The organism is Streptomyces sp. NPDC005262, assembly GCF_042872425.1.
Lineage (GTDB): Bacteria > Actinomycetota > Actinomycetes > Streptomycetales > Streptomycetaceae > Streptomyces.
Window position 1 is genome coordinate 286,378 of the sequence record NZ_JBIAKK010000006.1, and the last position, 57,671, is coordinate 344,048.

The 57,671-nt window shown below is 70.2% G+C and carries 45 protein-coding genes and 3 pseudogenes (1 of these 48 running past the window's edge); 26 read left to right on the forward strand and 22 right to left on the reverse strand.

What is annotated here, in order from left to right:
* Nucleotides 1-392, reverse strand: the start of a protein-coding gene (locus tag ACFYP5_RS18380; RefSeq protein WP_389036759.1) for an alpha/beta fold hydrolase. Its footprint begins 1,204 nt before the window's first position; the window shows 392 of its 1,596 coding nt (coding positions 1-392); its start codon is at nt 390-392; its stop codon lies beyond the left edge, outside the window.
* A 169-nt stretch (nt 393-561) separates the two neighbouring features.
* On the reverse strand, nt 562-1,782 hold the full coding sequence (locus ACFYP5_RS18385; protein ID WP_389036762.1) for an Ig-like domain-containing protein: 1,221 nt from the start codon (nt 1,780-1,782) through the stop codon (nt 562-564).
* 227 nt (nt 1,783-2,009) lie between these two features.
* On the opposite strand from ACFYP5_RS18385, the gene ACFYP5_RS18390 reads away from it, so the two are divergent.
* The 5 genes from ACFYP5_RS18390 to ACFYP5_RS18410 all read left to right on the forward strand — a co-directional run bounded on the left by ACFYP5_RS18390 (nt 2,010) and on the right by ACFYP5_RS18410 (nt 7,601).
* Nucleotides 2,010-3,182: a lipid II:glycine glycyltransferase FemX gene (locus ACFYP5_RS18390; protein ID WP_389036764.1), complete on the forward strand. Its 1,173-nt coding sequence runs from the start codon at nt 2,010-2,012 to the stop codon at nt 3,180-3,182.
* Nucleotides 3,179-4,858, forward strand: coding sequence for a murein biosynthesis integral membrane protein MurJ (gene murJ / locus ACFYP5_RS18395; protein ID WP_389036766.1), 1,680 nt, complete (start codon nt 3,179-3,181; stop codon nt 4,856-4,858). The genes ACFYP5_RS18390 and murJ overlap by 4 nt, the downstream gene beginning before the upstream one ends.
* Before the next feature lie 99 nt (nt 4,859-4,957).
* Nucleotides 4,958-5,641 carry a response regulator gene (locus tag ACFYP5_RS18400; protein WP_389036768.1) on the forward strand — a complete coding sequence of 228 codons (684 nt, stop codon included), beginning with the start codon at nt 4,958-4,960 and terminating at the stop codon, nt 5,639-5,641.
* Nucleotides 5,638-7,074 (forward strand): ATP-binding protein, encoded by a 1,437-nt coding sequence (locus ACFYP5_RS18405; RefSeq protein WP_389036771.1) that lies wholly within the window; start codon nt 5,638-5,640, stop codon nt 7,072-7,074. Before ACFYP5_RS18400 ends, ACFYP5_RS18405 begins: the two co-directional genes overlap by 4 nt.
* Entirely contained in the window at nt 7,071-7,601 is a 531-nt protein-coding gene (locus ACFYP5_RS18410) for a hypothetical protein (RefSeq protein ID WP_389036774.1), read from the forward strand. The genes ACFYP5_RS18405 and ACFYP5_RS18410 overlap by 4 nt, the downstream gene beginning before the upstream one ends.
* A 74-nt stretch (nt 7,602-7,675) precedes the next feature.
* Here the strand turns inward: ACFYP5_RS18410 and ACFYP5_RS18415 are convergent, their stop codons facing one another.
* On the reverse strand, nt 7,676-8,419 hold the full coding sequence (locus ACFYP5_RS18415) for a hypothetical protein (RefSeq protein WP_389036776.1): 744 nt from the start codon (nt 8,417-8,419) through the stop codon (nt 7,676-7,678).
* 103 nt (nt 8,420-8,522) lie between these two features.
* Here ACFYP5_RS18415 and ggt point away from each other — a divergent pair, with 103 nt between their 5' ends.
* Complete coding sequence (gene ggt, locus ACFYP5_RS18420; RefSeq protein ID WP_389036778.1) at nt 8,523-10,331, forward strand: gamma-glutamyltransferase; 1,809 nt, start codon at nt 8,523-8,525, stop codon at nt 10,329-10,331.
* A gap of 56 nt (nt 10,332-10,387) precedes the next feature.
* Here ggt and map read toward each other — a convergent pair whose 3' ends face one another.
* The gene (gene map / locus ACFYP5_RS18425) at nt 10,388-11,155 is read right to left on the reverse strand and encodes a type I methionyl aminopeptidase (RefSeq protein ID WP_389036781.1); all 768 of its coding nucleotides are present in this window, start codon (nt 11,153-11,155) and stop codon (nt 10,388-10,390) included.
* Between the two features lie 75 nt (nt 11,156-11,230).
* On the opposite strand from map, the gene ACFYP5_RS18430 reads away from it, so the two are divergent.
* The 8 genes from ACFYP5_RS18430 (at nt 11,231) to ACFYP5_RS18465 (ending at nt 20,471) form a co-directional block, all read left to right on the forward strand.
* Complete coding sequence (locus ACFYP5_RS18430) at nt 11,231-11,503, forward strand: helix-turn-helix domain-containing protein (RefSeq protein WP_030916728.1); 273 nt, start codon at nt 11,231-11,233, stop codon at nt 11,501-11,503.
* A gap of 104 nt (nt 11,504-11,607) precedes the next feature.
* A complete protein-coding gene (locus tag ACFYP5_RS18435; RefSeq protein WP_389036784.1) occupies nt 11,608-11,997 on the forward strand; it encodes a PPOX class F420-dependent oxidoreductase in 390 nt (129 codons plus the stop codon).
* A gap of 145 nt (nt 11,998-12,142) precedes the next feature.
* Nucleotides 12,143-13,552, forward strand: coding sequence for a hypothetical protein (locus tag ACFYP5_RS18440; RefSeq protein ID WP_389036786.1), 1,410 nt, complete (start codon nt 12,143-12,145; stop codon nt 13,550-13,552).
* A gap of 278 nt (nt 13,553-13,830) precedes the next feature.
* On the forward strand, nt 13,831-14,673 hold the full coding sequence (locus ACFYP5_RS18445) for a nitrilase-related carbon-nitrogen hydrolase (protein ID WP_389036789.1): 843 nt from the start codon (nt 13,831-13,833) through the stop codon (nt 14,671-14,673).
* Nucleotides 14,670-15,953, forward strand: coding sequence for an aspartate aminotransferase family protein (locus ACFYP5_RS18450; RefSeq protein WP_389036792.1), 1,284 nt, complete (start codon nt 14,670-14,672; stop codon nt 15,951-15,953). The genes ACFYP5_RS18445 and ACFYP5_RS18450 overlap by 4 nt, the downstream gene beginning before the upstream one ends.
* A gap of 447 nt (nt 15,954-16,400) precedes the next feature.
* Nucleotides 16,401-17,801 (forward strand): dihydropyrimidinase, encoded by a 1,401-nt coding sequence (gene hydA, locus ACFYP5_RS18455; RefSeq protein ID WP_389036794.1) that lies wholly within the window; start codon nt 16,401-16,403, stop codon nt 17,799-17,801.
* Between the two features lie 11 nt (nt 17,802-17,812).
* Complete coding sequence (locus ACFYP5_RS18460; RefSeq protein WP_389036797.1) at nt 17,813-18,811, forward strand: TIGR03842 family LLM class F420-dependent oxidoreductase; 999 nt, start codon at nt 17,813-17,815, stop codon at nt 18,809-18,811.
* A 103-nt stretch (nt 18,812-18,914) separates the two neighbouring features.
* Nucleotides 18,915-20,471, forward strand: a complete 1,557-nt coding sequence (locus tag ACFYP5_RS18465; RefSeq protein ID WP_389036800.1) for an NCS1 family nucleobase:cation symporter-1 — start codon at nt 18,915-18,917, stop codon at nt 20,469-20,471.
* A gap of 706 nt (nt 20,472-21,177) precedes the next feature.
* Here the strand turns inward: ACFYP5_RS18465 and ACFYP5_RS18470 are convergent.
* Nucleotides 21,178-21,795 (reverse strand): FtsX-like permease family protein, encoded by a 618-nt coding sequence (locus tag ACFYP5_RS18470; RefSeq protein ID WP_389036802.1) that lies wholly within the window; start codon nt 21,793-21,795, stop codon nt 21,178-21,180.
* Here ACFYP5_RS18470 and ACFYP5_RS18475 point away from each other — a divergent pair.
* Complete coding sequence (locus ACFYP5_RS18475; protein WP_389036805.1) at nt 21,788-21,937, forward strand: LuxR C-terminal-related transcriptional regulator; 150 nt, start codon at nt 21,788-21,790, stop codon at nt 21,935-21,937. The two genes, ACFYP5_RS18470 and ACFYP5_RS18475, sit on opposite strands and share 8 nt — an antisense overlap.
* Nucleotides 21,938-22,188: 251 nt before the next feature.
* On the opposite strand, the gene ACFYP5_RS18480 is transcribed toward ACFYP5_RS18475, so the two are convergent.
* Entirely contained in the window at nt 22,189-22,614 is a 426-nt protein-coding gene (locus ACFYP5_RS18480) for a phospholipase (RefSeq protein WP_389037079.1), read from the reverse strand.
* 199 nt (nt 22,615-22,813) lie between these two features.
* Here ACFYP5_RS18480 and ACFYP5_RS18485 point away from each other — a divergent pair.
* Nucleotides 22,814-22,972 (forward strand): annotated as a pseudogene (locus ACFYP5_RS18485) (nitrate reductase); the annotation flags it as partial.
* On the opposite strand, the gene ACFYP5_RS18490 reads toward ACFYP5_RS18485, so the two are convergent.
* Complete coding sequence (locus ACFYP5_RS18490; RefSeq protein WP_389036808.1) at nt 22,944-23,717, reverse strand: hypothetical protein; 774 nt, start codon at nt 23,715-23,717, stop codon at nt 22,944-22,946. The pseudogene ACFYP5_RS18485 and the gene ACFYP5_RS18490 sit on opposite strands and share 29 nt — an antisense overlap.
* A 228-nt stretch (nt 23,718-23,945) precedes the next feature.
* On the opposite strand from ACFYP5_RS18490, the gene ACFYP5_RS18495 reads away from it, so the two are divergent.
* A complete protein-coding gene (locus ACFYP5_RS18495; RefSeq protein WP_389037080.1) occupies nt 23,946-24,293 on the forward strand; it encodes a hypothetical protein in 348 nt (115 codons plus the stop codon).
* A gap of 102 nt (nt 24,294-24,395) precedes the next feature.
* On the opposite strand, the gene ACFYP5_RS18500 is transcribed toward ACFYP5_RS18495, so the two are convergent.
* Both ACFYP5_RS18500 and ACFYP5_RS18505 read right to left on the reverse strand, forming a co-directional pair.
* Nucleotides 24,396-25,424: a nucleotidyl transferase AbiEii/AbiGii toxin family protein gene (locus ACFYP5_RS18500; protein WP_389036810.1), complete on the reverse strand. Its 1,029-nt coding sequence runs from the start codon at nt 25,422-25,424 to the stop codon at nt 24,396-24,398.
* The gene (locus ACFYP5_RS18505) at nt 25,421-26,122 is read right to left on the reverse strand and encodes a hypothetical protein (RefSeq protein WP_389036812.1); all 702 of its coding nucleotides are present in this window, start codon (nt 26,120-26,122) and stop codon (nt 25,421-25,423) included. The genes ACFYP5_RS18500 and ACFYP5_RS18505 overlap by 4 nt, the downstream gene beginning before the upstream one ends.
* A 203-nt stretch (nt 26,123-26,325) precedes the next feature.
* Here ACFYP5_RS18505 and ACFYP5_RS18510 point away from each other — a divergent pair, with 203 nt between their 5' ends.
* Nucleotides 26,326-27,780 carry an amidase gene (locus ACFYP5_RS18510; protein ID WP_389036814.1) on the forward strand — a complete coding sequence of 485 codons (1,455 nt, stop codon included), beginning with the start codon at nt 26,326-26,328 and terminating at the stop codon, nt 27,778-27,780.
* A gap of 11 nt (nt 27,781-27,791) precedes the next feature.
* Here ACFYP5_RS18510 and ACFYP5_RS18515 read toward each other — a convergent pair whose 3' ends face one another.
* Together ACFYP5_RS18515 and ACFYP5_RS18520 are read right to left on the reverse strand one after the other, a co-directional pair.
* Nucleotides 27,792-28,601 carry a class I SAM-dependent methyltransferase gene (locus tag ACFYP5_RS18515; protein ID WP_389036817.1) on the reverse strand — a complete coding sequence of 270 codons (810 nt, stop codon included), beginning with the start codon at nt 28,599-28,601 and terminating at the stop codon, nt 27,792-27,794.
* A complete protein-coding gene (locus ACFYP5_RS18520; protein ID WP_389036820.1) occupies nt 28,598-29,581 on the reverse strand; it encodes a carboxymuconolactone decarboxylase family protein in 984 nt (327 codons plus the stop codon). The genes ACFYP5_RS18515 and ACFYP5_RS18520 overlap by 4 nt, the downstream gene beginning before the upstream one ends.
* A 168-nt stretch (nt 29,582-29,749) precedes the next feature.
* Here ACFYP5_RS18520 and ACFYP5_RS18525 point away from each other — a divergent pair, with 168 nt between their 5' ends.
* Both ACFYP5_RS18525 and ACFYP5_RS18530 read left to right on the forward strand, forming a co-directional pair.
* A complete protein-coding gene (locus ACFYP5_RS18525) occupies nt 29,750-30,889 on the forward strand; it encodes a sensor histidine kinase (protein ID WP_389036823.1) in 1,140 nt (379 codons plus the stop codon).
* Nucleotides 30,886-31,566 carry a response regulator gene (locus ACFYP5_RS18530; RefSeq protein WP_389036826.1) on the forward strand — a complete coding sequence of 227 codons (681 nt, stop codon included), beginning with the start codon at nt 30,886-30,888 and terminating at the stop codon, nt 31,564-31,566. The genes ACFYP5_RS18525 and ACFYP5_RS18530 overlap by 4 nt, the downstream gene beginning before the upstream one ends.
* Nucleotides 31,567-31,897: 331 nt before the next feature.
* Here the strand turns inward: ACFYP5_RS18530 and ACFYP5_RS18535 are convergent, their stop codons facing one another.
* From ACFYP5_RS18535 to ACFYP5_RS18560, 6 genes and pseudogenes are all read right to left on the reverse strand, one after another.
* Nucleotides 31,898-35,974: a carboxypeptidase regulatory-like domain-containing protein gene (locus tag ACFYP5_RS18535; protein ID WP_389036830.1), complete on the reverse strand. Its 4,077-nt coding sequence runs from the start codon at nt 35,972-35,974 to the stop codon at nt 31,898-31,900.
* A gap of 266 nt (nt 35,975-36,240) precedes the next feature.
* Nucleotides 36,241-40,254, reverse strand: a complete 4,014-nt coding sequence (locus tag ACFYP5_RS18540; protein WP_389036832.1) for a carboxypeptidase regulatory-like domain-containing protein — start codon at nt 40,252-40,254, stop codon at nt 36,241-36,243.
* A 498-nt stretch (nt 40,255-40,752) separates the two neighbouring features.
* Nucleotides 40,753-41,590 (reverse strand): annotated as a pseudogene (locus tag ACFYP5_RS18545) (IS5 family transposase); the annotation flags it as partial.
* 114 nt (nt 41,591-41,704) lie between these two features.
* The gene (locus ACFYP5_RS18550) at nt 41,705-42,769 is read right to left on the reverse strand and encodes a biotin/lipoate A/B protein ligase family protein (protein ID WP_389037082.1); all 1,065 of its coding nucleotides are present in this window, start codon (nt 42,767-42,769) and stop codon (nt 41,705-41,707) included.
* 555 nt (nt 42,770-43,324) lie between these two features.
* A complete protein-coding gene (locus ACFYP5_RS18555; protein WP_389036834.1) occupies nt 43,325-43,963 on the reverse strand; it encodes an SMI1/KNR4 family protein in 639 nt (212 codons plus the stop codon).
* Nucleotides 43,964-44,053: 90 nt separating this feature from the next.
* A pseudogene (locus ACFYP5_RS18560) lies at nt 44,054-44,284 on the reverse strand (GNAT family N-acetyltransferase); the annotation flags it as partial.
* Nucleotides 44,285-44,515: 231 nt separating this feature from the next.
* On the opposite strand from ACFYP5_RS18560, the gene ACFYP5_RS18565 reads away from it, so the two are divergent.
* Nucleotides 44,516-44,800, forward strand: a complete 285-nt coding sequence (locus ACFYP5_RS18565) for a hypothetical protein (protein ID WP_389036837.1) — start codon at nt 44,516-44,518, stop codon at nt 44,798-44,800.
* A 661-nt stretch (nt 44,801-45,461) separates the two neighbouring features.
* Nucleotides 45,462-48,866: a phosphodiester glycosidase family protein gene (locus ACFYP5_RS18570; protein WP_389036840.1), complete on the forward strand. Its 3,405-nt coding sequence runs from the start codon at nt 45,462-45,464 to the stop codon at nt 48,864-48,866.
* 280 nt (nt 48,867-49,146) lie between these two features.
* On the opposite strand, the gene ACFYP5_RS18575 is transcribed toward ACFYP5_RS18570, so the two are convergent.
* Entirely contained in the window at nt 49,147-49,677 is a 531-nt protein-coding gene (locus ACFYP5_RS18575) for an NTPase (protein WP_389036843.1), read from the reverse strand.
* Between ACFYP5_RS18575 and ACFYP5_RS18580 the strand changes: the two genes are divergently transcribed.
* Nucleotides 49,676-49,801 carry a hypothetical protein gene (locus ACFYP5_RS18580; RefSeq protein WP_389036845.1) on the forward strand — a complete coding sequence of 42 codons (126 nt, stop codon included), beginning with the start codon at nt 49,676-49,678 and terminating at the stop codon, nt 49,799-49,801. The genes ACFYP5_RS18575 and ACFYP5_RS18580 overlap by 2 nt on opposite strands.
* Before the next feature lie 139 nt (nt 49,802-49,940).
* On the opposite strand, the gene ACFYP5_RS18585 is transcribed toward ACFYP5_RS18580, so the two are convergent.
* Nucleotides 49,941-50,585 carry a protein-L-isoaspartate O-methyltransferase gene (locus ACFYP5_RS18585; protein WP_389036848.1) on the reverse strand — a complete coding sequence of 215 codons (645 nt, stop codon included), beginning with the start codon at nt 50,583-50,585 and terminating at the stop codon, nt 49,941-49,943.
* Nucleotides 50,586-50,738: 153 nt separating this feature from the next.
* Nucleotides 50,739-51,836, reverse strand: coding sequence for a hypothetical protein (locus ACFYP5_RS18590; protein ID WP_389036851.1), 1,098 nt, complete (start codon nt 51,834-51,836; stop codon nt 50,739-50,741).
* Between the two features lie 319 nt (nt 51,837-52,155).
* Here ACFYP5_RS18590 and ACFYP5_RS18595 point away from each other — a divergent pair, with 319 nt between their 5' ends.
* On the forward strand, nt 52,156-53,385 hold the full coding sequence (locus ACFYP5_RS18595; protein ID WP_389036854.1) for an MFS transporter: 1,230 nt from the start codon (nt 52,156-52,158) through the stop codon (nt 53,383-53,385).
* A gap of 721 nt (nt 53,386-54,106) precedes the next feature.
* A complete protein-coding gene (locus tag ACFYP5_RS18600) occupies nt 54,107-55,111 on the forward strand; it encodes a helix-turn-helix domain-containing protein (RefSeq protein WP_389036857.1) in 1,005 nt (334 codons plus the stop codon).
* A gap of 79 nt (nt 55,112-55,190) precedes the next feature.
* On the opposite strand, the gene ACFYP5_RS18605 is transcribed toward ACFYP5_RS18600, so the two are convergent.
* Nucleotides 55,191-55,559, reverse strand: coding sequence for a hypothetical protein (locus tag ACFYP5_RS18605; RefSeq protein ID WP_389036860.1), 369 nt, complete (start codon nt 55,557-55,559; stop codon nt 55,191-55,193).
* 451 nt (nt 55,560-56,010) lie between these two features.
* Between ACFYP5_RS18605 and ACFYP5_RS18610 the strand changes: the two genes are divergently transcribed.
* The gene (locus ACFYP5_RS18610) at nt 56,011-56,397 is read left to right on the forward strand and encodes an ATP-binding protein (RefSeq protein WP_389036863.1); all 387 of its coding nucleotides are present in this window, start codon (nt 56,011-56,013) and stop codon (nt 56,395-56,397) included.
* Nucleotides 56,398-56,528: 131 nt separating this feature from the next.
* Here ACFYP5_RS18610 and ACFYP5_RS18615 read toward each other — a convergent pair whose 3' ends face one another.
* Nucleotides 56,529-57,659, reverse strand: coding sequence for a PP2C family protein-serine/threonine phosphatase (locus tag ACFYP5_RS18615; RefSeq protein ID WP_389037085.1), 1,131 nt, complete (start codon nt 57,657-57,659; stop codon nt 56,529-56,531).
* Nucleotides 57,660-57,671: the final 12 nt, after the last annotated feature.

Genomic DNA, 57,671 nt, shown 5'->3' on the forward strand with positions numbered 1-57,671 from the left:
GCGATGTCCGGCGGCCCGGCGACTTCGATCCTCCCGCCGGAGAGCCAGAAGCCACGTGAGGTGTAACTGACCACCACATAGCCGGAGTCGGCCAATTGCTGTGCCTGCGCGAGATACTCGATCTGCGGTGTCGCCCAGCTGGAGGGCAGCACGATCAGCGGGTGCCTGTCGCCCGGCTCCGCGCCGGCGGGGGTGAAGACATTGCCCTTGAGTGTGATCCCGCCGGAGCCGGGGATGTCGTAGAACTTCAGGCTCGGGGCCGACGCCGTCGCGGGTGCGGCGACGGGCCGGGCGACGGCCGCCGGAGCCGCGACGAGGGTGGCTCCGGCGATCAGGACGGCGGCGGTTCCGATGGATGCGGTGGTGCGCAGAGCTGGGTACGGACGTCCCACGGGTCACTCCTCACGCGAGTCGGTGCAAAGTGACCCGACGGTAACCCTGACCATTTACCGTTGGTAACTCCCCGGTAAGTTTCGTGAGCGTAACGATTGTTGGACGCGGTGTCAGCGGTGATGCGAGGTCAGGACGGCGGGGGACCCAGAGGTGTCGCGGACTCGCGGATCAGTCGAGGGCGCTCTTCGCCTGCCAGTCGGACCAGGACACATTCCACGCCCCATAGCCGTTGCCCTCCGCGACCGTGCCCTTGGCGTCCGCGCCGGTGATCTCGAACGGGTCGCCGACCTGGGCCTTCCGGTACAGCTCCGCGGCGTTCGCGTCGCTCATCCCCACACAGCCGGAACTGTGGTTGGCGACCCCGAAGTACGCGGCGTTCCACGGCGCGGCATGGGCGTACATCCCCGACCAGGTCAGCCGCATCGACGAGTCGACCATCTTGTCGTACGCGTCGCCCAGGCCGACCGTCTCGGAGCGCATGTTGATCGTGCCTTCCTTCGACATCAGGACGGCCGTGCCCCGCCAGGACGCCTTGTCCCCGCCCGGGGTGCCCGCGGACATGGGCACGTCCATGATCGTCTGTCCGTCCCGGCGCAGCGCCAGCCGGTGCCGGTCGAGATCGACCTTGACCACCTGGTTGCGGCCAATCGTGAACGTCGTCGCGTAGTCGCGTACGAACCAGCCGCCGGCCGGCCCGGAGTCGATGCCGTTGAGATCCGCGTCGAGCGTGACACGCGTCCCGGACTTCCAGTACTCCTTGGGCCGCCAGTCGACCCTGTCCTTGCCGGAGTAGTCCTGGAGCCAGCCCCAGGAGCCCTCGGTGTTGTTCGAGGTGGTGACCTTCAGCCCCCTCTCGACCGCGGCCTTGTCCTTCACCGGGTTGTCGAAGACGATCGACAGCGGCTGGGCGATGCCGACCGTGGTGTTCTTGCCGGGGGCGAGCGTCAGCTTGTTGACCTTGTCGGCCGCGGCGGTCGAGAACCCCGCGCGGTCGGTGCCGCCCCGGGTGTCCGTGGCCTCGACGCTGTACTCGGTTCCGGGAGCGGCGACCCGGTCCGACGTCCAGGTCCGGCCGTCGCCGGATATCCGGCCGCTGAGCGCGTCACCCTGGGCGGCGGTCACCTTCACCGTCTTCAGCTTCCCGTCGGCCAGCGTCACCGTCACCGGCTTGCCCGCGGCGGCCTTCGTGCCCTGGAGGTTCACCGTGATCGTGGTGTCCGGGGCCTCGGCGCTTCCGGCTCCCCGGCCGGGCTTCGAGTCCGATGCGGCGGCGCCTCCGGAGCAGGCGGTCAGGGCGGTACCGAGAACCGCCGTGCCGGCGATCAGGGCCAGCCGGGCCGGGCGGGCGAGTGACGTGGTGCGGTGTACGTGCCGGTGTGCAGAGATCAACGGAAAAACCTCCAGGGACGCGCTTCTCTTCGACGGAGAGGCATGCAGCAGACCTTAGGTTCGGTAATTCCCCGGAAAGCCGTGGATTCCCTTGTATGACAAGGACCGCAGCGCAACGGTCATCGTCCGGTCACATGCGCCGCGCGGATCCGTCACGGTCCGCTGTGAGCATCCTGTGCAGGCCGCCGAGCCGATCGGCCGGGCGGGAACAGGGGAGGGCCACGGACATGTCAGCGCTGCTCGCGACCGGTGACCGCAGAGGCGAACGGGGCCTACGGATACGCAGTCTCACCGCTGCGGAGCACCTGGCCTGTGTGACCGCGCGTGCCGCGGCGAGTTTTCTGCAGTATCCGTCCTGGGCCGGGGTGAAGGACCAATGGAAATCGGAAATGGTCGGATGGCACGGCGACAGCGGTGAATTGCACGGCAGTGCTCTGGTGCTCTACCGGCAATTCCCCGGTACCCGCAAATACTTCGCCTATCTGCCGGAAGGCCCGGTGGCCGACTGGGCCGATCCCGAGATCGACCGCTGGCTGCAACCCTTGATGGCCCATCTGCGCAAGGCGGGCGCCTTCGCCGTACGGATCGGCCCCTCGCCGGCGTACCGCCGCTGGGACACCGCCCGGCTCAAGGCCGCCACCGGGCCCAGCCGAAAGGTTCGCGATGTGCTGGCCACCGAGGTGGACCCGCTCGGCACGGCTGTCGCCGAACGGCTCCGGGCGCGTGGCTGGCAGCGTTGCGGCGGGGACGGCGACGCGGGCGATGACGCGGACGCCCAGCCGCGCTACGTCTTCCAGGTGCCGCTCGCCGGACGCACCCCCGACGACCTGTGGGCGGGGCTCAACCAGGAGTGGCGCCGCAACATCCGCAAGGCGGACAAGTGCGGCGTCCGGATCGTCGTCGGCGGGGCGGCCGAACTGCCGGCCTTCCACCGGCTGCTGCGGATCACCGAGGAGCGCGACGGATTCCGGCTCGGCCGCTCCCTCGCGTACTACCAGCAGCAGTACGCGGTACTCAACGCCGAGGAGCCCGGCCGGATGCAGCTCTACCTCGCCGTTCACGAGGGTGAGATCCTCGCCGCGCACACCATGATCTCCACCGGACGGCGGGTCTGGTACCAGACCGGAGCGTCCGCCGACCACCGTCGCGAGGTCCGCCCCAGCAACGCCCTCCAGTGGCGGATGATGCGCGATGCGCTGGACCTGGGCGCCGAGGTCTACGACATGCGCGGGGTACCCTCCACCCTCGACCCCGACGACCGCCCCTTCGGACTGCTGCGCTGGAAGCTCGGCACCGGCGGACAGGTCGTCGAGACCCTCGGAGAGTGGGAGACATCGGTGGGCGGAACCGCCAACAACGCGCTGTACCGCGCGTTCCATGCCTACCTGGCACGACGGTGACCGCCACCGAGGCGGCCGGCGGGGCCGCACACGATGTGCACGACAAGGCGTCCGAGAGCCCGGGCTCGGTGTTGCGCAGTGGCGCCGTCATGGCGGCCGGCTCCGTCGTCTCGCGGGTCACCGGCTTCATACGCTCGGCGGTCGTCGTCGCCGCGCTCGGCACCGGACTCCAGGCCGACGGGTACGCGGTCGCCAACACCGTCCCCAACATCCTCTACATGCTCCTCATCGGCGGCGCCCTCAACGCGGTGTTCGTCCCCGAGCTGATCCGGGCCGCCAGGGAACACGCCGACGGCGGCGCCGCGTACACCGACCGGCTGCTCACCGCCTGTGCGGTCGGCCTCGTCGCCCTCACCGGGCTCGCTGTCGCCGGCGCGCCGCTGATCGTCGCTGTCTACACCCCCTACTCGGGTGAGCGGGCGCAGCTCACGATCGCGCTGGCCCGCTACTGCCTGCCGCAGATCCTCTTCTACGGGCTGTTCACGCTCCTCGGTCAAGTGCTGAATTCCCGTAACCGGTTCGGCGCGATGATGTGGACCCCGGTCCTCAACAACCTTGTGATCATTGCCGTGTTCGGGCTGTATCTGGGCGTCGCGGCAGGCTCCGACACCACGCTGACCTCCGCGCATGCCCAGTTGCTGGGGTGGGGGACGACGGCCGGGATCGCCGTGCAGACGCTGGCCCTGGTGCCCGCGCTGCGGGCCGCGAAGTTCCGCTGGAGGCCCCGGTTCGACTGGCGGGGGAGCGGACTCACCCGGCCGCTGCGATCGGCCGGCTGGCTCGTGATGCTGGTACTGACGAACCAGGTCGCCTACTGGGTGGTGACCCGGCTCTCCACCCTCACCGGGCAGCACGCCGTGGAGCAGGGCGTGGCAGGCGGCGTGGGCTATACCGCGTACAGCTACGCCTACCAGCTGTGGGTGGTGCCGCAGGGCATCGTGACCGTCTCGCTGGTCACGGCACTGATGCCGCGGATGAGCCGGGCGGCGGCCGAGGGCGATCTCGCCGGGGTGCGTCGCGATGTCTCGTACGCGCTGCGGACGACGGCCGCGGTGGTGGTGCCCGCAGCGGGTGCGCTGTTCGCGCTCGCGCCGTGGGTGATGGGAGCCGTGTTCGGCTACGGACGTACCGGTGCCGCGGACATCACGGTGATGGCGGGGATGATGATGGCGTTCGCGCCGGGACTGATCGCGTTCTCCGGGCAGTACGTGCTGTCCCGGGGGTTCTACGCGATGGGCGACACCCGTACGCCGTTCCTGCTGAACCTGGTGATCGCGGGGTTCAACGCGGGGCTGTCCGGTGTCGCGTATCTGCTGCTGCCCGCGCGGTGGGCGGTGACGGGGATGGCCGCGGCGTATTCGGTGGCGCTGTTCGCGGGGTTCGCGGTGACCGGGTATGTACTGCATCGCAGGGTGTCGGGCGGATCCGGCGAGCGGCGGCCTGCGCTGTGGCGGTCGTCAGGGCTGTGGGCGCACGTGCGGCTGGTGGTGGGGTGCGTGCCCGCTGGGGCGCTCGGTTACGGGGTGGCCCGCGCATGCGACGGGTCCGGGGACGTGGTGGCGGCGGCGGCGGGGGTGATGGTGCTTCTGGGGGTGGTCGGGGCGCTGGCCCGGCCGCTGCGGCTCGCCGAGGTCAGTGCCGTGCTGGCTGCGGGACGGGGCCGGCTGCGGCGTTAGCGGGAGCCTGGGCCGGCCGGTGGCCGTTCTGTCCTTGATGATGCCGGACGGCTCGGCTGCGCCGGTCGGCTCGAAAGCGATTGTTGGGATACTGGTGCCATGCCGCGTGTTCTCTTGATCGAAGACGACCCCTCCGTACGCGAAGGGGTCGAGCTCGGGCTGCGAAGGCGCGGGCATGAGCTCCGGGCCGTGGAGACAGGGGAGGCGGGACTCGGTGCGCTGGCGGATTTCCGGCCCGATCTCGTCCTCCTCGACCTGATGCTGCCCGGCATGAACGGCGTCCAGGTCTGCCGTCGGATACGGGAGTCCAGCCAGCTGCCGATCATCATGCTGACCGCCCGCGGAGACGACTTCGACGTGGTCGTCGGGCTGGAGGCCGGCGCGGACGACTACATCGTCAAGCCGGCCCGAACCGAAGTGATCGAGGCCAGGATCCGGGCGGTGCTGCGACGGCTCGCCGAACCCGCCGGGCGCAGCGGTATCGAGTTCTACGGCGAACTGGCCGTGGACCGCGCCGGGCTGTCCGTCGCCAAGGCGGGGGAGCGGATCCTGCTCGCCCCGTCCGAACTGAAGCTGCTGCTGCATCTTTCGGCCTCTCCCGAGCAGGTCTTCAGCAGGCAGCAGCTGCTCGAGTACGTCTGGGAGCACAGCTATCACGGCGACGCGCGCCTGGTCGACGCATGTGTACGGCGATTGCGGCAGAAGATCGAGGATGTGGCGGGCAGTCCCCGGTACATCCAGACCGTCCGCGGTTTCGGCTACCGGTTCGGACCGCTCGTATGAAGCTTCTCGGCGCCCGGTTCGGTCTGCGGACCCGTCTCATATCGGCGTTTCTTCTGGTCGCGGCGATCAGCGCGATCACCACTGCGACACTGACCTACCGCGAGGCCCGGTCGGCGATCCTTCAGCAGACACAGGACACCGCGGTCGCCCAGTTCCGCGACCGGGTCACCGCGCAGCCGGTGAGTCTCCCGCTGGACGCGGCCCAGCTGCAGCAGGTGTGCCAGACCCTCGCCCGGGAAGGCAAGCCGCACACCTGGTTCGTCTTCGCCGAATATGCGGACCTGCGGGTCTCGTCGTCGGACCGGTCCACCTCGAACGTGATCACACCCGAACTTCGTGCCGCTGCCCGCACCGACGAGCACGCCTCGTTCCAGCGGGTCGTCAAGAACGGTGAGCCCTGGCTGACGATCGGGATGCCGGCCATGTTCGACCGGGGCTACGGCCCGCAGCGCACCGGGCTCGTCGTGTTCGCGGTGATGCCGCTCCACCCCGAGGAGGCCAATGTCAACGCCATGGTCACCGCGGCCCGCGACGGCGCCCTGCCCGCCCTTCTCATCGCGCTGGTGCCGGCCCTGCTGGCCGCCCGCAGTGTGCTGCGCCCGGTCCGTGACCTGCGCCGGGCCGCCGCCGGGATCGGACGTGGCGAGCTCGACACCCGTATCGAGGTGAAGGGTTCCGACGAACTCGCCGAACTGGCATGGACGTTCAACGAGTCGTCCACCAAGCTCCAGCAGTCCGTGGAGGAGCTCCAACGGGCGGAGGCACGGGCCCGGCGCTTCGCCTCCGACGTCTCGCACGAGCTGCGAACCCCGCTCGCGGGGATGCTTGCCGTCACCGAAGTCCTCGACGAGGATGCCGCCCATCTGAACGCCGACACCGCGGCGGCCGTCCGGCTGATCAGTGCGGAGACGGGGAAGCTGGCCACACTCGTCGAGGACCTGATGGAGATCTCCCGCTTCGACGCGAAGGCGGCGGGCCTGCATCTCGACGAGGTCGACGTCGGCGAGACGATCCGCAAGACGCTGCAGGCCAGACGCTGGGAGGGGCAGGTCGCCACCGAACTCCCGGGCGGGGTGAGGGGGGTGCTCGACCCGCCCCGCTTCGATGTGATCGTCGCCAACCTGGTCGGCAACGCCCTGCGGCACGGCGCGGAGCCCGTCCGGGTACGGCTGCGGACCGAGCGGCGGGACGGGAAGGACTGGCTGGTGACGGAGGTCGAGGACAGCGGCCCAGGGATCGACCCGGCCGTTCTGCCGCACATCTTCGACCGGTTCTACAAGGCCGACGAGGCGCGGACCCGGTCGGCGGGCAGCGGGCTCGGACTGGCTATCACGCAGGAGAACGTAAGGTTGCACGGCGGCACCGTCGACGGCGCCAACAGGCCGGGCGGCGGTGCTGTGTTCACGGTCGAGCTTCCGCTGGAGGGGGCATGAGGCGAGGGCGGGTCCTCGGCACTCTGCTGCCCTTCGTGCTGCTGGCAACCGGGTGCGGCATCCGGTCCACGGACGTGGTCGAGGTCGGCGACGCGGCAACCGTGGAGGTGGCCGCCCCGGCCGCCCGGCAGAGCACGGTGCTGTACTTCATCTCGCCGTCGTCCCCGGGCGGACTGCTCCCCGTCATACGGCGGGTCGACACGCCGTCGGCCAACGCGTCCTCGGGAACAGGGGATGACGGGCCGAGCCGCGGCAAGCAGCTCTCCATGCTGTTCAACGGTCCTTCACCGGCGGAGAGGAGGGCCGGCCTGCGAACCGAACTCCCCATGATCAGTGACCGGGTGACCGTGACGACGGGCAAGGAGGGGGTACGGGTCCGGCTCGCTTCCGCCGTCAACCAGCTTTCCGAACTCGCCCGGCAGCAGCTGATCTGCACCGTCGCGTACGAGCGTGGCGCCCAGCAGGGCATGACGGTGACGGTGCTCGGAACCGATGGAACCATCGGGCCGGCCCGCTGCTCCGTCTGATCGCCGGGCCACCCCCGCGCAAGGGTGCGGAAGCGGGGGCGGCCGGACGGGCGCGGCCCGGGCCCGCGGGCGGATCAGCTCGACGCGCGGTGCGAAGTGCGCTGTGCGGGTACGGGTGTCTGTGCGGCCCGCGTCACATCGGCGACCACCTCCACCACATCGGGGCCGTACGCCTGCGAGTTGACCACCTTGAGCAGCAGGCAGAACGTGTTGTTGCCGTGCTTGCGGGACAGTTTCTCGTAGTTGCGGGCCAGATAGCGGGAGGCCGCCTGGTTGGTGATCGCCTGTTGTCCGCAGAACAGGAAGACCGGGCGGGCGTCCTGACCGGCCGTGAGCCTGGCGAGCAGAACGTGCTCGGTGATGCCCTTCTCCGCCCTGTAGCGCTCCGTTCCGATCTGGAAGGCTCCACGGTCCGGGCCCGGGTCCGGCTCGGTGTTCACCTTCACGCCGGGCAGCAGGGAATGCAGATGGGCGGCCATCCGGCGGTTGGAGACCGGGCCGCCCACGCAGAACTCGGTGCGCTCGCCGAAGCCCTGCTGGGCGGTGTCGTGGGACACGATCTGGGCGTGTGCCGAACAGTCCTTGATCAGCGCCGAGAGTTCGAGCAGGGCGAAGACGTCGTGGCGGTGCACGGCGCCGTCCCCGCCCGCGTCGCGGTTGACGACGAGCAGGCACTCGGAGTTTCCGGGCAGCCCGAAGAACGCCTGCTTGCGACGGAGCTTGCGGCGCCAGAGATAGGTGCGAGCCGCCCAGCCGAGGGCGGCGCTGATGCCGGCGGCTATCACGCCCAGCACGATGTTGCGTACGTCGTCAGTCATGGGCGGGCATGTTAGCGGTCATCCGGACCATGTTCACGGGGGCCCTGACGGGACAGGTGAGGCGGCGTTACCCTGCGCGGACGATCCTTCACTGGAGGTGCGCATGCGACGTTCAGTCGCACGGAATGTGTCGTTCTTAAGTGTGCTCGCCGCTGTTGTCACGGTCGGCGCGGCCGCACCGTCCTCTTCGTCGCCATCGGCCGTCCCACCGCCCAAGTCCCCCGTCGCGGTCGGATACGGCGGCGCGGTCGCCAGCGTCGACGCGGACGCGACGGCCGCCGGGATCGAGGTGCTCCAGGAGGGCGGCAACGCCGTCGACGCCGCCGTGGCGACCGCGGCCGCGCTCGGCGTGACCGAGCCGTACTCGGCGGGCATCGGCGGTGGCGGCTACTTCGTCTACTACAACGCCAAGAAGCACACCGTGGAGACCATCGACGGCCGGGAGACCGCCCCGCGCAGCGCGGACTCCTCGCTCTTCCTGGAGGACGGGAAGCCCCTCGCCTTCGCGGACGCCGTCACCAGCGGTCTGAGCGTGGGCACGCCCGGCACCCCGGCCACCTGGGGCACCGCCCTCGACGCGTGGGGCAGCAGGTCGCTGGGCCGGCTGCTGAGGCCGGCCGAACGCCTCGCCCGGGACGGCTTCGTCGTCGACTCCACGTTCCGTTCGCAGACGGAGGGGAACCAGGCCAGGTTCGCCGACTTCCCGGCCACCGCGAAGCTCTTCCTGCCGGGCGGGCAGCCGCCGGTGGTCGGCTCCGTCTTCAAGAACCCGGATCTTGCCCGTACGTACGAGAAGGTCGGCCGCGAGGGCATCGACGAGCTGTACCGGGGCGACCTGGCGGACGACGTCGTACGTACCGTGCGCAACCCGCCCGTCGCCCCGGAGGCGACCCGGGTGGTGCGTCCCGGCGACCTCACAGCGAGGGACCTGCGGTCCTACCGGGCAGTGCGGCAGGCGCCGACGAAGGTCGGCTACCGCGGCCTCGACGTGTACGGCATGGCGCCGTCCTCGTCCGGCGGTACGAGTGTGGGTGAGGCCCTCAACATCCTTGAGTCCACGGACCTTTCGCGGGCGACCGAGGCGCAGTATCTGCACCGCTACATCGAGGCGAGCCGGATCGCTTTCGCCGACCGCGGGCGGTGGGTCGGCGACCCGGCGTTCGAGGACGTACCGACACGCGGCCTGCTCAGTCAACGGTATGCCGACTCGCGGGAGTGCCTCATCAAGGACGACGCGGTGCTGACCAGTCCGCTCGCCCCCGGCGACCCGCGCCACCCGGCCGCCTGCGCGAACCGTGGAACAGCTGCCCCGACGACGTACGAAGGGGAGAACACCACGCATCTGACGGCCGCGGACAAGTGGGGCAACGTCGTCGCGTACACCCTGACCATCGAGCAGACCGGCGGCAGTGCCCTCACCGTGCCGGGGCGCGGCTATCTGCTCAACAACGAGCTGACGGACTTCTCGTTCGCCCCCGCCGACCCGGCGGTGCACGACCCGAATCTGCCGGGTCCGGGCAAGCGGCCCCGGTCGTCGATCTCGCCGACGATCGTGCTGAAGCACGGGCAGCCGATGCTGGCCCTGGGATCACCGGGCGGTGCCACGATCATCACCACCGTGCTCCAGTCGCTCATCGGTACGGTCGACCGGGGCCTTCCGCTGGTCGACGCGATCGCGGCGCCACGCGCCAGCCAGCGCAACTCGCCGACGACGGAGCTCGAACCGGGGCTGTGGGACAGTCCGCTGCGGAGCCGGCTGGAGTCCCTGGGCCATGCCTTCAAGCTCAACCCCGAGATCGGGGCGGCCACAGGTGTGCAGCGGCTGCCGGACGGGCGGTGGCTCGCCGCGGCGGAGAAGGTCCGGCGCGGCGGTGGTTCGGCGATGGTGGTGAAGCCGGCCGGGAAGCCATGACGGTACGTCAATAGCCGGGTCTCCGGGGCCGGTTCATGGTGCGTCGTCCGGTGGTGTCAGAGTGCGGTGAGGATGCGGGGTCCCGCGTCCGTGATCGCCACCGTGTGCTCGGCGTGCGCAGCCCGGCTGCCGTCGGACGTGCGCAGCGTCCAGCCGTCCCCGTCGGGATGGAACGCGTCCCGGCCGCTGCCGATCAGCATCGGCTCGATCGCCAGCACCATCCCGTGCCGCAGCGGCATGCCGCGACCCGGCCGTCCCTCGTTGGGGACGGCCGGGTCCTCGTGCATGGACCGGCCGACACCATGGCCGCCGAAGCCTTCCGGGATGCCGTATCCGGCCTTCCGGCAGACCGTGCCGATCGCATGCGCGATGTCCCCGATCCGGTTGCCGACTACTGCCGCCGCGATCCCCGCCTCCAGCGCCTGGAAGGCCGTGTCGACCAGTCGGGTGTCGGCGGGCCGGGCACGGCCGACGGTGAAGCTGATCGCCGAGTCGCCGACCCAGCCGCCGACTGTCGCGCCCGCGTCGATGCTCACCAGATCGCCGTCGCGCAGCCGCTGTTCGGACGGGATGCCGTGCACGATCGCGTCGTTCACGGACGCGCAGATCACGGCGGGGAACGGGGTGGGAGCGAAATGGGGCCTGTAGTTCAGGAACGGCGAACCGGCGCCCGCTGCGCGCAGCACTTCGCGCGCCACCTCGTCGAGCTCGCGCAGCGACACACCGACCGCCGCCGCCTCCCGTACGGCCGCCAGCAACTGGGCCACGACGCGGCCCGCCTCGCGCATGGCCTCCATGGATGTATCCGTCTTGAGCTCAACCATGCCAATTACTATACCGGTGGAAGCGGTATGAGAATAACGGCGGTATGAGAATAACGGCAGTATTAGACTGTCGGCATGGTACGAACGCCTCTGACCCCGGAAGAACGCCTGCGCGGCGAGCGGCTCGGCCGACTGCTCCGCGAGGCGCGAGGCGCCCGCAGCATGGTCGAGATCGCAGCGAGCGCCGGCATCTCCGCCGAGACGCTGCGCAAGATCGAGACGGGGCGCGCCCCGACCCCTGCGTTCTTCACCGTCGCGGCACTGGCCGGGGCGCTCGGCCTCTCCATGGACGAGCTGTTGATCCGCTGCGCCCCGGAACCGGACGTGGCCGTCCCCCTGGCCGGCTGACCGCGGTACGGCAGCGAGGCCGTCCGCCCGCCGCCCGCGCCGTCGAACGAGTCGGTACCCACGGGGAGGTGCGTACCCGGTGCCGGGCGCGTAGGGTCACCGCCGTGACTTCCCGGACTCTGCAGGACTTCGCCCGCAGCGAGTACGTCAGCCTGACCACGTACCGGAAGGACGGCAGCACCGTTGCCACGCCCGTGTGGGCGGCGGCCGACGGCGAGGAGCTGTTCATCTGGACCCGCGCCGACTCGTGGAAGGTGAAACGGCTGCGCAACGACAGCCGGGTCGTCGTCACCGTCTGCGACGTGCGCGGCCGGATCGCGGAGGGCGCGCCGAGTGCCGAGGGAACGGCGCGGCTGCTCGACGAGTCGGGGACCCGTGCGGTGCGCCGGTTGCTCGCCCGCAAGTACACCTGGAAGTTCCGGCTGGTCGACTGGCCGGCGACCGTTGTCAGGCTCGGCAAGCGCCCGCACACCGGGATCGCCGTCACCTTCTGACCCGGCCTGCCGCGGGGGGCGTGCGGGGCGCGGCGTTGCGCCTGCCGCACCCTCGCCGAAAAGTGCGCGTAGCCGTCCCGTAACACGCCTGCGGTCGAATGCCTGCGGACTGGAGTGCTCCAGTCGACGGTGGGTGAGGGCGACGATGACGGTGCATCAACTTGCTGGTGAAGTAGCCGAGTTCGCGCAGTACCTGCGCAACCTCACGGCCCTGCTCGACCCGGGGCGCGGGTGGTACGGGGTGTTCTGCCGACGCGATCCCGCCGGCATGCGGGCCTGCCTCGACGGTGCGGAGATTCCGCCGTGGGACGTGGTGGAGTCGCTGCTGCAGGACCTGGCCGACGAGCGTGGCGCCACGTTCGCGGCGCGTGAGTCGGTACGCGCCGCCGCGCTGTACTCCGCATCGGCCGCCGCCCACGACCGGCGGCCGGGCGGGCGGCAGGCACTCGTCGAGCGGTTGGAGCTGATGCTCCGCGAGCAGGCGTACGCCGCCCAGCGGGTGCGCGCGGCCGGGGTGGACAACGGTGCACAACCGCCGGACCCGGACACGCTGGCATGGGCCGAGGACGACCACGCGCGCGCCTCGGCCCGCTGCACGGAACTGCGCAAGCGGCTGTCGTCCGTGACCGCGCCCCAAGGGTGGTTCCGGGCGGAGGAGGAGTCCCGTGCCGACCTCGCAAGGCCACGGATGCCCGGCCCCCGCACCGCACCCGGCCCCGCAGCCGGAAGCGAGCCGGCCCCTGCCGACCGGAAGCCCGCTGCCGCCGCACCCTCGTCCTCCGCCCCCGGGCGGCCCCAACCGCCTTCCCCCAAGCGCAAGAAGCCGCGCGGCGCCCGCTTCGCCGGACTCGAGGTGGACGACGACACCGGCGCCCCCTTCGCCGTCCCTGTGCTCCCCGTCCCGCCGACGAACGCCGCCGTCCCGCGCGGCGCCCGCTTCGGCGGCGCCCCCACCGCGGCGGAGACCGACGCCCGGGGGCGTGGGGCGGCCCGGTCCGCCGCGGACCCCGTCGCGCAACGCGCTGCCACCGAGGCCGTGGACCTGCTCGTCCGGCTCCGTACGCAGGGCCGCAGCGGCGAGGCTCACGGGGTGCTGTGCGAGGCAGCCGGCTGGCCTGCCGACCGGCTGCCCCTGCTCGCCGTGGAACTGCACCGGTCGGGTCTGGCGGCCGACTGGGCGACGCTGCTGTGGGAGGTGTCCTCGCTGCCGCCGGTCGAGCTGGCCGCCGCGGCCGGTGCACTGGCCGCGGCGGGCCGCACCGACGACTGCGGACAGCTGCTGCGCCAAGGGGTGGCGCGGCCCGCGGCGGAGATCGCCGACGCGGTGCTGGCAATGGACCGGGCTGGTCTCGAACCGGAGGCACAGGCGCTGATGGGCGCCTTCGTCCGCGTCCGCACCCCGGAGGATGCGGCACTGATCGCGGCGGGAGATCCGCGCCGACTCGTTCCGCAACTCCTGTCCGCGGCCCGTGCGGTGTCACCTGAGCGGGAGTGGGACGTGGTGCACGCCCTGCGCGTCGCGGGCATCGCGGACACCCCTGGGAGCATCCGGTGAGGGCGCAGTCCGAACGAGGTCGTGTCACGAGGTCGTGTCACGGGGTCCGGACGCGGGGTGACGGCGCGGTGCTACCTGTGAGGCCTGAGAACGCACCCGGGGTGCGAGGTGAGCGGGAGTGTGGACCGCACGGGTATGAAACATGATCGACTCAGCCGGTTCACGGCGATGGTCTTGCCCCACCGTGTGGCGGGGCTTACGTTCTCCTCCTATGCACCGAGTCTACGTGCGTAGAAAACGCGTAGAGGCTCTCTGACGCCGCGTCGAAGGAGCAGCTCATGTCCCACGTCGTACGCGCCGCACTCGTCCAGGCGACCTGGACCGGCGACACCGAATCCATGATCGCCAAGCATGAGGAGCATGCTCGCGAGGCCGCCCGGCAGGGTGCGAAGATCATCGGCTTCCAGGAGGTGTTCAACGCCCCCTACTTCTGCCAGGTGCAGGAGCCCGAGCACTACCGCTGGGCCGAGGCCGTCCCGGACGGGCCGACCGTCCGGCGGATGCAGGAGCTCGCCCGTGAGACGGGCATGGTGATCGTGGTGCCGGTGTTCGAGATCGAGCAGTCCGGCTTCTATTTCAACACCGCCGCCGTGATCGACGCCGACGGCTCGTATCTCGGCAAGTACCGCAAGCACCACATTCCGCAGGTCAAGGGATTCTGGGAGAAGTACTACTTCAAGCCCGGCAACGTCGGCTGGCCGGTCTTCGACACCGCCGTCGGCAAGGTCGGCGTCTATATCTGCTACGACCGGCACTTCCCTGAAGGGTGGCGCCAACTCGGTCTCAACGGAGCCCAGTTGGTTTACAACCCGTCAGCGACCTCGCGGGGCCTGTCCAGCTACCTCTGGCAGCTGGAACAGCCTGCCTCCGCCGTCGCCAACGAATACTTCATCGCCGCGATCAACCGCGTCGGTCAGGAGGAGTACGGCGACAACGACTTCTACGGCACCAGCTACTTCGTCGACCCGCGCGGCCAGTTCGTCGGGGAGGTCGCCAGCGACAAGGAGGAGGAACTCCTCGTCCGTGACCTCGACTTCGGTCTCATCGAGGAGGTGCGCCGGCAGTGGGCGTTCTACCGGGACCGCCGCCCCGACGCGTACGAAGGACTGGTGGAGCCGTGAGCAGTCTCCACCACCGCCATCTCGCCGTCAGCCCCGACTGGCTCGCGCTCTACTACCGGCACCCCCTGGAGCTCACCCACGGCGAGGGCCGCCATGTCTGGGACGCCGACGGCAACCGCTACCTCGACTTCTTCGGCGGCATCCTCACCACGATGACCGCACACGCCCTGCCCGAAGTGACCAAGGCGGTCAGCGAGCAGGCCGGGCGGCTGATCCACTCCTCGACGCTCTACCTCAACCGGCCGATGGTCGAACTCGCCGAGCGCATCGCCACGCTCTCCGGCATCCCGGACGCTCGGGTCTTCTTCACCACCTCCGGCACCGAGGCCAACGACACCGCGCTGCTGCTCGCCACCACGTACCGCAGCTCGAACCAGATCCTCGCGATGCGCAACAGCTACCACGGCAGGTCGTTCTCGGCCGTTTCCATCACCGGCAACAAGGCCTGGTCGCCCACGAGTCTGTCCCCGCTGCAGACGCTGTACGTCCACGGTGGCGTCCGCACCCGGGGGCCGTACGCGGAACTCAGCGACGCACAGTTCATCAAGGCGTGCGTGGCCGATCTGGAGGATCTGCTCGGGCACACCCGCGGCGCCGCCGCGCTGATCGCCGAACCCATCCAGGGCGTCGGTGGATTCACCTCCCCGCCCGACGGCCTGTTCGCGGCGTTCCGTGAAGTGCTCAGCCGGCACGGCATCCTGTGGATCTCCGACGAGGTGCAGACCGGCTGGGGCCGTACCGGCGAACACTTCTGGGGCTGGCAGGCGCATGACCGGAACGGCCCGCCGGACATGCTCACCTTCGCCAAGGGCATCGGCAACGGCATGTCGATCGGCGGTGTCGTGGCCCGTGCCGAGGTCATGAACTGCCTGGACGCCAACTCCATTTCGACGTTCGGCGGCTCTCCGGTCACCATGGCGGCCGGCCTGGCCAACCTCTCGTACCTCCTGGAACACGACCTTCAGCGCAACGCGCGACGGGTCGGCGGACTGCTCATCGAGCGGCTGCGGGCGATCGGCGCCGGAGTGGAGTGCGTACGCGAAGTGCGCGGCCGGGGTCTGATGATCGGCATCGAGCTGGTGAAGCCCGGCACCGACGAGGCGAACCCGGAGGCGGCGACCGCCGTACTCGAAGCGGCCCGCGAGGGCGGGCTGCTCATCGGCAAGGGCGGCGGGCACAACACCAGCGTGCTGCGGATCGCCCCGCCCCTGTCGCTGTCCATCGCCGAGGCGGAGGAGGGCGCGAGGATCCTCGCCGACGCACTGCACGCGGTGGGGTGAGGTGCCGCCCCGAGCCAACGGGTGGGTGCCCGGCCCCGATCCGCCGGACGGCCCCGAAGGGGGACGCCCGAATCCGGCGTCCTCCGGGGCCGCACGCCGCGGCCGAGGCGATGGATCCGTTTCGGAGCACGGGGCGAGGCCGGGACGCCGTCCTCCTCCGGTCGTGCTGCCCCGGCGCGCCTCGCACCGCGGGGTGCGGCGGATTCGTTCGCCCGGACCCGGACCGTCGCGCCGGACGGCTCCCCTGCTGCCATGTCGACGCCCCGATGCATACGACGAGACGCGGCGTCGGCTTTGGGCCGACGGTGTACGCCATGCCCGGAAACAGAAACGTCTTCATCGGTTGGCCGCAGTGGTATTGCCACAGTGGGTAACCCACTTCTACGTTCTTCACCACGCACTTTGTCTACGTGCGTAGACCCATTCCGCCACAGTGAGGAGGGGTACATGAGCCGCACCGTCATCCACGGCGGCCTCGTCGTCACCGCGTCCGACGAACTCCATGCAGACGTACTCATCGAGGGCGGCCGCATCGCCGCAATCGCCGCGCACGGCACCGACGCGGCCGAGAGCTGGACCGCCGACCGGACCATCGACGCCACCGGCAAGTACGTCATCCCCGGCGGTGTCGACGCGCATACGCACATGGAGATGCCGTTCGGCGGCACCTACGCGGCCGACACCTTCGAGACGGGGACGAGGGCGGCCGCCTGGGGCGGCACCACCACGATCATTGACTTCGCCATCCAGTCCGTGGGGCGCGCGGTCCGTGAGGGGCTCGACGCCTGGTACGCGAAGGCCGACGGCAAGTGCGCCGTCGACTACGCCTTCCACATGATCCTCTCCGATGTGAACGAGTCCTCTCTGAAGGAGATGGACCTGCTGGTCTCGGAGGGCGTCACCTCCTTCAAGCTGTTCATGGCCTACCCCGGTGTCTTCTACAGCGACGACGGCCAGATCCTGCGGGCCATGCAACGGGCGGCCGGCAACGGCGGGCTGATCATGATGCATGCCGAGAACGGCATCGCGATCGACGTCCTCGTCGAGCAGGCGCTGGCCGCGGGCCGCACCGACCCGCGCCACCACGGCGACGTCCGCAAGGTGGCGCTGGAGGCGGAGGCCACGCACCGCGCCATCCAGCTCGCCCGCGTCGCGGGATCCCCGCTGTACGTCGTGCATGTCTCCGCCGACGAGGCCGTCGCCGAACTGGCGGCCGCCCGCCACAAGGGACTTCCGGTCTTCGGCGAGACGTGTCCGCAGTACCTCTTCCTCTCCACCGACAACCTCGCCGAGCCGGACTTCGAAGGCGCCAAGTACGTCTGCTCCACCCCGCTGCGGCCCAAGGAGCACCAGGAGGCGCTCTGGCGGGGTCTGCGGAACAACGAACTCCAGGTCGTCTCCACCGACCACTGCCCGTTCTGCTTCTCCGGCCAGAAGGAGATGGGCCGCGGCGACTTCTCGAAGATCCCGAACGGGATGCCCGGTGTGGAGAACCGGATGGACCTGTTGCACCAGGCGGTCGTGGAGGGCCGCATCTCCCGCCGCCGCTGGATCGAGATCGCCTGCGCCTCCCCGGCCCGGATGTTCGGTCTCTACCCGAAGAAGGGCACCATCGCCCCGGGCGCCGACGCCGACGTCGTCATCTACGACCCGCACGCCGAGCAGACCATCTCCGCCGAGACCCATCACATGAACGTCGACTACTCGGCGTACGAGGGGAAGCGGCTCACCGGGCAGGTCGACACCGTCCTCTCGCGCGGCGAAGTCGTCATCGACCAGCGGAAGTTCACCGGTCGCGCCGGCCACGGCATGTACACCCCTCGCGCCACCAGCCAGTATCTGCACTAGGAGCACCTGTCATGGACTTCGGACTCGTCCTCCAGACCGACCCGCCCGCCTCCGCCGTCGTCGGCCTGATGCGCCGCGCCGAGCGCAACGGGTTCCGCTACGGGTGGACCTTCGACTCGGCGGTGCTCTGGCAGGAACCGTTCGTCATCTACAGCCGCATCCTCGAGCACACCGAACGCCTCGTCGTCGGGCCCATGGTCACCAACCCGGGCACCCGCACCTGGGAGGTGACCGCCTCCACCTTCGCCACCCTCAACGACATGTACGGCAACCGCACGGTCTGCGGCATCGGCCGGGGCGACTCGGCGATGCGGGTCGCGGGACGCAAGCCCAACACCCTGGCCCGCCTCGGCGAGGCCATCGACGCCATCCGCGACCTCGCCGAGGGCCGGGAGGCGACCGTCGACGGGCAGAGCGTCCAGATCCCGTGGATCAAGGACAGCAAACTGCCCGTCTGGATGGCCGCGTACGGTCCAAAGGCGCTCGCCCTCGCCGGGCAGAAGGCCGACGGATTCATCCTCCAGCTCGCCGACCCGTACCTCACCGAGTGGATGATCAAGGCGGTACGGGACGCGGCGGCGGAGGCGGGCCGCGACCCGGAAGCCGTGACCATCTGCGTCGCCGCCCCCGCCTATGTCGGCAACGACCTCGACCATGCCCGGGAGCAGTGCCGCTGGTTCGGCGGGATGGTCGGCAATCATGTCGCGGACCTGGTGTCCCGGTACGGCGAACACTCCGGACTGGTCCCGGATGCCCTCACCGAGTACATCGCCGGGCGGTCCGGTTACGACTACAGCCACCACGGCCGCGCCGGCAACCCGGACACCGTCTTCGTGCCGGACGAGATCGTCGACCGGTTCTGCCTGCTGGGGCCCGCCGAGGCGCACATCGAGAAGCTTCAGGCACTGCGCGACCTGGGCGTGGACCAGTTCGCGGTCTACAACATGCACGACGCGCGCGAAGCGACGATCGACGCGTACGGCTCCGAGATCATCCCCGCACTGTCCTGACCCGGCTCTCCGTATCCCCCGCGCCGCCACACCCTGGCGCCCCCACAGCCCCGCTCCCCACAGCCCCGCACGGCACCGCTCCCGAGCGAAGGGTCCAGCCGCCATGGCATCGACAGCCCCACCCACCCCGCCGACTCCGCCACCCCCATCGCAGGACCTGATAGCCGGCCTGTCAGGACGCGTGGAACTCGCACCCGGCGCCGTCCCCGCCGACAACCGCTTCATCAACGACGACCTGCTGCCCGTTCCCCTGGCACGGCGCAACTGGACGACGTACAACTTCGCCGCGCTCTGGGTCGGGATGGCCCACAACATCCCGTCCTGGCTGCTCGCCTCCGGCCTCGTCGCCCTCGGCATGGACTGGAAGCAGGCCGTCTTCACCATCGCGCTGGCCAACCTGATCGTGCTCGGACCGATGCTGCTCACCGGCCACGCCGGACCCAAGTACGGCATCCCGTTCCCCGTGCTGGCCCGCGCCTCCTTCGGCCTGCGTGGCGCCAATCTGCCCGCGCTGATCCGGGCCGCGGTGGCCTGCGCCTGGTTCGGCATCCAGACCTGGATCGGCGGCGTCGGCATCTTCACCCTGCTCGGGAAGATCTTCGGCGGCTGGGCGAGTGCCTCCGAGATGGGCGGTCAGCCCTGGACGCTCTGGCTCTGCTTCGGCCTCTTCTGGGTGATCGAACTCGCCATCATCTACCGGGGGATGGACACCCTGCGCCGGTTCGAGAACTGGGCGGCGCCGTTCGTCATCGTCGGCGCCGTGGTGCTGCTGATCTGGGTCGCCGTCAAGGCCGGTGGCTTCGGCCCGCTGCTCGACCAGCCGTCGAAGCTCGGCTGGGGTGCGGACTTCTGGCCGGTCTTCTTCCCGTCCCTGATGGGCATGATCGCCTTCTGGGCCACCCTCTCGCTCAACATTCCCGACTTCACCCGCTTCGGCGCCGGCCAACGCGCCCAGGTCTGGGGCCAGTCGCTGGGCCTGCCGACCACGATGACCCTCTTCGCGCTCCTCTCGGTCCTCGTCACCTCCGGCTCGCAGGCCGTGTACGGCGAGGCGATCTGGGACCCGGTCCAGCTCGTCGCCAGGACCGACAACGTCTTCGGTCTGCTCTACGCGCTCGTGACGGTGCTGATCGCGACGATCTCCGTCAACATCGCGGCGAACGTGGTCTCACCCGCGTACGACCTGGCCAACCTCGCCCCCAAGCTCATCAACTTCCGTACGGGCGCGCTGATCACCGGGGTCGTCGGTGTCCTGATCATGCCGTGGAAGCTCACCGAGACCCCCGAGCTGTACATCTTCACCTGGCTCGGCCTGGTCGGGGGTCTGCTCGGTACGGTCGCGGGCATCCTGATCGCCGACTACTGGATCGTCCGCCGCACCGTCCTCGACCTCGCCGACCTCTACCGCCCCGGCGGCCGCTACTGGTACACGCAGGGCTGGAACTGGCGCGCCGTCGTGGCCTTCGCCATCGGCGGCATCCTCGCGATCGGCGGCTCCTACTCCACTGTCGACGCCAACGGCACCGCACAGGGCCCCTTCCCCACCGACGGCCTCATTCCCGTCCTCAAACCCCTCGCCGACTACGGCTGGGCCATCGGCCTCGCCTCCTCCCTCCTCCTCTACACCCTCCTCAACCTCGGCGAACGCACCAGACGCTGAGAGCCCGAAGCCCCGCCCCGCCTCGCGGCGCCGCGAGGCGGGGGCGTGCACGCCATCCGCAGGGCGAGGAGCCGGGGTGATCTCCTGCGGCAGGGGAGAGCCGGTCTTGCTGCAGTGACACCGGGGTCGGAGGAGGAAGGCGTGCAGCAAACGTCACTCGAGGATCTTGTCGCGCACCAGCTGCGCGATCGGCACGTGTGCCTTGGTCGTCACCTGCACGGCGTGGCAACTCGGCGTCGGCCCGCAGCCCGCTGGGCCAGGTCCGGTACGCGTGCGCGGGGCCCCCAGCGTGCGGGGCGCACACCAGCCTGCACCGGGGCCGGGCCACCCGGTTGAACGGCCTGAGCCACCGTGACTGCGTACGCAGTTCCGGAACGGTCACTGTCATCGCCTCCCATCGCGCTTGCGCCGGCCAGCACAGTCAGTGGCGCTATCCGCGCTCCATAAGTGGCGGGGCGTGGAGGCGGTGTGTCCGGTTTCCGAGGGGGCTGTCCGGGGCGGATCCGGGCTCGGACCGGGGGCGGGGCACGGAGCGGGGTGGGTGCCTTGCGGTCTGGTTGTCCGCGGGGACACGCGAGGGCGGCCCCGGGGGGTGTTGTCCCCGGGGCCGCCCTCGTGTGTCCCTCACCCGCTGTCAGCGGTTGTCCCCTGCGCTTCCCAAGCGGTCTCCCTCATGTCGTTCCCGAACGGTCCGGTCGTGTGGTTCCTAGGCGGTCTGCTTGCGGAGGGTCCTGGAGGTGACCAGCACCCCGGCGGCGACGGCGGCCAGAAGAGTGCCGAGGATCGCGGTGACGATCGCGGGGGTGCTCAGGTGCAGGCCCACATCGGCGGAGGTGGCCTGGGACAGGCCCGAGGCCATTCCGGCCAGCGGGGGCAGTGTGACCAGAACACCCAGGCCGGCGCCGATGACGACCAGGAGTGCGGTCTCGCCCGCGGCCAGGCGCAGGAGCTGGCGGACGGTGCCGCCGGCGGACTTCATCACCGCGTAGTCGCGGCGGCGGCCGTGGGCGGCCATCGCCATGCTGTTGGCGACCGCGATCACGCTGTAGCCGACCGAGATCACGATGAGCATGGTGGCCAGGCTGTCGGTGAGCTTGGCGTCGGTGTTGTAGTCGTCCAGGGCGTACTGCAGGGCGTCGTGGGTGGCGGTGCCGGGCACGGTGGCGGTGGCCTTGGTGCCGGCCGGGACGAAGATGTCGTCGGTCAGGGCGGCCGGGTCGTGGGCGCGGACCAGGTCGCGGGCGATGACGAAGTCGCCGCGGGCCGGGTCGTCGGGCAGCACCGCGCTGACCTTCAGGGTGACGGTGGCGCCGTCGTTGAACAACGCCAGCCTCGCGGCGGAGCTGTTCATCAGCGAGGCCGCCGTGAACAAGCACGTCGGAAACATCTTCACCAAGCTCGACCTGCCCGTCGGCGCAGAAGGGAACCGGCGCGTGCTGGCCGCCCTCGCCTACCTCCGGGCGTGACATGGCCCCCTGTTCCTTCCCCGGGCAGGAGGGGCAGGGGGCCGTGGTCGAGGGGCAGGGCGGTCAGTCGGAATGGCGACCAGGATGCGGCGGGTGCCCTCGAAGGGGCGGCGGCCGTGGCCCCGGCGCGGCTCGCTCGTACGGCAGAGGAGCCGGCCACTGTGCCTCGGGGGTGGCGCAGTGGCCGGCCGGAGGGCGGGGAGTCACCGAGTGATTCCCCGGCCTGGTCTTGACGCGGGACAATTCCCCGTTCAGGCAACAGCGTTACTGTCGACCACCGCGGACTTACCCAGCAGGGAGACCGCCTGGTAGCAGGTCCACGCCGTGGCGTTGCACGACGTCGCGGAAACCCCGGAGTAACCGGCACAGACGCGCTTGAGATCGGTGTAGAAGGCGTTGTCCAGCCGGTCCTTGTTCGCGGGGAACGTGCCCGCCGCCCTGTAGTTGCGGTAACCGAAGTCATGGCGCGCGCAGGCGTTCTTGAAAGGGAAGCCCAGCGGGTTGTCCGGCGACGTCGTGCAGTAATCGGTGGACCAGTCGAACCCGTATGCGCTCCACGCGCCCTGGTCCTGCCGGCCTGCGTTCCAGGCGCCGTAGCTCGCGGCGCTGGCCTGCGTCCAGCAGTGGCTGGGCAGAACACCCCGGCTTCGACCTTGGTGACTGCCGGGCTCGCGCACCCCGACGGTCCACTGTTCGGCACCAAGCTCGATCGTGATGCTGCTCGCCAGTACCCGAGGTTGTCGGAGTACTGGGAGGTATCCGACTTCATCCTGGAGCACGACCCGCTAGTACGCGCCCACGTCTACGGGCGCTGACGCGCGAAGGCGGCGAGGCTCTAGGGGCAGGTCAAACGAGCGGGGCACGTGCGTGGTTCGGCGCGCCGTCGTGACCTTCGCCGTCGGCGGCATCCTCGCGATCGGCGGGAAGCCGCTCGCGGACTGCGGCTGGGCGGTCGGCCTGGCCTCCTCGCTGGTGCTGTACGCGCTGCTCAGCGGCAGGCCGGCCGTCAGGTCGCCTGGATCTCCTGCGCGTTGATGTCGACGGTCTGGTCCGGCGGCGGCGTGCTCGTGGGCACCGGCTTGTCGAAGGCGGAGAAGCCCACGGTCGCGTCCGCCTTCGGCGAGCCGCCCGTCGCATCGATCCTCAGCGGATAGGGCTTGCCCGTGGCCGCGACGTACATCGTCACCTTTTGACCGTGCCATGTCCGGACTAGCGGGACGACCGGAGCCCCCGCGAGCGTGGTCTTCTTGCCCTTCGTCAGCGTCCCCTTGTCGCTTTTCGCGTTGTCGCTGACCACCTTCTGGAACGTGGCCAGGTCGCAGGCGCTCGACAGGCCACTCAGCCGCGGGTCCGAGGCCGAGCCCTTCATGTAGCGCCCGGCAAGAATCGAGGCGAGGGCGGAGCCGACGCGTGAGTCCCGGCTCTTCCAGAATTGGGCATCCGGTCTGACCCAGACCGTGTCGCCCCGCTTCACGATCCGCACGGACCCCTGCTTCCCGCCGAGGCCCACCGACCCCGTGCAGTTGCCGGCCCGGTCCACGATGAGATCCAGAGTCGTCGGCGCACTGCCGTCGGCCGGCGTGCTACGGGTGCTGAGGTGCATGGAACGCGCGTCCCGCAGGGCGTCACTGGAGCGGTCGGCGATCTGCCGGGCGGAGAGCTTGTCGATGGGGTCGTCCGCCAGCGCCGTACCTGCGCCGATCACGGCGCCGCTCGTGAGACCGAGCGCGACGGTCGCCGCCCAGGCGGTCACGCGCATGCCGATGTGTGGGCCGGTCACGTCGCCTCCCTCGGCAGGGGCTGTCGGACCGTTCGGTCCGCAGTCCGACTTTTTGAGCGTACGCCGCGGCGGGACCGGCCGCGATTTCGGCTCGGGACCCTCTCCCGCGTACACAGGGTGAGGTCCTGCCTCGCTTTTGGTCACGGACGGTGGGGGACGGTGCCGGGGCACCGAGTTCGTGACCGTGAAGGGGAAATACGCAACATGAACCCGTTCATGTCGATGTCCATGTGCATGGGGAGTGTGTCCAGGGCCGTGCTGCGGAGCGCCGTGGTAGCGGGGGCGACCGTCGCCCTCGCGGTACCCGCGAGCTCGGCCACCGCCGTCACGCCCATGGCGACGCCGCCGGGTCTGTCCTGCGAGACCGGTAAGCACGAGATTGACGACTGCACGGGATACGCGCTGTGCCGGAACAACGGCAGCACGGCGCAGACCTTCTGGGTGCACCTGGTCTGCGGCTGGTCGCCGGACGTGGACGGTGAACACGTCACCCTCAACCTGGACCGGTCCGGCCAGTCCACCGCGCACTGCGCCGGCCTCGGCACCGGGATCGGGGAGATCAGCGTGCAGCCGTAGGGCGGGTGCGGCACGAGGCGGGTCCGGTACCTGTGGTGGCCGATGTCGCGCGCCGTCGTACGTACCGGCACCGAGACGGTCCCCGACCCGTCGACCGGGGCATCAGCGCTCCGGAGCCCGGTCCAGGAGCACGGCGAGTGCACCGGCCAGCCGCGTCCGCAGCGCGTCCGGATCGCCGTCCACCCACCGGTGTTCCGCGTGGAACGCCGACCAGTCCACCAGCCAGCCCAGTACCGACTCCGGGTCGAAGCCGGCCGCGTGCGGGCCGAGTACCGTGCGCAGCAGCCGCGGCGACAACCTGGTCCGCGGGTGCTCCGCCAGCAGCACAGCGTCGTAGAGATCCTTGGCTGCCGAACGCCCCTCGGCCTCCTGGTCCTCGGAGAGCCACAACAGCTTCCAGGCGAGCGAGAGCCCCTGACTCGCCGTGCGCACCGGTACGGGCGGCCCTCCGTCGATACGCGGGCAGGCCGTCCACACCGGGGCTTCGGGAAGCCGCTCGTCCTGGGCGAAGTCCATCCGCAGTTCACCCGGCGGCAGCCCGTCCGCCTGCCATGGGACGAGGACGCGCACGCCGGGCGTCTCGTACGTCCGGTACATCCATTCGCCGTCCGACGTCACCGCGCGCGGATCGATCCGGATGCCCTCGGGCGGTGGCGGACCTGCCTCGAGCGCTGCGGCGACCTCGCCCTGAGGGTCGGGACTCGGCTCCAGAGCGTCGGAGTCGAGCCAGTGCAGTCCGTCGGGTGCGACCGCGGGCCGGGCCCCGCCGGTGGCATGGCAGTCCCCGTCCGCCCACAGCTCGGAGGCGGCTGCGCCGTCCGCGGCTTCGGGCCACTGCTGGACGACGTCGATCCCGTCGACGTACGGAAAGGGGTCGAGGCGGTCGACGAAGTCCTCCGCCGAGGGCTCCAGCACGATCCAGTCCAGATCGCCCGGTTCCCGGGCGGCAGCGCCCACCCAGGCCTGGAGGGGCAGGCTGCCGCGCAGGATCAGACCGTCGCCCCACGACGAACCGGTGATCACCCGGAGCAGATGGTCCTGAACGGAGCGCCGGGCGGTCCGCCAGCGCGGTGCGAGCGAGGGGTCGCCGAATGTCGGCTCGCCGGGGAACGGCCGGTCCGCCGCGCTCATACGGTCACCTCGGTCCACCGCTCGCCTCGTTCCTCGGCCGGTCGCTCGGCTTGTTCGTCGATCCAGCCCGCGTCCACCGCCGGATGGTCGTCGTGCACCACGAACTCCTCCTCGACCTCCGCCATTTCGAGGCCGGCGGCGGCCAGCGCACCGAGGAGGCCGTCGAGCCGCGCGCGGGCCTCCGGGCGGCCGACCCCGCGGCAGCGCTGGGTGACGAACCGTTCATGGCGCCCGTTCCGGGCGGCGCGGCGGGCGTTACGGGAGAGATGCGCGCTGTGCCGCTCGGCCACGTCCCGCGCCGAGGCCACCTCCTGCTCACCCGACAGCAGCAGCTTGATGTGGTGTTCGAAGTGGCAGACCGGCGACAGCCCGTCGGCCTCGTCCGCCGTCCGCGGTATGTCCTCGTTCCACGGAGCGGCTTCGATCTTCACCCGTACGACGGAGAAGCCCGCTGCTCGCAGTTCGGCGGACCGGAGCCGGGCGGCGGCCCGCTGCTCGGCGAGGGTGCCCCGGCCCCGCTCGGTCAGCATGGGCTGGTCACGCACGGCACCGCGGTCCAGGACGATGCGGGTGAGCTTCAGGCCGTGCTGATCGGCCCAGCGCTCCAGGCGCGGGCCGCTGACGGCGTGGGCATCGGGCCGTAGCGTCAGGTGCGTCTCGAACTCTCCGCGGAACGCCCTCTCGACGACTGTTCTCACTGGCCCCACCTGCCCCGTTGTGTGTTGCTCGCGCCTCCGCGGCCCGTTGTGGGAGAACGTAGCAACCGGCACTGACACTCAGCTTCGCGCCCCGTACTCCGCGTGGATCGGTTGAGCGGACCGCCCCCACTCGTTACCCTCCAGTAAGTCTGTACGGGCCGTCAGGTGCGGGCACGCACCGATATCCGGGAGGCGGGCACCCCGTGTCCTCAGCAGAAGCCGTGGAACTCACCGAGCCGACCGATTCGACCGGACTGGCCGACACCGCACGGGCGTTGGCGGATGGCCGCACGACCTCGACACAGCAGGTGTCCGCCGCCCTCGCACGGATCGAAGCGAGCCAGAGCACTCTCAACGCGTTCCGTCATCTTCGTGCCACGTCCGCGCTGGCCGAGGCCGCGGAAGCCGACCGGCGGCTCGCCGCCGGTGAGCGGCTGCCGTTGCTCGGGGTGCCGGTCGCGGTCAAGGACGACACCGACATCGCGGGGATGCCCACCCACTTCGGCTGTCGCGGCGAGCTGCCCGCGGCCGCCGAGGACAGCGAGGTCGTGCGCCGGCTGCGCGCCGCCGGGGCCGTGATCGTCGGGAAGACCAACTCCTGCGAGCTCGGCCAGTGGCCCTTCACCGAGGGGCCCGCCTTCGGCGCCACCCGCAACCCTTGGCACACCGGGCACACCCCGGGGGGTTCGTCCGGAGGTTCGGCGGCGGCCGTCGCCGCCGGGCTGGTGCCCGCCGCGCTCGGTTCGGACGGTGCCGGGTCCGTCCGGATCCCCGCCGCATGGACCCATCTCATCGGTATCAAGCCGCAGCGCGGCCGGATCTCCGTGCACCCGCACCACGACGCCTTCCAGGGTCTCACCGTCAACGGACCGCTGGCCCGGACCGTCGCCGATGCCGCACTGCTGCTCGACGCCGTAGCCGGAGCGCACCCCGACGACCTGCACCGGCCGCCGCCCGTCGCCGCCTCGGCCGCCGCGGGGCGCGACCCGGGCAGGCTGCGGATCGCCCTCGCCTGGCGGCCCCCGCTCACCCTCACCGGCTCGGCCCCCCACCCGGCCGTACGACGGGCCGTCACCGCGCTCGCCGAGGCCCTTGCCCGGCTCGGCCACCATGTCGAGGAGGCCAGGCCGCGCTACGGGCTGATCGGCCTCGGCTTCGTGCCCCGCGCCACCGCCGGGATCGCCGAACTCGCCGCGCTGCACCCCGAACCGGCCCTCCTCGACCCGCGCACCCGCAGCGCCCTGCGCACCGGCACCCGGCTCGGCGGCCGGGTGGTGCGAGCGGCCAGGGCACGGGAGGTGCGCCAGCACCGCAGGATCGGCAGGCTCTTCCGGACCTTCCCGGCCGGGGCCGGGTACGACGTGCTGCTGACCCCGACGACCGCCGCGCCCCCGCCCCGGATCGGCGCATTCGACGGCCTGAGCGCCTGGCGTACCGATGTGGCGATCACCGAGGCGTGCCCGTACGCCTGGCCGTGGAACGTGCTGGGCTGGCCCGGCATCAATGTCCCGGCCGGGTTCACGGCCGACGGACTTCCCGTCGGTGCCCAGTTGCTCGGCCCGTCCCGCAGCGAGGAGTTGCTGATCTCCCTGGCGGCCCAGCTGGAGGCCGACCAGCGGTGGTACGAGCACCGGCCGCCGGCCTCAGCGGGCTCCTGACACACCGCCGGTCAGAGCGGCAGGCGGGCGCCGACCACCCACACCCCCGCCGTCAGCAGCACGCCCTCCGCGGTCTCGTACGGCAGCAGGGCGTCCATCATCGAGGCACGGGTGGCGCCGGAGGCGGTGAGACCCGGCGTACGGGAGACGAAGAAGTCCACCGCGTCCGCCGCGTCCCGCCCCCAGCAGGTCGTGGCCGTCACCGGGACGATGCCGATCTCCTCGAAACCCGCCGCGCCCAGCACCTTCCGGACACGCTCCGGGTCCGAGAGCGAGGCCATGGCCACCGCCACGGCGTTCTCCACCGCGTGCTCCTGTCCCAGCAGGGAAGCCAGCAGCCCGAGCGCCTTGCGCTCCTCGCCGTCCGGCGACGGGGGCTGCGGGCAGATGAACGCCAGCCGGCCGCCGGGGCGCAGGGCGCGCGCGATATTGGTGAACGCCGCGACGTGGTCAGCGAAGAACATCACGCCGCCCCGGCTGATCGCCACGTCATAGCCGGCCGGCTCGAGGGGGTGGACCTGTGCGTCCCCCAACTCGTAGGAGACGGAGGGATACTCTCCGGCGTCCGTGCCGGCCCTGGCGCGCTCGAGGAGCGGCACGGAGACGTCGACGCCGGTGACCCGGCCATGTGGGGCGCGCCGCGCCGCGGTCCGGGTCGTGAATCCGCTGCCGCAGCCGATGTCGAGCACCCGGTCCTCCGTGCCGATCGCCGCGGCGTCGAACAGCGGCTCGTCGAAGCGGGCCACCATGGAGTTGTAGCGGTCGGGGTGGTCGGCCCAGTGCCGGCCGAGCTGTCCGTTCCAGGCGTCGGTGACGGTCATGCGTGCTCCTCGGTCCGTGCGGTCAGGCCGGCCTCGATGCGCTCGACGGCGCAGATCGCGCCGAACGCGATCAGATGAACCAGGCAGTGATCGGTGAACGGTGGCGCCAGCCAGGCCGCCACCTCCTCGTCCGTGATCCGGTACGGGGCGCGTGCCGCGAGCAGCGCCAGCCGTGCACCCGGCCGCTCCGCCCGGTCCGGCAGCCCCTCGCCCCGCAGGGGGAGCGGCGAGACGCCGTCCCAGGCCGCCACCGATGTCCGTACCAGCTCCGCGTCCTCGTCACCGAGCAGCCCCGCGCCCAGGTGCGCCGCGGTACGCAGCGCGCCGAACGCGGTGCCGACCGGGGTGTCCGCCGCCCACCCGGGCGCCGCCCCCTCCGTCTCCAGCAGGGCGAGGCTCTCGCCGGGAACGAGTTCACGGCGGACCGTACGGGCCAGCGAGCGGCCCGCCACGCTCCGTACCAGGCGGTACTTCTGCGCGCCCCCGGGCAGCATGTCCTCCGTCAGCAGGGACGACACGATTCGGTTGATGAAGTGGAAGGCCAGCGCCGTCCCGATGTACTCCGGTGCCTCCTCGGGCGGGAACGGCTGTGCCGTACTCATGTCCTTTCCCCATGCCAGCAGTTGACGGTCTCCCAGGTCCTCGGGCTGCTCGCCGCGGGCGATTCTCTCGGCCAGCGCGTGGTCGCCGGTGGCATGCAGGAGCACGGTGTGTGCGGTGACGCAGTACGGGCACCGGTTGGCGAGCGACACCCCTGCCGCCACCACCTCCTTGCCGGTGCGCGATGCCTGCCCGGCCAGCAGGGACTCCCGCATGACTGCCCAGGTGCCGGCCAGCAGGGGCGGTGATGCGGACAGCACGACGAAGGTCGTGGCGTGATCGATACCGAAGTCGGTGGCCAGCTGTGCGTACACGTCGGCGACCACTCCGGTCGCCGTCTTCGGTGGTTCAGGTGAGGTGTATCGGAAGGTCTCGGTCATGGCGACGATGCTCGCCCGCCGCACCGTGCCCGGTCGTCGTACCCGCGAAGGCAGTTGAGGGTGATTCCTGACGACCGCAGTCGGCCGGGACTACTGCCCGGGGAGTAGCGCGGAGGCCGTCCGGCAGGATGATGACGGGGCTGTCGTGCGGGAGTTAGGGTCCGGTTCATGCAGGGGGACATCGACCGGCGGATTCGCCTGCTGGACGCGGCGCTCGCCGTCGCCATCGGGGCGGCGGTCCTCGCCGCGGCCTGTGCCGCATCGAGACCGGACGCACTCGACCTGCTGCTCATCGCGGTGGGCACCCTGGCCCTTGCCGGGCACCGGTGGGCTCCGCGTGCAGTGCTCGCCGTCACCACCGTCGCGATGCTGGGGTACGTCGTGCACGGGCACCCGGGCAGCTGGGCGGCGTTCCCCGTGCTGGCGGCCGTGCATACGGCGGCGCGCGGCGGACGGCGCGCGTGGGGCGTCGCCGCGGGCACCCTCTTCCTCGCCGGGTACTTCACGGTCCTGATCGTCGCCGCCCCGGGCGCGCAGGACACCGTCGAGCGGACACTGCTGCTGCTCGGCTGGTTCCTCTGCGCCGGGGTCACCGGACTCATCGACAAGAACTGGCAGGCGTATCTCCGCCAGACCGAACAGCGGGCGCTCGACGCCGAACGCAACCGGGACGAGACGGCGCTGCGCCGCGCCGGCGAGGAGCGGCTGCGGATCGCCCGGGAGCTGCACGACTCACTGACCCACTCCATCTCGATCGTCAAACTCCAGGCGGGAGTCGCTGTCCACCTTGCGCGGAAGCGGGGCAGCGAGGTGGAGCCGGCACTGCTCGCGATTCAGGAGGCGAGCGGCGAGGCGATGCGGGAGCTGCGGGCGACCCTGGAGGTACTGCGCACCGATGTGCTGGAGCCGGGCACGGGACTGGACCGCATCGACGAGCTGGTGGGGCGGGCCCGTACCGCGGGCATCGAACTCTCCGTGACCGTGACAGGCGTCGAACGCACCCTGCCGGCGGACGTCGACCGGGCCGCGTACCGCATCGTGCAGGAAGCACTCACCAATGTGGCCCGGCACGCCGACCGCGCCAGGACGACCATCGAACTGGTCTACAGCGAGCATGCGCTGACCGTTCGCGTCGACGATCAGGGGCCCGGTGGCCCCCGCGACGCCGTCACCGCCGGCACCGGACTCACCGGTATGGACGAACGTGTCCGGGCACTCGGTGGCACCCTCGCCGCCGCACCCCGCCCGGACGGCGGCTTCTCCGTACGTGCCGATCTTCCCCTGCGGACATCGGGAACGACCCTATGAACCACCAGGACACGATCCGGGTGCTGATCGTCGACGACCAGGCCCTGATGCGTGCCGGGTTCCGCGCCCTGCTGGACGCCGAGGACGGCATCGAAGTGATCGGCGAGGCAGCCGACGGCCGTCAGGGAGTGGAACTGGCCCGCCGCCACATCCCGGACGTGGCCCTCGTCGACGTACAGATGCCCGTGATGAGCGGCATCGAGGCCACCCGCGAGATCGCCGCCGACCCGCTGCTGGCCGGTGTCCACGTCGTCATCCTCACCAACTACGGGCTGGACGCCTACGTCTTCGACGCGCTGCGCGCCGGGGCCGCCGGGTTCCTTCTCAAGGACACCGAACCCGCCGAACTCCTCCAAGCCATCCGTGTGGCGGCCCGCGGTGACGCCCTGCTGTCGCCCGCCATCACCCGCCGGCTGATCGGCGAGTTCGTCTCCCGGCCGCCCGACCGGGCCACGGCCCCCGGTTTCGAGACCCTGACCCGCCGCGAACGCGAGGTGAGTGCGCTGGCCGCACGGGGCCTGACCAACGAGGAGATCGCCGCGCACATGGTGATCAGCCCGTTCACCGCGAAGACCCACATCAGCCGGGCGATGACGAAGCTCGGCGCCCGCGACCGTGCGCAACTCGTGGTCTTCGCCTACGAGTCGGGTCTCGTCGCACCACGGGACCCGCACTGAGGAACACCACAGTGCTTCTCCGGCGACAGCAAGAGGCTCTGACCTGCGAGTACGTGGTCGGCAGGACATTGTCCAATTCCGGCGAGGACCGCCCGACGACGGCCCGGCCGGCTTCCCACGTCGGCACCGGCCGCCCGCCTCTGCGTACGCAGGCGTGAACGCTGGGAGTATCGTCCACGAGCACGAACACGCCGCCTGACCTGGGCGGACGCGGTTTCCGGCAAGGGCGGGGTGGGCTTCTTTGCCGACCGGATCTGAACGGCGGCCCGCGACGGGGCGCGCGAGAGGGCCCGGGCGGTGACGCCGCCCGGGCCCTCTCGGTGGGCCGGAACTAGGCCTTCTGCAAGGCGAAGTTCAACGTTGTCGTCGCTCCCTTCCTGATCTTCACAGTCGTCATCTGTGACTGATAGCCGTTGTTCGCGCAGATCACCTGCAACGGATTTCCGGCATCGAGCCACAGCTGGTAGCGGCCGCTCGCGTCGGTCCTGAGTGTGTAGTGCGCCGCCGACGTGGTGATCTGGACCGTGGCGCCTGGCATCGGAGCCGACGGCCCGGTGACCGTACCGGTGATCTTGCCCCACGTCTTCGGCGGATTGACTGTCATCGACACGGGGATGTTCGGCGTCGCGTACGGCGTGTTCGGCGTGATCACCAAGGCCGCCGTGTACGTCCCGGGCTGTGTGATGTTCGGAGCAGTCGCGTCGACGGTCACGGTGACCGTGGCGCTGGCACCCGGCGCGATCGTGAGCGTCTTCGGGTTCGGCGTCAGCCAGTTCACGTCCTTCGTGTCGTCGCAGTCGGCCATGCCCGGCAACACCTCGGCGCCGGACTGCGGCTGGAGGTCGCCGAACTCGTTCCTGGAGATACCACCGATCTTGTAGAAGCCGCACGCGCTACCGGCGCGGTACACCGCGTTGTTCGAGTTCGGGATGGTCGTCCAGGTGTCGCCGGCCGGCTCGTAGCCGAAGCCCTGGTTGGTGACCACTGCGCCGTGCTCCGTGACACCACCGGAGACCAGCAACCGGCCCTCGGCCGTCGTGTACCCCGATCCCCACAGGTCGATGGGCAGATCGGCCGCCGGCGACCAGGAGTCGGCGTTCGGGTCGTAGACGTACGTGTGGCGCGTCGAGCCGCCGGTGGAGGTTTCGCCGCCGGCGCAGTAGAGCTCGCCGGAGAGTGCGCCGCACGACTGCCAGGCCACAGGCTCGGGGTAGTCGGCGGCGCGGCTCCAGGAGTCGCCGGCCGGGTCGTACACCATGACGTCCGTGGCGCCGCAATCCGCGGCGCAGCCGCCGACGACGTACATCTTGCCGTCGAGAACCGCGACACCGGAGGCCGCGAGCGGGTGGGGGTTGGCTGCCGCGGTCGTCCACGCATTCGTGGCGGGGTCGTAGACCTCGGTCTTGCCGTCGGGATTTCCGGCGCCTCCCCAGCCGCCTGTTGCGTAGATCTTCCCGTTCAGTACCGCCATCGCCGGTTTCGCGCGTCCGTCCGCGGGGCCCGCCGTCCGAGACCAGCTGCCCGCGGCCGGGTCATAGACGTACATCCCGTGGTAGAAATCGGCGCCTGACGTCCCGAACGCCGAGTAGATCTTGCCGCCGAGCGAGACGACGCCGTTGTCCGTGACCGGGCCCGCCGAGTAGTCGGCGATCGAGGTCCACGGCGCGTCGGCCGGTACCGAGGTGTTCGGTGCTGCACTGGTCGCCGTGTGTCTCGAGCCGTTCTTGTCGGGCAGGAACAGTGGCGAGTACGTGCCCTTGATCCGCATGGTGGGCGCGCCGTGCGCGGTCAACGGTGTCGTGCCGCCGGCCTTCTCGCCGAACGTCACCTTGGCCGGTGCGGTGCCGGTGTTCTTGACGGTGACGGCCTGGCCGGCCTTCCCCTGCCAGGGCACCGTCAAGCCGATGTCGGCCGTCGTGATGGTGATCCTGCCCGCCTTGAGCGTGAGCGGCGTCCGGGTCACCGCGTCCGCCGCCACATCGACGTGGGCCGTGGTCGTGGCGTAGTTCCGCCGCGCCGCCGTGAAGTCGTGCGTACCGGTCAGCGACGAGAACATCCAGTAGTAGCCGTCGGACACATTCGGGTCGTCCGGCGTGGCGGCGGTTGTCGCGTGCTCGGCCGGCTTCTCGGCGCTCGCGACGGTCGCGCCGACAACAGGCTTGTCCGTATTGGCGTCGGTGACCCTTCCGGCCACCAGACCGCCCGGGATCGGGTCACATGTGTGGTTGCCGAGGAAGACGTCGTCCACCTGCCACCACGCTTGATAGCCGTTGGTGAGGTGGAACCGCACCTGCACGGCGGACCGGTGAGCGGCCATCGGCAGCGGTACGTCGACGTGTGCCGGGCCGCGCAGGTCGTTCGCCCGGTGCCAGGCGTTCTTCCACGTGGCGCCGCCGTCCGTGGTGACATCGACGTTGGCGTCGGACACGGAAGCGGGGGCCGCCAAGTCGGTGTCGAACGACAGGACCGGGTTCGCGGCATCGGAGAAGTCGGTCACCGGGGAGATCAGCGACATGTCCGTCGGGTTGTTCCAGGCCCAGTTGTTGGTGTTGGTGACGGCGAAGTTGCCGCTACCGCCGGTGTTGTTCTTCTGGCTCGACCCGAACGCCGTCAGCGGCGGGTTGTCGAACTGCCAGGCGCCCACGTCGGTGTTCTTCAAGGTCCAGCCGGCCGGAGTCGACGTGTCGTCGAACGCCTCCGTCGTACCCGTGTTGTGGGCCTTGTACCCGGGTGCAAGGCAGTCGTACACGTCGATCGGGACGCTGACGTCGGCCATGACGTCCGAGGTTCCGACGGCCACGTCCTTGGTCACCGCCTGGTAGCCCGGGTAGTTCGCGGTCACGTGGAGCGTGTACGTCTGGCCCTGCAGCAGCTTCAGGTTGTAGCGGCCGGTGTAGGGGTCGGTTTGGACCGGCCCACCCGGTACGCCGTCGACGGTGATCGTCGCGTGGAGCGGCCAGGGGTGGCCCGAGCCGTCGGTGACCGTACCGGAGATCGTCGACGAGGCGGAGACCGGGTCGAGTGCGAAGTTCTCGGTCACCGGGCCGTCCTCGGTGACGGTGACACCGTTGATCGTCTTGGTCGCGTATCCGTACGCCGCGGCCCTCGCGTCGTACGTGCCTGCCGGCGCGAAGGCTCTGTAGTGGCCGGACGTGTCGGTGATGGCCTTCAAGTCGCCGACCGTCACCGTGGCGCCGGCGACCGGCGTGTTCGTCGCGGAGTCGGTGACGGTACCGGTGACGACGCCGTGCGGGCCGCTGGTGAACGCGGCGAGGCCGTTCGGCGTGCCGAGTCCGGTCGGGCCGTCATAACCGGCGCCTGCCGTGCACAGGTAAGCCGGCGAGCACGTGCCGTTGCTTCCGGCGGTCACATCGTTCAGGTGCGCCGTGCCGGCGTACGGGTAGCCGGCGGGGTATGTGCCCGCGGCCGGGGTACCGGCGGCGGCGTACACTCCCGCGATGATCGGCGCCGAGGCACTGGTCCCGCCGAACATGCTCCAGCCGCCCGCCTGGAATGAGTTGTAGACGGCGACGCCGGTGGCCGGGTCGGCTACCGCTGCGACGTCGGCCACGGAGCGCTTCGAGCAACCGCTGTCGGTCTGCCACGCCGGCTTCGCCTCGTAGAGCGAGCAACCGCTGCCCGCGCCGCTCCACACGGACTCCGACCAGCCGCGCGCGCTCGAGTCCCGGACAAGGCTCGTGCCGCCGACCGCCGTGACGTACTGCGACGCGGCCGGGTAGGACACGCCGAAAGCGCTGTCACCGCTGGACGCCACGACAGCGACACCCGGGTGGTTGTAATGCGGGTCGGCCTCGGTGACGTCGGACGGGTCCTCGCCGGTGCCCGGCGTGCTGTTGTACCCGGTGCCGTACGAGTTGGAGACGTACTTCGCGCCGAGCGCGACCGCCTCGTCCACCGCGGCACCCATGTTCTCGATGGTCGAACTGTCTGCTTCGACCAGCAGGATGTGGGCGTTGGGGGCGGCGGCGGACACCATGTCCACGTCGAGGGATATCTCGCCGGCCCAGCCGGGGTCGGCAGACGGGTAGTTCGTGCCGCCGCGCTGGTCGACCTTGCGGAAGCAGCCGTTGGCCGTGGTGCACGCGGGCAGACCGTACTGCTGGCGGTAGACCGCCAGGTCGGCTTCGGCGTTCGGGTTGTCATAGGCGTCCACGATCGCCACGGTCTGCCCGGCACCGCCGTCCGCGGGCAGCGAGTACGAGTTCTGCAGGTCGCCGGCGCCGAAACCCGCCGGGGTCGCGGATTGCCGCTGCACACCGGTGCGAGCGGGCACGTCGGTGCGGCGCATCGCCATGCAGGTGACGTGCCCTGGCTTGGGGTCCGCGCACTGCCGGACGGCTGCGGCCTTGCCGGAGGGCGCGGCGACCGCAGGCGCCGCGGTGGGCACTTGGAGTCCGATGAGAGCGAGCGCTGCCGACAGGAGGCCGGCTACCGCGGTTGCGGCTCGCCCTCCACGTCCACCGCGCGGTCTGAGACGGATTGTAGGCAAGGAGATTCTCCTGAAACTGAGGTGACCGGGTGATGAGGATGTCTCCGCCCCGATCGCGACTCGATCAGAGCGTTGACGTCATGCGTCTGGACGACGGCCCGCGATGGGGCGGCGCGAGAGGGGCCGGGCGGTGTCACCGCCCGGGCCCTTTCGCTCGGCCGGAACTAGGCCTTCTGCAAGGCGAAGTTCAGGGTCGTCGTCTCTCCCTTTCTGATCTTTACGGTCGTCCCCTGCGGCTGATAGCCGTCGTTCGAGCAGACCACTTGCAACGGGTTGTTCCGGACATCGAGCCACAGCTGGTAGTGGCCGCTCGCGTCGGTCCTGAGTGTGTAGTGCGCCGCCGACGTGGTGATCTGGACCGTGGCGCCTGGCATCGGCCCGGACGGTCCGGTGACCGTGCCGGTGATCTTGCCCCAGGTCTTCGGCGGGTTGACCGTCATCGACACGGGGACGTTCGGCGTCGCGTACGGCGTATCCGTCCCGATCACGAGAGCCGCCGTGTACGTGCCGGGCTGCGTGATGTCCGGAACATTCGCGTCGACGGTCACGGTGGCCGTGGCGCTGGCACCCGGTGCGATCGTGAGCGTCTTCGACTTCGGCGACAGCCAGCTCACGTCGTTCGTGTCGCCGCAGTCGGCCAAGCCCGGCAATACCTCGGCGCTGGCCACGATATGGCCTTCAAAGCCGCCGTCCTGGTCACCCTGGCGACCACCGATCTTGTAGAACCCGCATGTGCTACCACCGCGGTAGAGCGCGTTGTTCGAGTTCGGGATCGGCGTCCAGGTGTCGCCGGCCGGGTCGTAGCCGAAGCCCTGGTTGGTGACCACGGTGTCGTGCTCCGTGATACCACCGGAGACCAGCAACCGGCCCTCTGCCGTCGTGTACCCGGATCCGTACAGGCCGATGGGCATATCGGCCGCCGGCGACCACGCGTCGGAATGCGGGTCGTAGACGTATGTGTGGCGTGTCTCGCCGCCGGAGCTGGACTCGCCGCCGGCGCAGTAGAGCTTGCCGGAGATCGCGCCGCACGACTCCCAGGCGATCGGCTCGGGGTAGTCGGCGTCGCGGCTCCAGGAGTCGGTGGCCGGGTCGTACACCATGACGTCCGTGGCGCCGCAATCCATTTCGTGGCAGCCGCCGACGACGTACATCTTGCCGTCGAGAACCGCGACACCGGAGGCAGCGAGCGGGTTCGGGTTCGTCGCCGCGGTCGTCCACGCATCCGTTGCCGGGTCGTATACCTCGGTCCTGCCGTCGGGGTGTCCCCAATTGCGGTCGTTCAGCCCCCAGCCGCCGGTTGCGTAGATCTTCCCGTTCAGTACCGCCATCACCGGGTTCTCGCGCTTGTCGGCGGGGTCGGCCCGCTGAGACCAGCTGCCCGCAGCCGGGTCATAGGCGTACATCGTGTCGTAGATACCGTTGTTGCCGTACCCGAACGCTGAGTAGACCTTGCCGCCGAGCGAGACGACGCCGTTGTCCTGGACCGTGCCCGCCGGGTAGTCGGCGATCGAGGTCCACGGCGCGTCGGCCGGTACCGAGCTGTTCGGTGCGGCACGGGTCGCCTTGCGGATCGAGCCGTCCTTGATCTGGGACAGCGGCGAGTACGTACCCTTGATCCGCACGGTGGGCGCGCCGTGCGCGGTCAACGGTGTGGAGCCGCCGAACTGCTCGCCGAGCGTCACCTTGGCCGGCGCGCTGCCGGTGTTCTTGACGGTGACGGCCTGGCCGGCCTTCCCCTGCCAGGGCACGGTCAAGCCGATGTCGGCCGTAGTGATGGTGATCCTGCCGGCCTTGAGCGTGAGCGGCGTCCGGGTCACCGCGTCCGCCGCCACATCGACGTGGGCTGTGGTCGTGGCGTAGTTCCGCCGCGCCGCCGTGAAGTCGTGCGTACCGGTCAGCGACGAGAACACCGCGTAGAAGCCGTCGGACACATTCGGGTCGTCCGGCGTCGCAGTGGTTGTCGCGTGCTCGGCCGGCTTCTCGGCGCCCGCGACGGTCGCGCCGACAACAGGCTTGTCCGTATTGGCGTCGGTGACCCTTCCGGCCACCAGACCGCCCGGGATCGGGTCACACGTGCGGTTGCCGAGGAAGACGTCGTCCACCTGCCACCACCCCGGGAAAGGCCCTGTGAGGCGGAACCGCACCTGCACGGCGGACCGGTGAGCGGCCATCGGCAACGGCAGGTCGACGTGCGCCGGGCCAGGCTCGTCGACCGCCAAACGGTGCCATACGTTCTTCCACGTGGTGCCGCCGTCAATGGTGACATCGACGTCCGCGATGCCCCCGTATGCCCGGAGGTCGGTGTTGAACGACACGACCGGGTTCGCGGCACCGGAGAAGTCCGTCGCCGGGGAGACCAGTGACATGTCATACGGGTCACGGCTCGATGTGTGGTTGGTGTTGGTGACGGCGAAGTTGCCGCTACCGCCGGTGTGGTTGCCCTGGGTCGCAGCGGGAGCCGTCAGCGGCGGGTCGTTGAACACCCATGCGCCCGCGTCCGTGTTTTTCAAGGTCCAGCCGGCAGGAGTCGCCGTGTCGTCGAACGTCTGCGTCGTTCCCTTGTTGTGGGCCGTGTACCCGGGCGCGATGCAGTCGTACACCGCGACCGGGATGCTGACGTCGGCATTGACGTTCGACGATCCGACCGTCACGTCCTTCGTCTCCGCCTGGTAGCCCGGGTAGTTCGGGTTCACGTGGAGCGTGTACGCCTGGCCCTGCAGCAGCTTGAGGCTGTAGCGGCCGGTGTACGGGTCCGTGTGGACCGCTCCGCCCGGTACGCCGTCGACGGTGATCGTCGCGTAGAGCGGCCAGGGGTGGCCCGAGCCGTCGGTGACCGTGCCGGACACCGTCGACGTCGGCAGCGGGTCGAGCGCGAAGTCCTCGGTCACCGAGCCGCCGTCGGTGACGGCGACGCCGCTGAGCTTCTTGCTCGCGTACCCGTACTCCGCGGCCGTCGCGTCGTACGTGCCGACCGGCACGGAGGCGCTGTAATGACCGGACGCGTCGGTGATGGCCCTCGAGTCGCCGACCGTCACGGTGGCTCCGACCACCGGTGCTTTCGTCGACGCGTCGGTGACGGTACCGGTGACGACGCCGTGCGGACCAGTGGTGAACGCGGCGAGACCGTTCGGCGTGCCGAGCCCGGTGGGACCGTCGTAGCCGGGGCCCGCGGTGCAAAGCGCCGCCGGGGTGCAGGTGCCGTTGTTGCCGGTGGTCACGTCATTGAGCGAGGCAGCCTTCGCGTACGGGTAGGAGTTGGGGTACGTTCCCGCGGCCGGGGTGCCGGCCACCGCGTAGACGCCCGCGATGAGCGGGGAGGAGGCGCTCGTTCCGCCGTACACCGCCCAGCCGCTGCCGCCGTAGGTCTGGTAGACCGAGACGCCGGTCGCCGGGTCGGCGACGGCGGAGACGTCTGCGACGGTGCGGTTCGCGCACGCCGTGTCGGTCTGGAACGACGGCTTGGGCTCGTAGAGCGAACAGCCCGAACCGGTACCACCGCTGTCGCCGTGCCACACCGACTCGCTCCAGCCGCGGCTGGTACCGGAGTCCCTTACCAGGGCGGTACCGCCGACGGAAGTGACGTACTGCGAGGCCGCCGGATAGGAGACGCCGTAACTGCTGTCACCGGAGGACGCGACGACCGCGACGCCCGGGTGGTTGTAGTAGGGGTCCATGGCGGTGAGTTCCGACGGATCCTCGCCGCTGCCCGGCGTGCTGTCGTAGAAGGTGCCGTAGGAGTTGGAGACGTACTTGGCGCCGAGCGCGGCCGCCTCGTCCACCGCGGCGCCCAGGTCTGCGAAGCTCGCGCTGTCCGCCTCGACCAGCAGGATGTGGGCGTTGGGGGCGGCGGCGGACACCATGTCCACGTCGAGGGATATCTCGCCGGCCCATCCCGGGTCAGCGGGTGGGTAGTTCGTGCCGCCGCGCTGGTCGACCTTGGTGAAGCAGCCGTTGGCCGTGGTGCACGCGGGCAGACCGTACTGCTGGCGGTAGACCGCCAGGTCGGCTTCGGCGTTCGGGTCATCGTACGCGTCCACGATCGCGATGGTCTGGCCGGCGCCGCCGTCGGCGGGCAGCGTGTAGGCGCTCTGCAGGTCGCCGGCGCCGAAACCGGCCGGGATCGCGGATTGCCGCTGCACACCGGTGCGAGCGGGCACGTCGGTGCGACGCATCGCCATGCAGGCGAACTCCCCGGGCCTGGGGTCTCCGCACTGCCGGACCACCGCGGTCTTGCCGGAAGACGCGGCGACCGCAGGCGCCGCGGCGGGCACTTGGAGTCCGATGAGAGCGAGCGCAGCCGACAGGAGGCCTGCGACCGCGGTTGCGGCTCGCCCTCCACGTCCACCGCTCGGTCTGAGACGGGCTGTACGCAAGGAGAGTCTCCTGAAACGGAGGTGACCGGGCGATGACGACGTCCCCCGCCCGATCGCGGCCCGATCAGACCGCCGCCGTATTCAATTGCGTAACCGCACCGCTCGAAAGACACAGGCGCTGTCGCATAGATGACTTGTCGCATAGATGACACTCCGATCCGCTCAACGGAGACAACTGCCCTCATCTGGAAAGAAGTCGCGCCAGGAGGAGCATGCGGCGGAGACGGGGAGATCGACGTGGCCACACTCTTCCGGCAGCTCAACGGCGACCAGTTGGAGGTCGCACGGATAGGCACGTGGCCATGGTCGGCGGTTCGGGCGTTCGTCCCAGCGATGGGTCGTCCACGCCTGCCGGATCAGGCTACGCACGGTGATGATCGTGTCGGCGAGGTCGAAGAATGCGTCGATGACGATCGTGCGCCGCTCGTGGCAGCGGGCGAGGCGGTGAAAAGCATTCTGTCAGGTGTGGGGCGTTCGACGTGCCAACGCTGACTGGCCTGGATGGGTGCCTTCTCGCCCTTGCGCGCGATGCTTCCGTGGAGGCCGCGTTCGTCGAGGAGAGCGCGGGTCCCTCGGAGTCGTAGCCGGCGTCCAGGTGCACGGTGATGTCGTCGGTAACGGGCCGAGGTCCTGCAGGCGGTGCAGGGTCGGTGCGAGCAGGGGGGAGTCGTGTCGGTTGGCGTCGGCCAGGAAACGGCCCAGGGGAATGCCGTATCCATCCGTCATGCCCGAGCGTTTCAGGCCCTGTTTGCCGCGGACGACCGGTGAGCGTCCGGCGGCCTCGCCTCCTCCGGGAGCCTTGGGTGATGGAGCGGTCGACGGCGATCTGGTCGAGGACGAGGCCGACGATCCGGTCGTAGGACTCCAGCGCGATCTGTTCGAGCCGGGCGAAGACGCCGAGTCGTATCCACTCGTCGCGACGGTGGCGGATCGTGGTGGCCGAGCACGTTGTATCGGCGATCGCCTCGTAAGAACAGCCGAGGCGCAGCAGTTGCAGGAGCTCGTCGAAGATGATCCGGTCGCTGATCCGCGGGCGGTGACAGCGGAGTGGATGGTCCGGGTGGTACTTCGGCCGCTCGGGCAGCAGTGCCGCGAATTGGTCCCGGAGCGGTTCGGTGAGCCACGATGGCAGCACGGGCACAGGTCTCCTCAGTGATCACAGAGCGTCGCAACTCCATGATCGCGAAGTGCTGTGCCCGTGCTGCTGCCGGGCTCCCCATCGCGCCTGTCCGCGCGACGTCCGAGTCAGCAGCTGCTACGGCACCCGTGCCGTCCACTCGGGAGTGCCGAACTTGGTGCGTACGAGTTCCTCCGCCCGTGCCAGCTCCTCAGCGGTCACCGCTCCCTGGGTGAGACCGTGGCGCTTGCGGAAGGAGTCGATCATGTTGTCGATGACGGCCTCCCGTGGCAGGCCGGTCTGCCGGCGGAGGGGATCGACGCGCTTCTTGGCGCTCCTGGTCCCCTTGTCGGACATCTTTTCCTTGCCGATGCGCAGGACATCGAGCATCTTGTCGGCGTCGATGTCGTAGGACATCGTGACGTGATGCAGCACGGCGCCGGGCCCGCCGCCGGGGCCCACGACGCGTTTCTGGGCCGCTCCGGCGATCTTCCCGATGTCGGTCGCGATGTCGTTGAGCGGTTGGTACCAGGCCTTGATGCCCATGTCGCCGAGCGCCGCGAGCACCCAGTCGTCGAGGTAGGCGTAACTGTCCGCGAAGGAGAGTCCGGAGACGAGGGCGTCCGGGACGGAGAGCGAGTACGTGATGGTGTTGCCCGGTTCCACGAACATGGCGCCGCCGCCGGAGATACGGCGGACGACGGTGACGCCGTGACGCTCGGCGCCCGTCGGGTCGACCTCGTTGCGCAGCGACTGGAAGCTGCCGATGATCACGGCGGGGGAGGCCCATTCCCAGACCCGCAACGTAGGCGGCCGGCGGCCGGCCGCGACCTCGGCGGTGATGACCTCGTCGAGTGCCATGTGGAGTGCGGGGGACTGAGGGGCCTCGTGGATGAGCTGCCAGTCGTAGTCGCTCCACTCGGTGGCCTGCGCGAGGGCCCGGCGTACGGCGACTGCGACGCCTTCGGAGGTGAGTCCGAGCATCACGGTGGAGGCGGGGAGCGCCGCGTCGATACGGGCGGTGAGCCCGGCGGTGTCGGTGTTGGCCGGGGCGCCCTCCAGGGCCGCGTCGATCGTGAGGATGGCCTCGTCGGGCTCGAGGAAGAAATCGCCGGCCACCCGTACGTTGCGCAGCGCGCCGCCCTCGACGTCCAGATCGACCACGACGAGCTTGCCGCCGGGGACCTTGTACTCACCGTGCACGGCCATGCCCTCCAGTTCCGCCCGACTGCCATCCAGGCGAATCGGCTCCGACAGGCGACAACTCAGCCGCCGTTCGATTTAATCCGCACATGTACCAGTGTGGACCTCCTGGCCAAGATCACGGTGCCGGCCGTAAGGACGTGTTGGCGATGAGGCACTACGTGGAGTGCTTCGCGATCCCTGACGGGAGCGGATCCAGGGAAGTCGAAGAAGCGAGGTGCCTTGATGACGGTGTTCCAGTGCCGTAGCTGCCACCGTGCGGTGGCGTCGACGGTCACCGAGCGGTCTCTGCCGGGCTGATGCGGATGAAGGGTGGTTCCGGCCGGAGGCGTCGCCCCCGGACGTAAGCGGGCATTCCACCGGACCCATGGTGCGCATGGCTCCGGGGACGTTTGCGGTGGATCCCGATCCGTCCGGCCCACCGTACGTACTGGATGAGTCGTCCGGCTTCCTGGTGGAGTCAGGTCCGAGCGGCGCCAGCTGCCAGCTCAAGAACCGGGTCGCGGTCACCGAACGCGACATCGGCGCTTTGATCAACCACGCAGAATCAGGAGCTCAGGTCCCTGCCCACGGCTCAGCACGCCAGCCCGGCAGTTCTCTGTTAAGCCATTCCTCGACTGTCCGACGCCAGGGGTCGGTGGAGTCGCTGTCGACAACACCGGCCCAGGTGTCCGCCACCATTTCCCGGTCGAGGACCAGGCTGTCGAGGTAGGCGTCGAAGTCGTCAGCGACTTTGGTGAAGACGCCCTTTGACAGGTATCCGGGATGAGGGATGCCATGCACGAAGGCATGGAGCTGCCCACGGGCGGCCGGGTTCAGGTCCAGGAACAGGGTGTCGCTCCCGCCGTTGCGGGCGATCGGGAGAAGGCCTGTGAGCGAGACTTCGCCGGCGAGCCACCCGTCACGGCTGCGGCGATATTCGCCGAGCAAGGTACCCCAGCCGTATTCGCCATCGCCGTCACGGCCGAGTTGATAGAGGTCGTCGAAGCTCTGGAACGGTTCCGGTTCACAATTCGGCAAGCTGACCGAGTAGGTGAGGTGCTCCCCGCCCGCCGCTTCCAGGAAGGAACGGTAGGAAGACGGTAGCGGCAGCCCGGTCTCCCGTTCGAGACCTTCAAGCTCTCCGACGTCGAACGGCCTGAACGGGCCCACGACCAGGCGGCCCCGATACCAACGCGACAACTCCTCGGACATGGTCGGATTGTCGCATCCTCTGGCATCCCGCGACCTTCCGAGCCCCACGTGCAAGGGACACCTCGAGTGGCAGATCAACAAGTCAGTCGTTCAGTCCCGGTATCGGTCCCGGACCTCGGGGCGTTGCCGGAAGCCGGCTGACTTGTAGGTGGCGACGGTGCCGGCATCGGAACTCGGGGTGCGGACGATCGCGCTCGACGAGCCCAGCCGCTGGAGTGCGGCCGCCGCGGTGACGGTGACCGCCTCACCGTAGCCGTGACGGCGATGTTCCCGGTGCACGCCCATCGGTTCGAGCAACCCGGGCCTACCCGGGCCGGCCGACATCGCGTACGGGGTGCTGGGGCGTTGCTGATCGTGGCGCGCATCAGTACCTCGGTGAACCAACTGCCCACCGCCGGCCGGCGAGCGGCTTCAGGTGCTGGAAGCCGCCGTTCGGATCACCCATGAGGATCCTTCCGGTGAATGCGGCACGTCTCGCACACGCCGTACGTCCTGCGGCGGGTAGGCCGTCTCCGCAGAAGACGGCCCAGCGATCCAATGAGGAGATCAGCCATGTACGCAGTCGTTCGGCGTTACGAAGGGGTGACCGATCCTGCCGAGGCGGGACGCCAGGTGAACGAGGGATTCCTGCCGCTCCTTCGCCAGGTCCAAGGTTTCGTGGCCTATTACTGGGTCGATGCCGGGGGCGGGGTGATGATCTCGATGAGCGTCTTTCAGGACCAGGACGGCGCCAAGGAGTCGACCATCAGGGCAGGGGAGTTCGTACGGGACCGCCTCGCCTCGTTGCTCCCCAGCCCTCCCCAGGTCACAGCCGGCGAGGTCGTGGCCCATTCGTAGCGGCCTGCCGGAAGGCGGGACGGCTGTGACGGCGCGAACCGCGCGGGTCGTCGTGCACGAGCCACGCGCCTGGCACAGTCTGCCCACGCCGCCCTCTGCTCGGCATGGTGCGACGTCCTGGCAGGTGGGCGGGACGGTCCCCTCGCCACGCTCCACGACCCCCAGCAGTGGCAGTGGTTCACCATCCCCACCCACTCCCGCGCGGATGCCGGACCCTCATCAGCCAGGCACGCGTCGTCGAGCCCGACCGGGCCGGCACCGGACCGCGGCGACGCAGCGCCGGTAGTACGGAACCAGCCCACACCGGCCCGCGCTCGCGGCCGCTTTGGAGCCGGTGCACACCGCATTCGACCCGGCCGGCACCGCAGCCGTGGCCGGAGCATCCACGCGCATGCTGCTGAACCTGCTCGGCCGGGCCGGGCGTGACGCGTGGCGCAACGAAAGTTGAAGGTTAACGCAACCTGGCCGAATGCGGTGGGGGGCATTTCTGATGGTCATCGGCGTCACCCGGAACGGAAACCTGTGATCCGCCGGAATGGTGTGCGGTGGACGTGCACCGCCGGTGACCTACCGGCGGCGTACGTCCGCAAGGGAACACGCAATGACACTTCACACAAAGAGAACAAAGAGACCGGTGGGGGCCGGTGTACGCCGTACCGCAGTGGCAACTGCGGTGGCGCTGGCGCTCGCCAGTGCCGTGACGGGGGCAGGAACGGCCTTTGGTTCGGCCGATGACACGGCCGCGAACAGCCATGTGGTGGACCGGAACTGGCTCCCGGACACACCGGAAGGCTGGCCGTCGGTGGTGGACTACACCCGTACGCCGGCCGAGACCGTCACTCGTGGCCTGCAGCACTACAGCGAGACCTACGACACCGTGGGCGGCCGCCAGCACATTCAGGTGCTCAAGGCCGACCTCGGCGACCCGAACCTCCGGGTCGGCATGGTCGAGGCCGGCGACACCATCACCAACCCGGCAGACGAGACCCCGTCATCGATGGCGCACCGCACCCACGCGGTGGCCGGCGTCAACGGCGACTACTTCGAGATCCACGCCAGCGGCCGCCCGCTCGGCGGCATCATCTCCGACGGTCATCTGCTGAAGAGCCCCAAGCCGGGCTTCGCCTCCCAGTTGGGCGTCAAGCCCGACGGCACCATGGTCATGGGCCCGGAAACCTTCTCCGGGACGATCACCGCCGGCTCCGCGACCCGCGAGCTCACCTCGGTGAACACCGTGAACGACCTGGCGTCCGGCGGCATCACCGAGGTCACCCCCTATCTCGGCGAGACCCCGGACCTGTCCAAGCCCTCCACTCTGGTGCTCGGTCACACCGCCGACGGCGGCTTCGTCGTCGACAGCACGCAGAGTGGCATCACCACCGTGCCGCGGCTCCTGGCCGACCAACTCGGTCTGCTGGGCGCCGGCTCCGGCGGGCAGTGGCTGGCCGACAACCTGCACACGGGCGACACGGTGGGCATCACCACCCGACTGGCGCCGGACAACGATGTCACCCAGCTGGTCAGCGGTGTCGACACCCTGGTGAAGGACGGCAAGGTCTACAAGGACCCGACCGGCACCCCGCCGAGCGGCGCCAACCCGGAGACCGCTGTCGGCATCACACAGGACGGCAAGCACGCCGTCGTCGTCGCCGTCGACGGTCACGGCGGCGCCTCCACCGCCTTCGGTGTGACCCGTGACCAGGCCGCAGGCTACATGGTCGCCCACGGCGCCTACACCGCCATGCTCTTCGACGGTGGCGGTTCCACCGGCATGGTCAGCCGCGCCCCCGGCGCCGACCAGGCCGAGGTCGTCAACACGCCGTCCGACCTGCCCGGCAACACCGAGCGCCCGGTCGCCAACGGCATCTTCTTCTACTCCACCGCCAAGGAGGCCGGAGCGGCCGACAAGGTCGTGGTGAACGGCGGCAGGGCGGTCACCACCGTGACGGGCGGCTCCATCCCGCTGCCGGTGCACGCCATCGACCGGTTCGCCAACCCGGCGGCCGGCCAGGTCCACGTCCGGATCGTGCCCTCGACCCTCGCCTCGTACGAGGACGGCAAGCTCACCCCGCGCCGCACCGGCACGGGCCGGATCGTCGCCTTCAACGGCAAGACGTTCACCTCGGAGAAGCTCGAGGTCGTCAGCAAGCTGGAGTCCCTCACGGTCTCGCCCGACAAGGCCGACCTCGACAGCGGCGCCACCCAGCAGCTCACCCTGTCCGGCACCGTCAAGGACGGGGGCAAGGTGCAGATCCCCGTTGAGGCGGCCACCTGGAAGGTCACCCCGGAGGACCTCGGCACCGTCGACGCGCACGGTCTGTTCACCGCCGACACCGAGCACGGCGGCCTCGCCGAGGTCAGCGCCACGGTCGCCGGTACCACCGCGACGACGTCGATCGCCGTCGGCCGGGTCACCAAGGTCATCGACCCGATGACCAGCACGGACGTCTGGCGGCTCAGCAACAACACGACCGGCGCGCCCGCCGCGTTGTCCTTCGACCCGGGCGTCGTTCCGCCGGAGTCCACCGAGTCCGGCTCGCTGCGTCTCGACTACACGATGCCGGCCTCCTCAGGCGTCAAGCAGCTTGTGCTGGCGCCGCGGGTCACGCTGAAGACCGACACCCACAACGGTCAGGTTCCCACCGGTATCGGCGTGTGGATCAAGGGCGGCGGTCCCGACAGCCTTCAGCTCGCCGAGAAGTACATCAACGTCGACGGTACCGCCAACACCCCGCTGTACCTGACTGGTGTCACATCGAACGGCTGGCACCTTGCGGTCGCCCAACTGCCGGCCGGTTACAAGTTCCCGCTGACGGTCAGCTACATCGACTTCCTGGCCATCAGCCCCAGTACCTCGTACACCGGTTCGCTGAACGTCGCCGGGCTGCAGGCGCTGTATTCGCCGCGACCGGTCACGGTGCCCGAGTACCGTGCGATCCCGAAGAACCCGAAGTGGCTGTCCTTCGAGGAGGACTCCGCCGCCTTCGCCAAGAAGGGCACCACCCTCCTCTCCGGCGACGACGCGCACATGCTCGCCGGCGATCCCGGATCGGTCAGCAGCAACGTGATGGACTCCATCGCCGAGCGACTGCCCACCCTCACCCCGCAGGCCCGGCCGGACGCCGCCCAGTTCCTCGGCGACATGTCCGACGACGGCAAGCCGGTGGACCTGCAGTACGCCAAGTCCAAGATGGACGCCCTCGGCATCCCCGAGCGCGACATCGTCGGCAACCACGAGATCACCCAGGGCGCCGACTCCGAGAACGGCAATTACAGCGACACCTTCGGTGACACCCACTACGCCTACAGCCAGGGCGCGGCGCGGATGATCGTCACCGACAACTCGCACGGCAGTCTGCAGTCCTCGGACCCGTTCCAGAACCCGGAGGGCATCCAGTACCCCTGGCTGATCCAGCAGTTGACGGACACCACCGCCAAGGACGTGCTGGTCATCACCCACATGCCCGCGTACGACCCGCACCCGGCCGCGAACAGCCAGTTCACGGACCGCTGGGAGGCGCGGATGTACCTGCGGCTGGTGCAGCGCTACCAGGAGACGCACCCGAAGCAGCACGTGATCATGATGTACGGTCACGCCCGCGGCTTCTCCGAGCAGGTCCTCGACCCCGAGGGCCGGAGCACGACCGTCGACGAGGGCGGCATCCCGCAGTTCACCTTCGCGGACCTCGGCATGCCGGCCTACGCCCCGGCCGACCAGGGTGGCATCTACCACTTCGGTCTGATCCGGATCGGCGACGACGGTGACCTGCAGTACACCGTCGAGCCGGCTCTGGCGTCGATCACCGTCAAGGGCCCCAAGGACCCGATCGCCAAGGGTGACCACGTCACCCTGACGGCGACCGGCGACCAGATCGCGGGCGACAACATCGCACCGCTCACCATCCCTATCGCGGACCCGGCCTCCCACGTCTGGACGTCCAGCAACCCCGAGGTCGCGTCGGTGGACCCCTCCGACGGCGCCCTGACCGCCCACCGCCCCGGCAACGTCACCGTCTCGGTGACCTCCGGCGGCATCACGAGCAGCGCCCAGGTCATCGTCCGGTGACCTGACCCATGACGGGGTGCCCGAGCAGGCTCGGGCACCCCGTCGGCATTCTGCAGCCCCCGGCTTCAGGAACTCCACCGGCGGCCGGCCACGGCCGACATCGTCGTGCGGCCCTCGTCCGTTTCGGGGCGAGTTCGCGCCGTTCGAGACCCGAGCCATGTGACGGCACGCCGTAGTCGGCCTGTTCGGCCGGGCGCGCGCCGAGCGCCGGCGCGGCCGGTTGGGCTGATGGGCCGGCCTACGATCCCGCCGGGGGTGGCCCCCGGGATGACCGAACCCGTCAGCGGTGCTCCAGCCGTGTCGCCAGTCTCTCCGGGAGAGCGTGCCGGTTCGCCCGGGTCACGGCGATGAGTTCGATGTCGGCGCGCTGTTTCAGGGCGTCGGTGAACGGGTCGCTGTGCGCATGAACGGTCGCGACCACATCGACGCCGGCCTCGAGGACGGACCGGACGGCCTCCCTGAACGAGGCGGAGGCCAACTCCATCCGCCCGAGCTCGTCGATGAGCACAAGCTGCCCGGGGACGGGATCCGCCGAAGCCGCCGTCAGCGCCGGCAGCGCCAACCGGTCCATGACGCCCAGGTCGACCCCGTACCGACCCACCTTCGGTGGCCCCGGGAAGCCGGTATGGGCGAGCACGGCACGGTGTCCCGCCGCCGTCTCCAGAGCGAAGCCGACCCGGGTCCCGCCTTGCCGGATCTCCTCCGTGGTGAAGCCGACGATGTCACGGCCGTGCAGAAGCGCGGCCAGCCGGCGGATCGCGGTCGTCTTGCCGACCCCGGGGCGTCCCTCCAGCAGGATCCTTGTCGGCATGTCGTACTCCGTTTCAGGCGGCGGCAGTACGGGAGCCACCGCTGCTTCCTTCGCCCGTACGCCGTGTCCGATCCGCTTCCTCTCCACGGCCGACCGGGCTCCGGCGCGGGGCACCGAACTCTGAAGGGAAGGCAGTCGGCCGACGGCACCTACCAGCGCTGACCTCGCACGTGTGGCGGGCGTCGTGCGGGGCCGGCCTGGGACAAGGGGTTGCGGGTTCACCTCCTGTCGTTCCGGCTCCGCCTTTCGCGGGTCGGCACGTATCAGCGCTGATCGTAACCATGGGCGCCGTACAGCCGGACGAAGCGGGCCGACACGATCGTCCTGCGGTGTACGAGGCCGTGGCCCCCTCGCTCGTACAGCTCAACTCGTTCCCGCCCGCCCGGCCCGATGGGCTGAACGAGCCGGCCGCCGTTCCGCAGTTGTGCGACGAGTGGCCCCGGTACCTCAGGGAAGGCCGCGCAGACGACGACGGCGTCGTACGGAGCACGGCCCGGCATGCCGAGCGTCCCGTCGCCGGGGACGATCTCAGCATTGCCGAGGCCCTGCCCGGCGAGCCGGCGGCGGGCCTCCTCGACCATGTCCGGCCAGTGCTCGACGCTGACGACGTAAGAGGCCAGGCGCGCCAGCAGTGCGGTCTGCCAGCCGTAGCCGGTCCCGACTTCCAGGACGCGTTCGCCTCCGGTGAGGCCGAGTGCGGAGACCATCATGGCGACCAACGAGGGCTGGGTGGTCACCTGGTCGTGGGGGAGCGGAATCGGTACGTCCAGGTACGCCGACGCGAGATGCCCGGCGGGGACGAAGGCGGCCCGCGGGGTGACCCGGACAGCCTCCATCAGCCGGTGGTCCGTCACACCCGCGGCCCGTGCCGCGCGGACCAGGTCCTCAGGCGACGACTGACGGGCCATCGGTCGCCTGCTGCGGTCCGTCCGACCGCAGTCGCGGTGCATTCCAGCCACAACGGCCCACTCCTCCGATCGCGCTCATGACCTGCCCGCTTTCCTCGCGCTGCGCCGCCGCCGCGCCGGCCCGGTGCCGCCGCATCGCAGTTCACGTCCGCGTCAGGACGGCGTCCCCGGGTCTGAGTACCGCAGCAGCGCGCCCACGCCCTCGTCCAGCGGCAGTTCGCTCTCCGGTACGACGACCAGTTCGGCATTGGTGCCCACGAGGGTCCGCACCAGGGCCTCGTCGGCGCGCTCCTCGTGGGGTGCGCGCACGCCGAAGGAGATCAGTTCCTCCTCGGTCAGGGTGAGCAGGGTGGGCTGGGGGCCCGCCCAGAGCCGCAGGGAGCGGCCGGGCGGGTGGTTGAGCAGCAACGCCGCGACCTGGCCGCGCTGGAGGGCGGCAACGGTGGCGGACAGCCCTTCCGTCGCGGCCCCGTGCAGCGCGTACCGGCCGATGAAGATGTCCACGAGTGCCCGGTCGTGCGCGGCCATGCGGCCGTGGAAGACGGTGTCCAGCTGTGACTCCAGGAGGGCGCGTCCGGTGTCCGTCGCCGTGGGACCCCCGACGCGTACGACCCTGTCCCGCAGGGCGTGCGGGAGGCGGCGGATCAGCACGTTGGAGGCCCACTTGTCCCCGCCCATGACGACCGCGTCGGCGTGGACGCGCCGCGCCCATTCGTCCAGCTGACGGCCCAGCCGGACCGCGGTGTGATGCCAGGTCGCCACCGCGACCCTGAGGTGCAGCCGCTCACCCGGGGTGACGTTGGACGTCGGCCAGGTCCCGGTCTCCGCGTCCAGCGTCACCCAGCCGTGGGTCTCGGCGGTCGGCAGCCCGCCGTAGTGCACGGTCACGGCCAGATACGGGATCTCCGGGATGTGCTGGGTGACCAGGGGCATCGAGTCCGGCAGCGTGCCGTAGCGCGCGGAGTCGTGCGCCGGAGGCCTGGGTAGCTCCCCGTCCAGTACGAGCGCCCCGTGCGCGGCGAAGACGGCCTGCCCGTGCATCCCCGGTACGTCTGTATCGGCGCCGACCACCTCCTCCAGCACCCTGAGCAGTGCGCGGTCCGCGCCCTGACGGGTCAGGCGGTCCCGCAGCCGCTGCCAGCGCAGTGCGATCGCCCGTTCCGGATGCTCCACGTCACGCGAGGTGTCCAGATACACGGAGGCGAACGGGCCGGGCTCCGCGTAAAGGGGCTCCAGGAACGACAGCCTCATTGCCACTCCTTGTCGACGGTCTCCCCACGTTCGATGATGCGCGCTCCCACTGAGTATTTTATCGAATGGTTATTCGAGCCGCTTCGATTCGCCGACGCTTCGGGGTGGCTCTCCAAGGGCTTCGCGGCGCGCGGCGACGGCCGCACTTCCGTGAGGTCGCCCGTGGACGGCGGGTTTGACGGCTGTAAGGCGGCGGGTGCGCAGCGGCGACCTGCACTCCTGCTGGGCGCCTGAGAGTTGATCACCATGCGAGACAAAGTGTCTTGCATGATGGATTCACTGTCATAGTTGCAACCCACACACACCAGGGAGGGCTGTTGTGCGCCGTTGGATGATGCTGGCTCTTGGGACCGCAGCGCAGACAGTCGCCTGCACGTTCCTCTACGGGCTGCCCTACGCCTCGGAGACGTTGAGACGGGACAACGGACTGACACTCGGTCAGGTCGGATTGCTGATCGCCTGCCCGACCGTCGGCCTCGTGCTGACTCTCGTCGCCTGGGGAGCCCTGGCCGACCGTTTTGGTGAGCGGGGTGTGATCACCTCCGGTCTGGCCATGACGACCGTCCTCCTCTCCCTGGGTGTCGTGGTGAATGGTCTGGCTCCCCTGGGCGTGCTCCTGGCGCTGGCCGGGGCGGCGAGCGCATCGGTCTCCGCGGCCAGCGGCCGGCTCGTCGTCGGATGGTTCTCCGCCCGGGAGCGCGGGCTCGCCATGGGAATCCGGCAGACGTCGACCCCGCTGGGCATGGGCATCGCCGCTCTGATCGTTCCCACGCTCGCCGCACGCAGCGGCATGAAGGGGACCATGTTCTTCTGCGCGGCGTTGTGCGGTGTCGTCGCCGTGCTCGTCGGCTCGCTGGCCTCGGATCCGCCTCGCACCGCGCAGACCGCGGCGCAGGAGCCGGCCGCCAACCCCTACCAGCACTCCAGCCTGTGGCGCATCCACGCCTCCAGCGCGCTTCTGTGCGTTCCACAGTTCGCGGCGAACGCCTTCGCGATGGTGTTCCTGATCGACGTCCGGGGCTGGGGCGCCGTGCACGCCGGTCAACTCCTGGTGGTGTCGCAGGTGCTGGGGGCTGTCTCACGTGTCGTGGCGGGCCGTTGGTCCGACCGGGTCGGCAGCCGGGTGCGGCCGATGCGGCAGCTGTCCGTCTGTATCACCGTCGTCATGGCCGCCACTGCGCTCGGTGCCCTGTGGCCCTCGCCGGTGACGGATCTCGCCATGATCGTCGCCTGCGGTATCACCGCAAGCACCAACGGCCTGGCGTTCACCGCCACCGCCGAGCTCGCGGGGCGCTCCTGGTCGGGACGCGCCATGGGCGTCCAGAACACCGGCCAGAATCTCGCCGCGTCGCTGACACCGCCGCTGCTGGGCGGGCTCATCGGCTCGGCGGGCTATGCGTGGGGCTTCATGCTGGCCGGAGTCCTGGCCGGCGCGGCATGCTTCATGATCCCCGCCCTTGAGAACAGGGCGCTGCCGGGCTCCCGACAAGAAGTCGCGGCCGGGCCGGACGAGCTCGTGCAGGCCGCCCGGCAGAAGGGCAAGGAGTAGCCCTCCGGTGCGGATCCGGCGCAAGGCGGTCAGCGCGGTCCGGACACCGAGGAAGCGCGGGGCCGTGGCTTGCTTCCGGAGCGGGTGACGGGAACCGGACCCGGGCTCCGACCCCGGGAATCGACCGGGCCTTGATCGCCGGAGATGTTCGACCCGGCGTGCGGGTCCTGCGAGTGGACGCGTCCACCGCTGGGCCGGAGGGCGTCGCCCGGGCCGTCGTCGAGGTGACCGGGTATGTCGAAGAGAGTCCGCTCACGGTCCGAGGGCGCGGGGGCCTGCTCGCGATGTCGCGGTTGCGACATGTCCCACCTGCGCCACCGATAATCGGAGACACTGCGCCCGTCGTCACCGGATTCTGTACAGCGCCACATGAACATCTGCCGCGCATTCATGGAAGGGTGTCAACCGGATGAGACGGATCCGCCTTGCTGCGGCCTCCGTGGTGCCCGCCCTCGCCACCCCCGCCGAGGACGCATCCGACGGCCGGATCGACGCGCAGTCGCTCCGTGTGTCCGGGAGTGACTCGGACCGGTTCCGGAAGCGACTGTCCCCAGCTGCCGGCAGACCGTAGAGCATGCCTCCCCGCGCCGAGGGTGGTCACGTCAGCCCCCATGTGCATGGCGGGTGCGCGGCCGATGAACATGTCCGCGCACCGGACGCCACGCCGGAGGGATGTAGTACGGTATTCAACCGTTGGACGGGTGGTATCAAGGAGAACACCGTGACACTGGAAGCCGCCGGAGTCAGCGATGCCGAGGAGTCCGCCTACCGGATTCTGGTGACGATGGGCCGGGCTTCGGCGCACGACTTCGCGATGCGTGCCGGTCTCGACACCACGGACGCCGAACAGACGCTCACGGCACTGACCGCCAAGGGGCTGGCCAGCCACACCGACGCGATACCGAGGCTCTACCGGGCGACGCCTCCCGACGTGGCCCTCATGCCCAGGCTCAAACAGCAGGCCGACGCCCTCGACCAGGCCCGCGCCACGGCCACCGGGCTGCTGGAGGTCTACCGGGACACCATGCGCCGCAGCGACGCCGACCAGCTCATCGAGGTGATCACCGGGGCGGACGCCCTGCGCCAGCACCTGCGCCGTATCCAGGCGGACACCCGCGACGAAATGCTCTGGTTCTGCAAGGCGCAGTACGTGGCCATGCCCTCGGGCAGCAACAGCGAGGAGTTCGACGCCCTGGCGCGTGGTGTGCGCTATCGCGTCCTGTACGAGAAGGCGTTCTTCGACGACGAAGGGGCTGTGGACAACGTAATCGAGGGGGTACGGGCAGGTGAAGTCGCCCGCGCCGTCCCCCACTTGCCGCTGCGCCTCGCCGTGTCCGATCGCGCCATCGCGATCTGCCCTCTCGTGCCGGGAGGCCCGTACGGCAGCCCCGAGGAACCCACCACGGCCCTGGTACGCGACAGCAGCCTGCTGGCGGCGCTCGTCGCGCTCTTCGAGCGCTACTGGGACGATGCCGTCCCCCTGCACGTCGACGATTCAGGAACGGTCAGCGGCACCGACGGAGTGGTCGGCGCCGACCCCCTCTCGGCAACGGACCGTCGGCTGCTCTCCCTGCTCGTCGCAGGGGTCGCGGACAAGGCGATCGCCTCCCAGATGGGTCTGAGCCGGCGCACGGTCCAACGCCACATCCAGCAGCTGATGACGTTCGCGGATGCCGCGACACGCATGCAACTGGCATGGCAGGCCGCTCGCCGGGGCTGGGTGTAGCGGGGCGCGGTCGTACCGACTCTCGCTCCGGGCCGTACTGAAAGATCTTGTCGTCGGCCGGCGAGTCACCCGCGGTGGCTCAGCCCGTATCCCCGTGCCGCCGTTCATGCCGGTGCTCGCCTCCGCAGTCGGCTTCGGTGCACCCGTCACCTGCACCGATGCCACCGCCGTCTCCGACAGGAAGCGTCCCCTTGCCACTACGGCCGGCGGGGAGGAGGACGGTCCGCAGCCCGTGACGGACGTAGGGGTCGTCGTCCACGAGCAGCACCTTGATCACGTCGTCTCCGTCCGCGGAGTCCTTGGTCTCCTGCGCCGCCGGGGCGGTGGACCCGGACCCTCGCCCGGACCAGGAAGCCGCCCCCGCGGTGCGCTCGGCGAGCCCCGGCAGGCCGTGGCCTCCCGGTGGCAGGCCCACCTCCCGCCCCGGCTCGGCAGGGTCATCGGCCACACCGTCACCGCCTCGCCACCATGGTCGACCTCAACTCGAGGCGGGGCTCCCGGAGCGTGCCCGAGCGCGCTGGTCACAGCCTCCCCGACGAGCCGGTCGGCGGCACTCCGGACCGCGCGGGCAGGGTCGTCCGGCCGATCGCGGACGCTGCGCATCCGGATGGTCCTCATGGGTGGCGCAGTGGCCCTCCTCCTCGGGGGCGCTTCGCCGGCGGGTCCGCCTCGGGACGGCCGGGCCGTAGGAGGGGTCACCGTTCCGTGGCGGGCGGGTCGTACTTTCGTCTGCCTCCGAGGCAGCCGAAGGTGCGATGCGCCGGGAAGGGCCGGGCTCCTACCGTGGAGAGCGGACGGGGGACGCACCACAACATCGGGGGCCGAATACCAGGCGGCAGCGCCGCGGTCACAGGACCGCCGGACCGCTCCCTCGCCCGACGATCCCTGGAGTGTTCTTGATGCGTGTCCGACGCTTTGCCGACCTGCATCTCCCCGCCTGCAAGCGCTCCGTCGGCCAGGCCCGCCGTGCCCTGGCCACCCTGGTTCCCGAGGGTGACGTCGCCGACAACGGGAAACTGCTGGTCTCCGAAGCGGTCGCCAACGCCGTCGAGCACACCGACAGCGATCAGGTACGGGTGCTCCTCGACCACGACGACGCCTCCGGCGAACTCGTCTGCGCCGTCCGCGACAGCAGTTCCCGCACCCCTGTGGCCACCGGAGTCGCCGACGTGGAGGCCGAGAAGGGCCGGGGACTGCACCTCGTCGACATACTCGCGGACGCCTGGGGCTACCTCCCCGACGGCCACGGCAAATGGATCTGGTTCAGTCTCACCGCCGCAGCGTGAACCCGATGACCACGGCGACCACGGGCGGTTCGGACCGTGCCCGGCCGGCGCCAGGGCTGGCGCCGCGAAGACTCGGCAGGCCGCCGTCCCGCCTGTGGCGTGCCGCTGTCGGCGGCGTCGGCGAGCCTCACCTACGGCCTCCAGGCACCTGCACGGGGTGTTCCCGGAGTCCGGATGTGGGGGCACCGCACGGCGAGGGCCGCGATGTCGTCGTTGAGCCTTCCGCCGCTGTAATGGAGCAGGGCCAGGTGAAGCCGGTCGAGCAGCTCGCGGGGCGGCGTCGGACCTTGCCGCCGCATCCAGTCCGGCAGGGGGAAGAATTCGCCGGTGCGGTCCCGGGTCTCCGTTACGCCGTCGGTGTACAGCAGCAGCTGGTCGCCCGGGGCGAAGGCGACGGTGTCGACGTAGTAGTGGTCCCCGATCAGCGTCGCGAGGTTGAGGGGCGGCGAGGGAGTGGTGGGCTCCAGGACGCGGATCTCCCCGAGGTGAACGATGAGCGGCGGGGGATGCCCGCAGTTGAGCAGCCTGACGTGGCCGCCGCCGTGCGGGATCTCGGCGATGAGAGCGGTGGCGAAGCGCTCCGGCAGGTCGTGGGCCGGGAACGTGGCGCTGTGGCGGGTGATGCTGGTGTCCAGGCGGTGGGTGATGCCTCTCAGGTCGGGCTCGTCGTATGCGGCCTCCCGGAAGCAGCTGATCACCGCCGAGGCCGCCCCCACCGCGGACAGGCCCTTGCCGCGCACGTCGCCGATGAGCAGTCGGACTCCGTACGGTGTGTCGGCCGCCTCGTAGAAGTCGCCGCCGATCCGGGCCTGCTCCTGTGCCGCCAGATACAGCGACTCGATCTCGATGTTCTTGATGCGGCGCGGCAGCGGGCGCAGCAGCACCTTCTGGGCTGTGTCGGCGACGAGCCGGATCTGGAACAGCGCCTCCTCCCGCTGGAGCCGGACATGGCTTGCGTATGCGGCGGCCAAGGTGACCGCGACGATTGCAGCCGCCGTGTACGGCGTTCCCAGGTCGGTGTACACGAGGCTGAGGCCGACCATGACCAGCAGGCAGAACGTCCCCAGCAGGATCGTGGGGAGCACCGGCCACATCGCGGCGGCCAGCGCGGGTGCGGCGGGCAGGAGGCGGCTGACGGCGATCTCCCTCGGCGTGGAGAACGCCAGTGCGGCGATGAGGACGGTAAGGATCACCGGTGCCAGCGGAGCAGCTTCCCGTCGGCCGCCGTAGGGAGGACGGCGCCGCCGCAGCTGTCCGGGCATGGTCACAAAGCG

Coding starts and splice junctions, on each gene's coding strand:
- ACFYP5_RS18390 (WP_389036764.1), top strand. CDS start 2,010: ATGTCAGCGCTGCTCGCGACCGGTGACCGCAGAGGCGAACGGGGCCTA.
- ACFYP5_RS18400 (WP_389036768.1), top strand. CDS start 4,958: ATGCCGCGTGTTCTCTTGATCGAAGACGACCCCTCCGTACGCGAAGGG.
- ACFYP5_RS18405 (WP_389036771.1), top strand. CDS start 5,638: ATGAAGCTTCTCGGCGCCCGGTTCGGTCTGCGGACCCGTCTCATATCG.
- ACFYP5_RS18410 (WP_389036774.1), top strand. CDS start 7,071: ATGAGGCGAGGGCGGGTCCTCGGCACTCTGCTGCCCTTCGTGCTGCTG.
- ACFYP5_RS18415 (WP_389036776.1), bottom strand. CDS start 8,419: ATGACTGACGACGTACGCAACATCGTGCTGGGCGTGATAGCCGCCGGC.
- ggt (WP_389036778.1), top strand. CDS start 8,523: ATGCGACGTTCAGTCGCACGGAATGTGTCGTTCTTAAGTGTGCTCGCC.
- map (WP_389036781.1), bottom strand. CDS start 11,155: ATGGTTGAGCTCAAGACGGATACATCCATGGAGGCCATGCGCGAGGCG.
- ACFYP5_RS18430 (WP_030916728.1), top strand. CDS start 11,231: ATGGTACGAACGCCTCTGACCCCGGAAGAACGCCTGCGCGGCGAGCGG.
- ACFYP5_RS18440 (WP_389036786.1), top strand. CDS start 12,143: ATGACGGTGCATCAACTTGCTGGTGAAGTAGCCGAGTTCGCGCAGTAC.
- ACFYP5_RS18445 (WP_389036789.1), top strand. CDS start 13,831: ATGTCCCACGTCGTACGCGCCGCACTCGTCCAGGCGACCTGGACCGGC.
- hydA (WP_389036794.1), top strand. CDS start 16,401: ATGAGCCGCACCGTCATCCACGGCGGCCTCGTCGTCACCGCGTCCGAC.
- ACFYP5_RS18460 (WP_389036797.1), top strand. CDS start 17,813: ATGGACTTCGGACTCGTCCTCCAGACCGACCCGCCCGCCTCCGCCGTC.
- ACFYP5_RS18465 (WP_389036800.1), top strand. CDS start 18,915: ATGGCATCGACAGCCCCACCCACCCCGCCGACTCCGCCACCCCCATCG.
- ACFYP5_RS18495 (WP_389037080.1), top strand. CDS start 23,946: ATGTGCATGGGGAGTGTGTCCAGGGCCGTGCTGCGGAGCGCCGTGGTA.
- ACFYP5_RS18500 (WP_389036810.1), bottom strand. CDS start 25,424: ATGAGCGCGGCGGACCGGCCGTTCCCCGGCGAGCCGACATTCGGCGAC.
- ACFYP5_RS18515 (WP_389036817.1), bottom strand. CDS start 28,601: ATGACCGTCACCGACGCCTGGAACGGACAGCTCGGCCGGCACTGGGCC.
- ACFYP5_RS18520 (WP_389036820.1), bottom strand. CDS start 29,581: ATGACCGAGACCTTCCGATACACCTCACCTGAACCACCGAAGACGGCG.
- ACFYP5_RS18525 (WP_389036823.1), top strand. CDS start 29,750: ATGCAGGGGGACATCGACCGGCGGATTCGCCTGCTGGACGCGGCGCTC.
- ACFYP5_RS18530 (WP_389036826.1), top strand. CDS start 30,886: ATGAACCACCAGGACACGATCCGGGTGCTGATCGTCGACGACCAGGCC.
- ACFYP5_RS18540 (WP_389036832.1), bottom strand. CDS start 40,254: ATGGCGATGCGTCGCACCGACGTGCCCGCTCGCACCGGTGTGCAGCGG.
- ACFYP5_RS18555 (WP_389036834.1), bottom strand. CDS start 43,963: ATGTCCGAGGAGTTGTCGCGTTGGTATCGGGGCCGCCTGGTCGTGGGC.
- ACFYP5_RS18565 (WP_389036837.1), top strand. CDS start 44,516: ATGTACGCAGTCGTTCGGCGTTACGAAGGGGTGACCGATCCTGCCGAG.
- ACFYP5_RS18580 (WP_389036845.1), top strand. CDS start 49,676: ATGTCGTACTCCGTTTCAGGCGGCGGCAGTACGGGAGCCACCGCTGCT.
- ACFYP5_RS18575 (WP_389036843.1), bottom strand. CDS start 49,677: ATGCCGACAAGGATCCTGCTGGAGGGACGCCCCGGGGTCGGCAAGACG.
- ACFYP5_RS18585 (WP_389036848.1), bottom strand. CDS start 50,585: ATGGCCCGTCAGTCGTCGCCTGAGGACCTGGTCCGCGCGGCACGGGCC.
- ACFYP5_RS18590 (WP_389036851.1), bottom strand. CDS start 51,836: ATGAGGCTGTCGTTCCTGGAGCCCCTTTACGCGGAGCCCGGCCCGTTC.
- ACFYP5_RS18610 (WP_389036863.1), top strand. CDS start 56,011: ATGCGTGTCCGACGCTTTGCCGACCTGCATCTCCCCGCCTGCAAGCGC.
- ACFYP5_RS18615 (WP_389037085.1), bottom strand. CDS start 57,659: ATGCCCGGACAGCTGCGGCGGCGCCGTCCTCCCTACGGCGGCCGACGG.